Below are 57,532 nucleotides of genomic sequence, written 5' to 3' on the forward strand. Positions count from 1 at the left end.
GTTTTTGTCGTTTGTTTCAGCGACAATTACTATCTTAACAATATTAAGTTGTCATGTCAACAACTTATTTTTATTGTTTTTTAATGTGTCTCGTTAAGGACAAGTAATACTATACCCCGTCCTTAACTTTTTTGCAATACCTTTTTCAAAAAAAGTTTATCATCAATTACAAACAAAATAATACCTACTAATATAATAGCACCACCAATTAATTGAGTAGCTTGCAATTTTTCATTAAAAATAACATAAGCTAGTGCTGCTGCACCTACAGGCTCAAATAGTATAGCAATAGAAATCACATTAGTACTTACATATTTAATTGCCCAATTAAAAAGTGTATGACCGAATAGATTAGGAATAATTGCTAGTAGAATAAACCATCCCCACTCAATTGTTGGATAAGGTCCAAATGATTGCCCCTTAACTATCATATAGAAAAACAATGCCACTGTACTCGCACTATAAACCACCATCGTATAGGTCACTAATGATAAACGCTTACGCACATCTTGCCCAAATAACAAATAGATTGTAATAAGTGCACATGCAATTAATGCTAATAGGTCACCATATAAAGCTTGACCACTAACTTGAAAATCACCCCAACCAATTAGCACACTGCCACTAATTGCAATTATGCCTGATAAAATCGTTTTAAGTGATAAAGACTCTTTGAAAAAGAAATACGTCCCTATAAAAGCAAACAACGGTTGTAACGTCACTAACACTGTTGAACTTGCTACTGAAGTATAATTTAGTGATTCGAACCATAAAATAAAATGGAAAGCTAAGAATATACCCGCAATACTTGAAAATAACCAATCCTTTTTGCTAAGTGCTTTTAACTCATGTGTATAGCTTTTTAAAAATACGGGTAACATGAGTAACACAGAAAACAACATGCGGTAAAAGGCAATCACGCCTGACTCTGCATTTGAAAACTTAACAAAGATTGCAGAAAGAGAAACAGATAACACACCTATAATGATTGGAATGTACGGGTGTATTTTGGGCTTCTCCATACAACATCCCTCCTTTTCTCTCCGTTACTTTATCACTTTATCAAGGAGGCTAGCAACATGCATATTTTTTCTTTTGACACTTTAACAATAGAAGTTGCAGTTAAATTAATTTTTGCGGCTACGTTAAGTTTAATTCTAGGCTTTGAACGGGAATTAAAAAGAAAGCCTGTTGGATTAAAAACAAGTTTAGTTATCGCGACGTTTAGTTGCCTACTTACTATCATTTCTATTGAAACAGCCTATACAACACCTGGACGTGATGCCGTTACAATTACAATGGATCCGCTTCGTTTAGCTGCGCAGATTGTGAGCGGTGTAGGTTTCTTAGGTGCTGGTGTTATTTTGCGCAAAGGGAATGATAATGTAACAGGGTTAACAACAGCTGCTATGATTTGGGGAGCAGCTGGTATTGGGATAGCCATTGGTGCAGGATTTTATTTACAAGCATCTCTTGCAGTTGGTATTGTAGTTATCGGTATTGAATGCATTACACCGTTTATGATGCGTATAGGGCCCAAACGATTACGCCAACAAGAAGTATGGGTTAAAGTACGCGTGGAAAAACATACGGATATTTCTGCAATCATTGATTTTTTACAAGTCTGCCAATTTACCCTACACCAAGTTAAACTAACTAATAGTAGCTATCATGAATTACAGGCTAAACTTATAACTATCGAACAGCAAGATTTTTTACAGCTCTATAAGTCACTACAAGCACTACCTTATGTCACATATGTAGAAATTGAATTTGTATAGGAGGAATTTATAGTGGGCGAATTTATCACTTTATTAAAAGGCGGTAATAAATCATCCTTTATTGCTGCAATCGTTAACCTTATTTTAGGTTCACTTAAGGGCGTGGCATTTTTCTTTACTGGTAATGTTGCATTATTTGCTGAAATGATGCACTCATTAGGCGATGCTGCCAATCAGTTTTTTGTATTCATTGGCTCTGCCCTATCAAAAAAGGCACCGACAAACAAATTCCCAACAGGTTTTGGGCGTATTGTTAACCTTGTTTGTTTAGGTGCAGTATTAATTGTTGCGATTTTATCATACGAAACAATTAAAGAAGGAATTCATCATATTATGAACCCTACATCAGCAGACGGCTTTTGGATTAGTATAGGTGTACTAGCAATTGGCGTTGTATTAGAAGGCGTTGTATTACTAAAAGCTGCGCAAGAAATTGCGCACGAGGTCGGCGTTGATCACGCTGGCTTAAAAACAGTGCCATTAGCAATTGCTAATATTAACCGTGCAAAGCCAGCAACTAAACTTGTATTTATGGAAGACTTTGTTGCAACTTTTGGTGGCGTGCTAGCGATTATCGCTATTATAATCGCTAAAGTTACGGGCTTTCATGCAGCAGAGGGTATTGCTTCTGTTGCAATCGGTCTAATGATGTTTTATGTTGTCGGTCGTGTATTTTTAGATAATGCGCGTGGCGTTATCGGAGAAACAGATGAGGAAATGTTAGATCACATTGCCTACCTTGTATTAGATGACCCAAATATTATAGATATTGATCGTCTAGAAGTAATCAAAGAAGGTGAGTTTTTACATGTTGAACTCGTTGCTGAAGTAGATCCTTCTTTATCGCTCGCTTATTTAGATGATGTACGTGACCATTTATCTGAGATGCTCCTATGTCAAAAGGGTGTATCACGTGTAGCAATTATGTTTGATGAAGACGATGGCGAAGCAGAATGGCAACACCGCAAAGCACGTCCACTATTAAAATAATAAAAAGGAGAGGTGATTTTACAAATCGCCTCTCCTTTTATTTAGCGTGATGCTTGTAAAATTTGTAGCACATCTGTACGTTCAAGCTTAGCAAAGTTACCAAAAGGTCCGTTCATCATAGCATGGTCTGCAATTTGCTCAAATGTGCTATCTTCAATGCCATACTCACTTAAACGGCTTGGTGCGCCGAGTGATGTCCAAAAGTTATCCAGACAATCAATTCCCTCTTCTGCTACTTGCAAAGGTGTTTTATTGCTTGGATTAACTTGCCATACACGCGTAGCGATTTGTGCAAATCGCTCAGGATTGGTCATGATAACATGACGCATCCACTGTGGAAATAAAATAGCTAAGCCACCTGCATGTGGTATGTCATGCAAAGCAGAGACCGCATGCTCAATATTATGTGAGCCCCAATCTCCACGAGAGCCAATTGCTAAGAAGCCATTTAACCCTATCGTGCCGCCAAGTAAAATAGTTTCTCGCAACTCGTAATTAGTTGGGTCTTTAATCACTTTAGGAGCAACCTCAATCATTGTACGTAGTAAACCTTCTGCCATTTGATCCGTAATTAGTGTGTTGGTCGCATTATTAAAATACTGCTCAAAAGTGTGCGACATAATATCAACGATGCCATACACAGTATGATTAGTTGGTACAGTAAAGGTATAACTTGGGTCCATAATCGAAAATTTAGGGAAGGTAAGTGGGCTACCCCAACCTAGTTTTTCTTTCGTAATAGGGTTTGTAATAACCGAACCCGAGTTCATTTCAGAGCCTGTTGCCGCAAGCGTTAATACTACCCCAATTGGTAAAGCTTCATTAATTGGTGCTTTACGTGTTACTAAATCCCAAGCATCCCCGTCATATTTAGCCGCTGCTGCAATTAGCTTGGTACAATCAATAACTGATCCCCCACCAACAGCTAAGACAATATCAACATTATGCGCTTTACACAGCGCTGCTCCCTCATTTGCAGTTGTCACACGCGGGTTAGGGTCTACCCCTGCTAACTCAACAATTGTCTTTTGCTCCGCTTGTAGTACTGCAATCACATCACCATACACACCATTACGTTTAATACTACCGCCACCATATACTACTAAAACGGTTTGATACGGCTTTAGTGACGTTGCTAAATGATTAGCGACTGCTTGTTTACCAAATTGTAATTTTGTCGGATTATAAAATGTAAAATCATTCATGAAGAACCCTCCTTTTATTGTCGAAAAAAGGCATGCCCTGAAAGGACATGCCTAGTACTTATACCCAACCACGGAAACGTGAAGCTTCTGCAGTACGGCGCACACCTACCATATACGCTGCTAGGCGCATATCAATATTACGTGTTGTTGCTGTCGTATATACATTATCAAATGCATCTACCATTTTTTTAATTAAACGTTCTTCTACTTCTTCTTTTGTCCAGTAGTACCCTTGGTTATTTTGCACCCACTCAAAATACGATACCGTTACGCCACCAGCTGATGCTAGTACGTCTGGTACTAGTAAAATACCACGCTCTGTTAAAATCTTTGTTGCTTCTGCTGTTGTTGGACCGTTGGCCGCTTCTACAACAATATTAGCCTTAATTTCATGTGCATTATCTGCTGTAATTTGGTTTTCAATCGCAGCTGGCACTAAAATATCGCAGTCAAGCTCTAGTAGTTCCTTATTTGAAATTGTATTTTCAAATAAAGTTGTTACTGTACCAAAGCTATCACGACGGTCTAGTAAATAGTCAATATCTAAACCATTTGGATCGTGTAGAGCACCGTAAGCATCCGAAATACCGATAACTTTTGCGCCAAGGTCATGCATAAACTTCGCTAGGAAGCTACCCGCATTACCAAAGCCTTGAATAACAACGCGTGCACCACGAATATTAATGCCACGTTTTTTTGCTGCTTCTTCAATAACAATGGTAACACCTTGTGCTGTAGCACGATCGCGGCCTTGTGAGCCACCTAGTACTAGTGGTTTACCTGTAATAAAGTTAGGTGAGTTAAACTCATCCATTAAGCTATACTCGTCCATCATCCACGCCATAATCTGTGCGTTGGTCATTACGTCTGGTGCTGGAATATCTTTAGTTGGTCCTACGATTTGGCTGACTGCACGAACATAGCCACGGCTCAAGCGCTCTAGCTCGCCCATCGACATTTCGCGGGGGTCGCAAATTACGCCGCCCTTACCGCCACCATAAGGTAGATCAACGATGCCGCATTTTAACGTCATCCACATAGATAATGCTTTTACCTCATCCTCGTATACACCAGGGTGGAAGCGTACCCCACCTTTTGTTGGGCCTACTGCGTCATTATGTTGTGCACGAAAACCTGTATAGACTTTTGTTGAGCCATCATCCATACGTACTGGAATGCGCACTTGTAACATGCGTAATGGTTCTTTTAATAATTCATACATTGCTTCATCGTAACCTAATTTATTTAACGCTTCGTGAATAATTGCTTGTGTTGACGTTAATACGTTTAAATTCTCAGACATTGATTTCGCCTCTTTTTACATTATAGTATGGGTGTTTCGGCATCATTGTAACATAATTTGTGTCGATATTGTGTATTGAACCCCTCAAGAAGTAAAAAAAATAAAAGGCACAAGTCGCCTTTTCGCTACTTGTGCCTTTTATTTTCTCTAAAAACCTGATTCGTCAATCCAGTCTTGCATTTTGTTGCGTAGTGAGTTAAAACCATTTGCATCAATTTCATCAACACGGTCTTGTAAGGATTTACGCGGCGCACCGTCACGACGCTTCGTTTGCGGACGCTCTTGCAATGCGCGAATGGAGAGGCTGATTTTTTCTGCTTTATCATCTACCTCTAGCACTTTAACGCGTACCTCATCCCCAACCGCTAAAAAGTCAGCTACATTTTTAACGAAGCCATACGTGATTTCTGAAATATGCACTAAGCCTTGTGTGCTTTCATCAAGTGCAATAAATGCGCCGTATGGTTGAACGCCTGTCACTGTGCTAACTACAATGTCACCCACTTCGTATTTTTTTGACATACTACTTCCTACCTTCTACAAGTTACTACGATAATCGTCGGGTAAATTATAACATATTGTAGAAAGTCACATCAAAAATTCACGCTTTACCAATACGCCATAATAATTTGTCACCTTCTATGTTGCTATACATTGGCAAAGTGATTGTATATGCTTCCGTCTTGAAAATAATTTGAATCTTACCGTAGTCCGCATGCCCTTTTATCTCAACGTCTGCTGTTGCTAAATTAAAATCTAGCGGCACTTCGTAATCTCTATCAGTAAAACTCGAAACATCAATACCTTGTTGTTTGGCTAATATATAAAAAATAGCTGTGTTAACGTATTGCTCACGTATCGTCATTAACACACTAGGTGTGTAAGTATTGATAATATCTTGCATGACAGCAAGATTTGCATCAATAGACATACCAAACTCTGTATAACTTGCAACATCTGCTGTGTTAAATTGTTGTGCTAGCTCATATTGTAGTAAATCCGGAGATACACCGTCTTGATGATTTAAGTAAGTTTCCTTTGCTACTTCACCATAAGCGCCTTTTTGTAGCGCAAGACGTGTTTGGTCGGAGGTACTGGCTAACACAAAAGCTAAACCATTTACATAATCCATCAGTACATCTTCACCATTTAATAAAAGACGCTCATACGCTTGTAAAATAGGCTGTAACTCTTGATTTGTATAGTTACCGTCATTTAAATTGCCATATTGGTAATAGAGCGCTAAGTTTTTCAGTTGATCATCAAGCTCATCATATATGGCTTGTGGCAAACGCAAATAAAAACGTTCTTCATTATTTTGTGTGACTAGCTCAATATGCTGCGCTTGCGCTTTTTTTAATAAAGTTGGTGTCAGCTTACCATCCCACAAATCACTATTATAAGCGGTTAGTAATTCTTCATATAGCCAAAAATTTTGGTTAGTAGGCGGCAATTGAAAACTTGTCATGTTGCCTTCTCCATACATCGTATAAAGGTCGTTAATAAATTGCTCGTCAGCTTCCTCTTTAACATACGCTAGCATTTGTGTAACTTCTAAATATTTCATTGCCTCATCTGATAGTCCTAGCGTTTGTTGCATCTCATTGGCTTGTTGTTGAAAAAATTGAAGCAACTGTTGTTGATTAGTCATCGCCACATCTCGCGGCGCGCTATAAATTATAAAGGCCAATAATACTACGCTGGCAATTGTTACGAGAACTGCTATAGGCTTTCGCCACTTTTGACGTCTTGGCATTGGGCATGCTTCTGGTGCTGGTGGCTTATTTAAATTTTGCATCACATCATTTGGATTAAATGAACTTGTCATGCGGTCATAGGATTTTTTCGCTAGTTGCATACGTTGCTCAAATTGTTTATCATCCATGGCTACTTTTTCCCTCCGTCTCTAACATGACCTTTAACTGTGCCTTAGCACGTAAAATGCGTACCTTTACAGTAGATAGGTTAATGGCTAATACTTCTGCAATTTGCTCATAGCGTAATTCGTGAAAGTAAAACAAAATAATCGGATAGCGGTATTTTTCGTCTAGTGCTTGAATACACGTATGTATTTGTTGATCTTCTTCAAAGCGCAGCACATGTTGTTCAGGTGTTGGCACACTATGTGCTGGTTGTGCTTGTAACTTTTGTTGACGCGCTTGCTCACGCGTTGTTTTGCGATAATAATCACGTGCGGTGTTAAGCGTAATTTTATACAACCATGTAGTAAAAGCACTATCATTAAATTGATGTAAAAAACGATAAAGTTTAATGAAGACTTCTTGCGTTACATCATTAATATCTTGCGGGTAAACACCGCATTGATAGGCAAATTTTTCGACAGTGAAATGATAATGTTCAATGAGCTGTAGGTAAGCTTCTTTATTACCAAGTTGGGCACGTTTAATGATTTCATTCATGCGTATCCCCCTTCCTTGTTATGATACGTAGGTCTTTATTGTTTTGTTACAGTTGTTTTATTGGGCAATCATTGTAATAATAAAGTATTGCATTTTTGAAAGGAGCTTGTATTTTGTCATCAAGAGATCAATTTACAACAAAGATTGGCTTTGTGTTAGCTGCTGCAGGTAGTGCGATTGGGCTCGGCGCAATATGGAAATTTCCCTATATGGCGGGCAGCAATGGCGGCAGTGTTTTTATTTTATTATTTATTGCCTGCATTTTTTTAATTAGTTTACCCGTATTAATCGCTGAATTTATGATTGGGCGTCGTGGGCAAAAGGATGCTGTTACTTCATTTAAGGAACAAGCACCTAACAAGCCATGGTATTTAGTTGGCTATATGGGCATGATTATGGCTGCACTTATTTTATCATTTTACAGTGTAGTTGGCGGCTGGATTTTAAGCTATCTTGGACGTGCTGTACGATTTGCCTTAAAACCAGCAGAGGGCGAAACTTTTGCTTCGTTATTTACGAGCATTATCCAAAACCCTTGGGAAGCGGTTTTTGTACAAGGTATATTTATTTTATTAACCATCGTTATTGTACAAGCTGGGATTAAAGGTGGTATTGAAAAAGCGAGTAAGTTTATGATGCCTGCTTTATTTATCTTCTTTATTATTTTGGTTGTGCGTTCCTTAACGCTAGATGGCGCAATGGAAGGCGTACGCTTTATGTTTGTACCTGACTGGGAATTTTTAACCGCCAAAACATTTTTACTAGCACTTGGACAAGCGTTCTTTACGTTAAGTGTTGGGGTATCCGTCATGATTACTTATGCCTCTTACCTTGGTAAAAACGAAAATATTGGTAGCGCAGGTATCAATGTAGCGATTATGAATATTTTAATTTCATTATTAGCAGGGCTTGTTATTTTCCCTGCGGTCTTCGCACTGGGCTATACACCCGATCAAGGGCCTGGTCTTGCTTTCATTATTATCCCTGCCGTATTCGAACAACTGCCAATGGGCGGGCTATTTTTAATTATTTTCTTTATATTATTACTATTCGCAACGATTACATCATCTATCTCGATGTTAGAAATTGTTGTGTCTATTGCGATTGGTGATCGTAAAGCTAGCCGTGTACGCATCGCTTGGATTGGCGGCTTACTTATTTTCATCGTTGGGATACCAAGCGCATTGTCCTTTGGTGTTTGGTCACACATCACACTATTTGGTCGCTCTATTTTTGACGCAGTAGATTTCCTAACAAATAATATAGGTATGCCTCTTGGCGCATTATTAATCTCGATTTTTGCGGGCTATTACTACAGCACTGAAGTATCGAAGCGTGAGTTAAATACGTCACCTATTATGTATTACACGTGGCTAACTTTAATCCGTGTCGTATCACCCATCGCGATTATTATTATTTTTATCCAAGGTATTACATCATAAAAAAAGGATTACACCTAATTTTTTGGTGTAATCCTCTTTTTTTATAAGTTGCATTTTGCTTCGAATTTTACAGCTACTAATTTATGTGCGATGGCTACACAATCCTCAAGTGGCAACCATTGCTCAAATGAATGCTCATATACACGTTGAATGACTTTCCCTAACTCTGTTGGTTCATCAATCCCCTGCAGAGCTGCTACTACATCTGCCGCTTCTGTATCATACTCGCCTTGCCCTAAATCAAATGGGTCCCAACTTTGCATCACTTGCACAGCGGAACGGTTCATTTCAATATTTTCCATTACCTTCACCTAGTATCTTATTTGATAATCGTATGATAACATAAGAACAAAAAAAGGGAAGTGAATGAGCTTTGCAAAATTTTGATGTTAGTATTGAACGACGTGGCACTCACGCAATGAAATGGGATGGCTTTGCACCAATTTATAATTTAGAAAACACAGATGGGATTTTGCCAATGTGGGTGGCAGATATGGACCTTGCCGCACCTGATTGCGTCATTGATGCCATCACTAACCGCCTAAAGCACCCTGTCTTTGGCTATACAGGTGTTAACGACGCTACGTATCGCGCCGTGCAACAGTGGTTACAATCACACCATAACTTTACGGTAGCACAAGAGGAAATTTTATTTCGTCACGGCGTAATCCCTGCACTAGCGAATGCCATTGCTGCTTTAACAGATGAGGGCGACACTGTATTAATTTCTACCCCTGTGTATCACCCGTTTTACTTTATCCCAACTAACTTAAACCGTAAGCTTGCAACATGTCCACTATACGAGCAAGATGGTGTATATACTTTTGATTTCGCTACATTTGAAGAAGCCTTAAAAACGGCTGATGCGTATATTTTATGCAACCCACACAATCCTGGTGGCATGGTTTGGTCAAAAGAAGATTTAACTGAAATTGTACGCCTTTGCCAAAAACATAATGTACTTATTTTATCAGACGAGATCCACGCTGATTTAGTATTTGAAGGACATAGCCATATACCAATTGCTACTATCGAAGGCGCTGAAGATGTCGTAACTTTTATGGCTCCAACAAAAACATTTAACCTTGCGAGCATTCAATCTGCGTTTATGATTGTTAAAAATGCTGAACAACGCGAAAAAATCGCAACGTACTATGCCGCAACAGGGCAAGGCTCAATTAACGTTTTAGCAATTGAAGCAACACGCGCTGCATTTGAGCAAGGCGAAGCTTGGCGCAAAGAGCTATTAAGCTATATCGAAGGCAATATGGATATCGTTTGCGCCGCACTTAACGAACTTGAAGGCATTCAAGCGCATAAACCTCAAGGTACCTATTTATTATGGATTGATTACCGTCAAACAGGGCTATCTGAAGAAGTGATGATGGCGCGCTTGCTACAAGACGCTAAGTTAGCATTAGAACCTGGCACAAAATACGGCGAAGAAGGCCGCGGCTTCTTACGTATGAATCTTGCTTGCTCACGTGACACAGCACAAGAGGCAATTAAACGCTTTACAAAAATCATGGCATAAAAAAATGGCTACGTGCATAATGCACGTGGCCATTTTATTTTGTACGGTGATTAATTTTTTCGTCATGTAATACGCGGTCTTCGATTTCTTTTGCTTTTTCAGCTTGTTTCTTGGAAATCTTAAGCACCCAGCGGAAAATGAAAAATAAAATAATCATCCCAATCCCAAATGAAATTGCAGCTGGGATGTACTCTGATTTGTCTTCAGGGAAGTAAAGGAACGGCATTAAAATAGTAAGTGCGTTCAACTACGTCTCCTCCTGTCGTCTAGTAGATTTTATAAAATCTCGATTGACTCAATAACTACATCTTCTTTTGGCTTATCGCCGCGAGCTGTTTTAACGCCTGCGATTTTATCTACAACGTCCATACCTTCTACTACTTGACCAAATACTGTGTGCTTTTGGTCAAGGTGAGGTGTACCACCTTGTGCATACGCTTCAGCGATTTCTTTTGGCCAGCCGCCTTGCTCTAATTGTTTAGCAGAAGCTGGTGCTTCACTGTTTTGTACAATAAAGAATTGAGAACCATTTGTATTAGGACCTGCGTTTGCCATTGAAAGCGCACCACGTAAGTTAAATAAATCCATTGTGAACTCATCTTCAAATGTACTGCCCCAAATTGATTGACCGCCCATACCTGTACCGTTAGGGTCGCCACCTTGAATCATAAAGTTAGGAATAACACGGTGGAAGATAACGCCTTCGTAGTAACCTGATTTAGCATGACCTAAAAAGTTTTCTACTGTTTTAGGTGCTTGTTTAGGGAATAATTTAATTTTAATTGCACCTAGGTTTGTGTTCATTTGAACAAGAACTTCGCCTTCTTGTACTTCAGTTGTTAGTTGTGGAAACATTTCAGTCTCTCCTTCGTAAATATACTATTACTAAAAGCAATTTTTAGCTTCTATTAGTTTATCACACGTCGCTTATTTTTTCTGTTAATAAGCAGTGAAATTTACAAAAGCACTTTCTTCTACTTATTATGTGGGTATAATTGAATTTGGAAAACCTGTAAGAAAGGAAGCTACTATGCGAAAATTTCTTGGCATTTTACTTACTGCCGTTGCGGCATTTTTTATTGCCTATATCTTTAAGCTCTTATTCGTTGAGTGGGAAGTCGCACAAGCACGTGTCACGCAAATCGAATCATCGATTGAATTAAAAGAAGTAGCTAGCTCGCTCCCTGTAAAGTTACTCGATGAAAATGATGCGGTTTTTAGTGAAGAATATGTAGAATGGCGCCAACCACTTGCACTCGAAAATATCCCGCTTGTCGCACAGCAACTTGTGCTGTTTAGCGAGGACGTTCACTTTTATGACCATATTGGCTTTGATGTTAGCGCTATTGCGCGTGCCTTTGTAGCCAATGCAGATAGTGGTGAAAAATCACAAGGTGGTAGCACCATTACCCAGCAACTCGTCCGTATGCGTTACTTACAAGAAGAAAAATCCTACGAGCGTAAAGTATTAGAGTTGTTTTATGCCCATGAGTTAGAACAAGTATTAACAAAAGAACAAATTTTAAATCTCTATTTAAATGAAATGTATTACAGTAATCAGGTGTATGGTATCGGTGGTGCAGCAACATTTTACTTCCAACAACCGTTAGCTGAATTAAGCGTAGCACAAGTTGCTTTTTTAACAGCCATCCCAAACAATCCGTCACATTACAACCCACTCGTGAACTTTGCTAACACTAAAGCACGCCAAGAGTTATTACTCGATGTGCTCGTTAAGCATAATGCCATTTCAGCTGAGCAAGGTGAGGAGGCAAAGGCTGAGGCTATTGTACTTAATGTAAAGCCAAAAATCGAAAACTTCCCTGCCTATTCGTCATTAGCACTCCATGAGTTACGTGCATTAGTTGCGCGTGCTGAAGGCTATGAAGACCGCCTAACAAAGGCCTCGGATAAAGATGCTATTGAACAACAACTAAACGAACGCGTACATTACTTATTACAGTCAGGCATTACCGTACATACCAATTTACGCCCTGAAAAGCAGGCACGCGATGAACAAGCTATTAGCCGTTTACTCGGTAATGGGCAATTACAGTCAGCTGTAACGACGGTGGATAACCAAACTCGTGGTATTGTAAGCGTATATGCAGGCAAAAATTTTGAGAAAACCCATTTCAATCGTGCAGCACGAGGTACACGTCAGCCAGGCTCTACATTAAAGCCATTAATGGTATATGCACCATTATTCGAAACAACTTCCTATGCACCACAATCTTATGTAAATGCGGGGAGCTATTGCATTGGCAACTTCTGTCCACAAAACTATGGAGGTGCTGTATATGGAAGCGTACCGGTTACTGTTGCCTTTCGTTATAGCTATAACACACCTGCCATTCGTTTATTAAATACCATTGGGCTATCAACAGGCTACGGTTATTTAAAGCAATTTAATTTTAAACACTTAACAGATGCAGACGAAAACTTTGCGACAGCCCTCGGTGGTCTAACGTATGGTGTTACGAGCACAGAACTTGCTGATGCTTATACTAGTTTTATTGATGGCTCTTACCTACCCGCTCATACGATTCGTAAAGTAACAGATGCGAACGGGGAGTTATTATTTAAATGGGAGGATAAAGTGAATTATATTTGGTCACCACGTACTACACGTTACATGCGCGAATTACTAGCAGACGTTGTTAATAATGGTACAGCTGACCGCGTATATACATCCACAGGTTATGTTGGTGCTAAAACAGGTACAACCAATGACTTTAAAGATTATTGGATTGCAGGACTATCAAGTCGTTATACTACAGCCGTTTGGCTTGGCTTTGATACGCCACAAAATATGGAATGGCTAGAAGATAGCCGTCTCCACCATTACATCTTCTCTGCCGCAGCAGAATAACTAACACCAGCAATTATAAAAGGTGAGACGATTATAAAAAATCGTCTCACCTTTTATTGTTACACGCATGCGCTTTTACATTAAGCAAATGGCAAACTAGAAAGCAAGCTGTTATAAAGTTTCACTAACACATACGCAAGCGTTACTAAAAGCACTGTCCAAATCGCAAACTCAAAAATAAGTAAGCCAATGACACTACCAAAACCTAAGTACTCTGTTAAGCGCACCATTGTAGCAATAAAATAAACCAGTAGTGTACCAATCGCAATGGCAATTAATACAATGAAAGAGTTCATACCAATAACGGATAAACATGCACCAATAAGTAAGATACTATACAGTGCTTTGGATTCTTGTGGTGGATTATCCTCATTGATTTTTGCAAAGAACAGCATACCAATTGTGTGCACACTCTCCCCTACTAATTTCACTGCCGAGAACACCATAAAAAATAAAACGGCAAAACAAATAAATAAAAAGATGCGTAGTTCGACATCGCTCAAAAATTCACTCATTGCCGCATAGACGCCGATGCTTTTAAACAATACGAGCGACTCGTTTACCGCAAAAAGCCCGAATGTCATACTAAAAAGTAAAATTGTTATTAACGGTAAAAAACCGAATAAATATGGATTTTTCATTTAGTTCCCTCATATATGTATATAGTAAATTTCCTTTACCATCATAGCGAATAGTATTGGTGTTTAGCAAGTTCAATTTACTCATTTGTCATGCAGAGCGAATAAAAATACGCTATAATGAACGTGGTTTTAACGCTTATACTGATTGCGTAAAGGAGGATTTTTTTGGCACAACTACTTTATATCTTTATTCCAATGCTTGCTGCGGTTTTATTACCTTTTTTATATAAGTATATAAAAAGTATTCACACAGGTTGGTTTGTGTTAGCCGTACCTGCTACGCTCGTCGCTATTTATATTAGCTATATTAGTGCCGTAGCAAATGGTGAGGTATTTACCGCAACTATGAATTGGATTCCGTCATTAGATATTAACTTTACATCTTATTTAGACGGTTTAAGTTTATTGTTCTCTCTATTAATTACAGGGATCGGCTCATTGGTCGTACTGTACTCTATCTTCTATTTAGATAAAGAGAAAGAACAACTGCACAACTTCTATATTTATTTGCTACTCTTTATGTCAGCAATGCTTGGTGTTGTGCAATCCGATCATTTGATTTCCCTATACTTCTTTTGGGAGCTTACTTCAATTTCATCATTTTTATTAATTGGTTATTGGTACACACGCGATGGCTCGCGCTTTGGCGCTTTAAAATCGATGATGATTACTGTAGGTGGCGGTCTATTTATGCTAGGGGGCTTTATTTTACTTAGCATTATGGGTGATACGTATTCTATCCGCGAACTTATTGCGCAAGCACCTGAGCTTGTTAACCATCCCTACTTCACATGGGCATTAATTTTAGTATTGCTTGGCGCATTTACTAAATCTGCTCAGTTCCCATTTTATATTTGGTTGCCAGATGCGATGGAAGCACCTACACCTGTCAGTGCATATTTGCACTCCGCGACAATGGTTAAGGCTGGTATTTATTTAGTAGCTCGCTTAACACCCATTTTTGCAGCTTCAGAGATTTGGGTATGGCTTGTGTCAGGTATTGGTCTACTTACCTTGTTCTGGGGTTCGTTCTTCGCTGTGAAGCAAACCGATTTAAAAGGTATTTTAGCGTTTTCGACTGTCAGTCAGCTCGGCTTAATTATGTCACTACTTGGCGCTAGTGCTGTTGCATTCCATGTAACGGATGCACAAGACACAGCCTTCCGATTTGCCGCATACGCTGCAATCTTCCATTTAATTAACCATGCTACGTTTAAAGGTAGCTTGTTTATGATTGCAGGGATTGTTGACCACGAAACAGGCACACGTGACATTCGTAAACTTGGTGGTTTAATGAGCGTTATGCCACTTAGCTTTACAGTAGCTGCTATCGGTAGTTTTTCTATGGCAGGTCTACCACCATTTAATGGTTTTTTAAGTAAGGAAATGTTCCTTACCGCTATGCTTGCATTAAAAGATTTCGAACTATTCAATTTTGATACATGGGGCATTTTATTCCCTGTAGTTGCTTGGATAGCTAGTATCTTTACATTTGGTTATAGCTTTTACTTTGTGTTCCACACTTTTGTTAAAAAACGTGAGGCGCAATTACCAACAAATGTACATGAAGCACCGATTGGCATGTTAATTTCACCAATGGTACTCGCTACATTTGTTGTCGTAATTTTCTTTATCCCAAATATTATTGGTGATTTATTTGTTAAACCTGCTGTTATTGCGATTCAGCCGTTTTTATATAGCGCACCAGGTGAGGTTAAGGTTGACGTAACTGCTTGGCATGGCTTTAATACTGAGTTATTCATGACCATTGGCGTTGTAGTATTTGGTTTATTACTCTTTATGACATTAAAGCGCTGGCAAAAACTTTATGCCTTACAGCCTGAGTTTTTATCACTTAACCGTGCGTATGATGGCATTATGTTAGGTCTTGATGTAGGCGCTAACCGCTTCTCAAAACTGTATATGACTAACTCTATGCGCAGCTATTTAATTTATATGTTTAGTGCAATCAGCGTAATTGTCGTTGGTACATTATTATTTAAAGGCGCATTTACAATGTCCTTTGAAGGTACTGCTCCAATCCGTGCGTATGAGTTAATTTTAATTGTCGTACTCGTTACAGGTGTTATTACTACACTCATTGCTAAGTCACGACTTACAGCAATTATTGGGCTTGGCTCTGTTGGTTATACTGTAGCGTTGTTCTTTGTTATTTTTAACGCACCTGACCTAGCGTTAACACAGCTTGTTATCGAAACAATTTCGGTCGCGCTATTTTTATTAGCATTTTACCATTTACCGCCGATCACACGCGTCAATGAGCGCATGCGCTTCCAAGTGAACCGTGCAGTTGTATCAGTAGCTGTTGGTGTGATGGTAACAGTGCTTGCACTGTCTGCCCAATCACAAAAAATCTTCCCTTCGATTTCTAAATACTACGAAGAGACAGTCGCAACGCTTGCAGGCGGTGGTAACATCGTTAACGTTATTTTAGTAGACTACCGTGGTTTTGATACATTGTTTGAAATCGCAGTGCTTGGCATTGCCGGTATGGGTATCTTTGCCATGATTAAATTACGTCTAACAAAGAAGGAGAATATAAATGAAAACAAATGACGTGATTATTCAATTTACAGCGAAAATTGTATTCTTTATTATTTTCTTCTTCGCGATTCATATTTTTTTAGCAGGACATTATACACCAGGGGGCGGCTTTGTTGGGGGCTTACTTGCCTCAAGCGCAATTGTCCTATTGGTGCTAGCCTTTGATATTACTACGGTACGTACAATTATCCCTGTAACATATACGACGCTTACAGCAGTTGGCCTAATCATTGCGCTTGCTACTGCGTCGTTCCCCATGTTAAAGGGCGACCCGTTTTTTACGCATTACTTTGATTACTTTACACTGCCGTTAATCGGTAAAACGTCATTGCATACAGCGATGCTGTTTGACACAGGCGTATTTTTGGTTGTTGTTGGCGTAACGATGACTATTATTCAAACGATTGGGGAGGATGAATAATGGAAATTATTATGGCGTTCGTCATTGGCTTCTTATTTATGGCCGCTGTATATTTAATGCTCTCACGTAGTTTGCTACGCATTATTATTGGTACAGGGCTACTCAGTCACGGCGCTCACTTATTGATCCTAACAATGGGTGGACTTGGTGGTAGCGCACCGCCTGTTTTAGCAGACGGCGTGGAAGATTTTGCTGACCCACTGCCACAAGCGCTAATTTTAACAGCAATTGTAATTAGCTTTGGTGTAACAGCCTTCTTCCTTGTACTAGCCTACCGCTCGTATCAGGAACTTAATACAGATGATATTAGTGAAATGAAAGGAGGAGACGAAGAAGATGAATAACTTTGTTCTTCTCCCAATTATCATTCCGTTTTTCTTTGGTATGGTATTGATGTTTGGTCAAAAGAGTTTGCGCTTCCAACGTGGTGGCGCTATGCTCGGTCTTATCCTTGCCTTTGCTAGTGCAGTATCGCTTCTTTTTAAAGTAAAAGAAGATGGGGTGCAAAAGCTAACCTTTGGTGGCTGGCCAGAGCCTTTTGGTATTACGATGGTGTCGGATATGGTATCTGCTCTACTTGTAACTACTACTTTACTGCTAGCCATTTTTATTGTGTGGTATAGCTTTAACTCTATCGGCACAGCACGTGAGCAATTTTATTACTACCCTGCTATTATGATGATTATTACAGGGGTTAATGGCGCATTTACTACAGGTGACATTTTTAATATGTTCGTATTCTTTGAGGTATTATTAATGGCCTCGTATGTATTAATTGTCCTTGGTGGTACACGCGCACAACTTGCAGGCTCCATTAAATACATTTTAATCAATGTTATTTCTTCGGCTCTGTTCGTTATTGCGATTGCTTATTTATACGCTGTAATTGGTTCGTTAAATATGGCTGATATTTCGGTCAAAATTGCTGAGATTAATCAACCTGCCATTATTACAGTTATTGCCGTACTATTTTTAATGGTGTTTGGACTGAAGGCGGCGATTTTCCCGCTATACTTCTGGCTACCAACATCTTACGCAGCAGCACCACCGCCTGTACTTGCCCTATTTGGTGCATTGTTAACGAAAGTCGGCGTGTATGCCATAATGCGTACGTACACCTTATTCTTTATCCATGATACAGCCTATACACATGAGCTGTTATTATGGTTATCCGTCTTTACTATTTTAGCGGGCTGTATTGGCGCGCTCGCCTACTTTGATGTAAAACAAATTATTATTTACAATATTGTTATTGCTGTAGGTGTTATTTTATTTGGTGTAGCACAAATGAACGAAACAGGTCTGCAAGGCGCTATGTTTTATTTAATTCACGATATGATTATTAAAGCAGCACTATTTATGCTTGTAGGGATTATCGTGTATAAAACAGGCACTACTAACCTTCGTAAAATGGGTGGCTTAATGAAATCCTCCCCGACACTTGGCTGGTTTTATTTAATTGCCGCGTTCGGTCTTGCTGGTATCCCACCACTAAGCGGCTTCGTTGGTAAATTATTAATTGCTAAGGGTGGTTTTGAGGCTGGTAACATGTGGTCAAGTCTATTTGTATTAGCAACAAGTCTACTTGTATTACTATCTGTTATCCGCATATTCATTTATGCTTTCTGGGGCGAAGAAAAACCCGTACAGCCAATTTTAACAAAGGCTGAGACAACAAAATTATTCATCCCAACAGCCATCGTAATTTTAATTTCTATTGCGTATGGTGTAGGGGCAGAATATTTAACGCCATTTATGAGTGATGCTGGCAAACTATTAGCTGACCCATCGATTTATGTTGATGCGGTGTTGAAGGGAGAGTAAGCAATGGCATTTCAAATGTTACTAAACTTTGCACTCGCGTTTATTTGGATGTTCCTTTCTTCTAACTATACGGTGAGCGGCTTCCTCATTGGTTTTATTTTAGGCATCATTGTTATTGTTATGATGCGCCGCTTCTTTAAACAAAAGCTGTATTTAGTACGTGTATGGGCCATTATTAAGCTGACCGTACTATTCTTTAAGGAATTAATCTTAGCTAACGTGCAAGTATTTAAACTTGCACTTAGTCCAAAGATGGATATGAAGCCTGCATTTTTCGCAATGCCCACAGAACTCACTGAGGACTGGGAGATTACGCTTCTATCAAGTTTAATTACACTTACTCCCGGCACAGTCGTTGTGCACGTCTCAGACGATGCTAAGACGCTTTACATCCATGCTATTGATATGGATGATGTGGACGAGGCAATTGATGATATTAAAAATTCATTTGAGAAGGCAATTATGGAGGTGACTAAATCATGACAGTGTTTATTTGGAGCTCTATCGTGATTATTACACTTGCTATGATTCCTGTAGTGTTTCGTATGGTTAAGGGGCCTACCGCTTCTGACCGCGTTGTAGCGCTCGACTCACTCGGCGTTTCATTGATTAGTTTGATTGCGCTGTTCTCAATTTTTGTCGAAACAGTTTTTTTCCTAGAGATTATTTTATTACTGGCCATCCTATCCTTTATCGGTACAGTAGCATTCTCTAAATTTATCGAGAAGGGAGATATCATTAAACGTGACAATTCTCGCTAACCTACTCGTTATCCTACCTATTTCAGTCGGTGTATTATTTATTGTCGTAACAGCCATTGGCTTAATTCGTTTTCCTGACCTTTATACGCGTGCACATGCAGCATCTAAAAGTGCTACGCTTGGGGTTATGAGTGTATTGATTGGGGTATTCTTTCACTTTTGGCTATTTGAAAACCACTTCAATCCACGTATTTTATTAGGGATTGTCTTCCTGTTTATTACGGGACCTGTTGGCGGTCATATTATGAGCCGCTCCTCTTACATTGCTGGCGTTAAACCATGGGAGGGCACAGTGAAAGATGACCTCGCCGAAGAAATTGAACGTATGAAAAAAGAACAAGGCATTAAATAAAAAAATCGCTTGGGCATAACGCCCAAGCGATTTTTTATTATTTCTCTGCACCCTTACGTTCAATAAAGCTTGCAAGTGTACGTACCATAGCACCTGTACCACCTTTTGGTCCAAGATCATGTGCCGCCTCTGCATCTGATGTACCTGCAATATCTAAATGAATCCAAGGTGTATCATCTGCAAACTCACCAACAAAACCACCCGCAAAAATCATGTGACCATCGCGACCTGGTGAGTTATTTAAATCTGCCATATCTGATTTACGAATGCGTTTTTTGTCGCTTTCTGTTAAAGGTAAGCGCCATACAAACTCATCTGTTTCACCTGTTGACAACATAAAGTCTTCAAAGAAATCTTCGTTATTTGTCAGTGCACCTGTTTTGTCCATACCAAGTGCTACAATTACGCCGCCTGTTAATGTCGCAATATCAAATAAATAATTTGCGCCTTGTTGCTTAGCGTATGTTAGCGCATCCGCTAATACTAAGCGACCCTCAGCATCTGTGTTTAATACTTCTACCGTTTTACCGCTATACGTCGTTAATACATCGTCAGGTTTAATGGCTGTACCCGAAATCATATTATCAGTTGCACCAATTACTGCAACCACGTTTTGATTAGGACGTGTTTCACCAATAATTTTCATTGCACCTAGTACAGCTGCTGCACCGCCCATATCGCCCTTCATACCAACCATGCCGTCACGTGGCTTTAATGAATAGCCGCCTGTATCATACGTAACACCCTTACCTACTAAGCCGATAACATCGTCAAAGTTTTCTGTTGCTTGATATTTTAACGTAATTAAACGAGGCTCCTCTACTGAACCGCGGTTAACACCTAAAATACCACCCATACCTAATTCCTCAAGCTCAGCCTTACCTAAAATTTCTACATCAAAGCCATATTGTTCAGCTAACTCAGCTGCATAATCTGCAAGTTTAGTTGCTGTTAAAATATTCGGTGGTAAATTCACTAAATCACGTGCGCTATTTGTTGCATCACCATAGATTGAGCCTGCCTCAAATGCCGCAGCTACCTCATCCATATCAGCCGTCGTTACAAAGCTTGCTGACGTTAACATAGCATCCTCTTTGTTAGATGTTGTTTTATAATTTGCTACTGCAAAATGTCCAAGCGTGATGCCCTCACCCGCTAAATAAGCTACATCATCCGCTGTGATTTCTTCTGTTACGAAAGAGTCTACCCATAATGTAAATGACGCAAGGTTTGCCTCACGTAATGCTTTCCCTACTAAGCCAAAGCTTTCGCGTAATGTTTTTTCTGTCAATGACTTTGCATCATCTAAACCAACAAAAAGTACACGCTCTACTTTGCTATTGAAAGGTACTTTCGTGATTTTTTTCTCAGCTGTAGCAATATCCCCAGCTTTAATCCATTGCTCTACTTGCTCACCAAAGCATGATGTAAACGCTTCCCAGTTTTTGCGCGTCTTTGGTACACCTACAATAAGTACAGGTGTTGTTAATTGTTCAAAAGTTGTCGTTGTCTTATTAATTTGCATAAGTTGTATGCCTCCTTAAATGTTGTACGCTATTCATTATAGCAATCTTTTTGAATTTCGTGTAAATTTGCGCTTCTTTGAAATAAGCAATGCTATACTAATACTAAAAGTGAGGGGGACATGACTATGATGTTACTAGAAAATACACCGCTTGTTGTAGCACTATGCGCAATTATCTTTGCGCAAATTTTAAAAGTACCTATTTATTTTTTGGTGATGAAGAAATGGGATTTTTCTTTATTAACGTCTACTGGTGGCATGCCTAGCTCACATTCTGCAGCTGTAGCTAGTTTAGCGACAGCAGTTGGTTTCGAAACGTCGCTTGACTCACCTGTCTTTGCTGTAGCAGTTATGTTTGCATTAATTGTTATGTATGATGCGAGTGGTGTACGTCTTGAAGCAGGTAAACACGCTACGCTACTTAATGAATTACGGCAAGACTTTGATTTACTTACTAAAAATATTGCAGAGTGGCCAAAACTTGATGCCGAAGAAAAACATCAAGAGTTAAAAACTTTGCTTGGGCATAAACGTAGTGAGGTTGTCGTTGGTGCGCTAGCTGGTATCGCTTTAGCCTGTACTATTTATATATTTTAAATAAAAGGGAGGCCTGCGCGTTGGCGCAAGCCTCCCTCTTGTTATTAAAACATTTGGTAACCACTTTTACGTAAATACTTCATGACAATACCTGCAACAACTGCGCCTGCAAAACCGCCACCTAGTATGGCAATATCAACAGCGTGTAGTGCTTGTAGCTTGTCTAATAAGGCTGGAAACGCCATGCCTGGTTTAAAAATATAATCGACAGCTTTTACATCATCTATGATAAACACAACGATAATGGGATAAATTAGCGCCATAAACCATGTTACGCGTAACAGCATATTTAATAAGAAGCCAATGCCGAAGAACATAACGAAAAATAATACGACCGAGATGATTAATTGAACGATTGAAATACTCATACTATGTAATACCTCCGTTTTCCTTTCATTAGTTTACATGATACATTGAGCGCTTTCAATCACTTCAGCTTAACTTCAATCAATTGTACACATATTGCTAAAAAAATAATTTATAATTTGTATAGTCAAAAACAGGATCAGGCTTTACATTTAAATTTTCCATAAATTTTTGCTGTTGGTAGGTGTTCTTAGCCATTTCTAACAGCATTTCTGATGTTAAGCTATCCGCAATTAAAGCGGCTGGTGTTAGCCAAGCAACTTCAAGTAGCTCATTACGGGCAACTGTAATGTGCTCATGACGAGGCTGTGCTAAAAAAATTGCCATATTGTCACTAATATCATCACGAATAACACCTGTACGAAAACCAATCAGACCTTCTACCTGACAATCAATTCCTGTTTCCTCTTTAATTTCACGTACAACAGCTTGGTCAACCGTCTCGCCCGCATCTACAAATCCTGCAGGTAATGACCAACGCCCCTTTAAGCCACTATAAGCCTTTTTGACAACAAGCCACTCTCCCTTATTATTAATGACAAGACCTGCTGCACCAAGCCATACTTTACCTCGATTTTTACTCATGTTCATTCCCCCAATGCCGATACTTCTATTATAAGCAATCCGCACAAAAAAATCGCCTCCCGCTAACGCAGGAGGCGATGATTTCTTATAGGAATTTAAATTTACCTTTTTTAAGTACTAGACCAGGTCCGCCAACTAAGAATAGTGCGCGGTTGTCGATTACTTTTTTCAGTGCTGATGCTGTTTTACCTGTAAATTTACGGCCCATTGCATCACCAATTGCATCGTCATGTCCTAAAGAACATACAGCACCTTTAAGGTCTGGTACGAACGCTGATGTTTCGTTACCTTCCATTAGGCTTACGATATTTTTCGCAATTTGCACACCTTGTTGCATAGCAATTTGCGCTGTTGGTGGGTATGGACGGTCGATTTCTGGGTTAATCATAAACGCACAGTCACCAACGATGAATACATCGTCAAAGCCTGGTGCGCGCATATCTGGCTCTACGCGTACACGAGCACGAGCATTTTCGATACCTGATGTTTCGATAAGCTTGCTACCGCGAACACCAGCAGCCCATACTACAGTGCCTGCTTTGATGAATTCAAATTCATCTTCGCCTTTTTTAATTTTAACGCCTTCTTCAGTTGCTTCAACAACTGGTGTACCGATTGAGAACTCGATACCTTTTTTCTGTAATTGGTTTACAGCATACTCTACTAGGTTTTTATCAAAGCCTGGTAATACCATTGGTGCAGCTTCTACACATAGTACACGTACTTTTTCCTGTGGAATATCAAACTCTTTGCAAAGTTCTGGTACACGGTTACCTAATTCACCTAAGAACTCGATACCTGTGAAGCCTGCGCCACCAACTACGATTGTTAATTTACTATCATCTTTAACTTCGTCTAAAGACCAGCTAGCAAATTGATACTCGATATGCTCACGTACTTGACGTGCGGCATTTAAGTTAGCTAATGCTAATGCGTGTGTGTCTAAGCCTGGGATACCGAAAGTTTCGCCTTCAAATCCTAGACCAATTACTAAGTAATCATAATCCATTTTGCCTTCTGAAGTTTCAACAAGACGTTCAGTTACGTCAATGTTTGTTACTTCGGCCTTAACGAATTTCACTTTACTTTTATCAATTACGCTCTCTACGTCGTAACGTGCTTTGTTTGAATCAATTGTACCTGCTCCTGCTTCGTGTAACCAAGTTGACTCGTAGTGATAGTCATTTTTGTTTACTAATACGATGTTGGCGCCATCTTGGCCCACCAATTTTTGCAAGTTTACAACAGTTGTTAATCCACCGTAGCCCGCACCTAATACTAAAATTGTCGGTCTCTTCACTTGAATCAAAACCACCTTTAAATGTATTGTATCTAGCGCAAAAGAAACCGTTAGTAGTTGCCCCTAAACCTCAAGCGCTAGGTCGACAGTATTTCGACAAAAATCCTATCTACTATATTAGACCTTTTCTAGCTTGATTTCAACAAATTAATTCATGCTTGTGATTTACTTCACATTTAACAAAAAACTCACCTACGAGATGTAGGCGAGTTTATACAATGCTTATTCACAAACCTCAGGTGTTCCTTCGCGTTTTTCTGCACGGAAGCTTGTACCACAACCACATGATGCAATAGCATTTGGGTTATCAATCGTAAAGCCACCGCCCATTAATGACTGCTTATAGTCAATGCGCGTACCCTCTAAAATCGCTGCGTCTTCCTTGCTAACAAGTATTGGCAAACCAAATTGCTCATCAATTAAATCCGTATCTTTTTTCTCGCGGTCAAAGTTCATGCCATACGATAAGCCACTACAGCCACCGCCATTTACTGACACACGTAAAAATGCGCCTTGCTCTTCATTATATTCCATCATTTCTTTAATACGAAATGAGGCAGATTCTGTAATATCAATAACTTGTTTGGTAATTGTCATTACTGATCACCTTCCTTTCTTTTATCATATCAACTTTACTAATTTACGCGCAACTATTGCGCTTACTGCTATACTAAAGGTTATACATATTTATTTTGGAGGCAATTACAATGGAACTAACACCGCATTACGAAACAACTATTACATGTATTCATTGCAAGGAGGATTTCCCTACTGCTAAGTTACGTTCAAAATTTGTGCGTGTCAAAAAGCATGAGAGTGATTTCCAACCCGTCTATGTGAACCCTGACGTTAACGGTATTTATTATAACGTTTTTGTGTGTGAGCATTGCGGTTTTTCGTTTACGGAAGATTTTTCGCGCTACTTTGTACCAGGAACAGAACAAATCATTCAGAGTCAAATTGTAGAGCGCTTTGTACGTCGTTCGTATAATGGCGAGCGTACTGTTTTTCAAGCGCTTGAGGCGTATAAGCTTGCGCTAGTATGTGGCAACCTAAAAAAAGAGAAAAATGTCGTGCTCGCGGGACTTGCTATGCGCATTGCTTGGTTATACCGTTCACTCGATAATGAGGGGCAAGAGCTACGCTTTATGAAGATGTCCCGTGATTATTATATTAACTCTTACACTACAGGCGATTATAGCAGCACGCAAATGTCCGAGTTTCGCGTTCGTTATATGATTGGTGAGTTATCGCGCCGCATTGGTGACAATGAAGAGGCAACGCGTAGTTTCTCCCGTATTTTAGAACAGCAAAGCACATGCCTTGAGCCACAAATTATTACAATGACTAAAGAACAATGGTTAATAATGCGCGAAGAATAAAAATAAAAGAGGAAGGGAAATTTCCCTTCCTCTTTGTTATTAAAATACTTGCTCTACTTCGATAATGCCTGGTACTTCTTCTAGTAATGCGCGCTCAATACCTGCTTTTAACGTAATGGTAGAGCTTGGGCAGCTACCGCATGCACCTAGTAAGCGTAATTTTACGATACCATCTTCAATGTCTACTAATTCGCAGTCGCCACCATCTCGTAATAAAAATGGGCGTAATTTATCTAATACTTCTTGCACTTGATCAGTTAGTGTTGCTTGTGTCATTTAACTCGACTCCTTTCATTATAATGATTATAATGTTAATGCAGTAAAAAATCCAATATTGAATCATGAGAGGTTGATTTTCCATGTCAAACAATGCTCCAGTAATCGAAATTTATGGTGCCGCTATTGCTTGTGCAAGCTGTGTAAATGCACCGTCATCAAAAGATACGTATGAATGGCTTCAAGCGGCAATTGACCGTAAATATCCTAATCAAGCTTATACGATTCGTTATGTCGATATCGAAGCACCAATTGAGAATGAACGCGATAAAGCATGGGCTGAGCGCATTAATGATGATGAATTTTTTTACCCGCTCGTATTAATTAATAATGAAATGATTGGTGAAGGCTATATCCAACTTAAGCCTGTTTACGCCAAACTTGAAGCACTCGGCTTTCAAGCATAAAAGAAGGTAGCCTGTGAGCTACCTTCTTTTTTTATAATATGGTGCTTGTTTGCGCTGTGTGATAGTTGCTGTTTTATTTAAGCCTTGTTCGTGTGGTGGGTAAACACGCATTGCCATCTTTCCTGCCTTGGTAGCTGTTTGTACAACACCTAATGCAAGCAATGCTGCGCGAGGAAAGCTAAAATAATCGCCGTCCTCCGTAAAAATCAACAAGTAATCTGGACTGCTGTTCGCATAAAATGCTTGATTAACTCCTGCCGCATCCTTCTCCCAAAAAGCAACAAAATAACCTGCCTTCTTAGGTGTACGTTTAGCTAAACGACTGCGATAACTAATGCCCTCTACTGTAAATGTACAACCCTCATAAGCTGCATTTTGTGGCTCTTGTTGTATGGTCTCAAGCTGTGAAAATAGTTCTTTTAGCCATTGTTGTGATTGCACGTTAATCCCTCCAGCAAAAAAGCTGCCTCCTCTGAGACAGCTTTTTACATATTAATCATTTTGACGCTTGTACATCCATAATAAACCTGACTTCATTAAACGTGCGATACGTCCTGTTAATGTAGTATCAGCTAAATGCACAAAACCTTGTTTTTTACCTAAAGAGCCCATAAAGCCTTTTAATTTAATTTCAGGCATTTTTTCTGGTAACTCCTCATGGCGCCAGCGAGCTTTTAATACACGAACAATATGCTCTGCTTGCTCCTCAGCTAGCTGTGCTGTTGGTGGTAAAGTTGAGGATGCACAGTCTCCTACAAAGAACACATGCTCATCTTCTGGCGTATAAAAATACTGTGTTACGATTGGACGGTCAAATTTATCTTTTTCTACATCCATATCACGCACAATTTTTACAGGCTGTACGCCCGCTGTCCATACAACCGCATCCACATCAATAATATTGTCGTGGTTATATAACTTACCTTGCTCTACTTTAGTAATATTAGAGTTGGCTACAACATCTACATTGTGTTTATCAAACCATTGTTGTACATAACGGCTAAGCTTCTCAGGGAAGTCACGTAAAATACGCTCACCGCGGTCAAATAATTTAACGTTTAAATCTGGACGGCTCTCACGTAGCTCACTTGCCATTTCGATACCACTTAGGCCTGCCCCCACAATGCCTACAGTCGAACCTGATGGTAAGCCGCATACTTCTTTATATGTGCGACGTGCCTTGCCAATTGTTTGAATGCTATACGTAAATTCATCAGCACCTGGTACACCGTGATATTTATCCTCACAACCTAAACCTACAACTAGCTCATCATACGGTACATGTTCGCCGCTCTCTAAAACGACCTCTTTTGTCTCGCGATTTACTTCAACCACTTCACCGTACATCACCTTAAGGCGCTCATGCTCAGGGAAGCTAACACGAATATCCTTATCTGTTGATGTGCCTGCTGCTACTGCATAAAACTCAGTTTTTAAGCTATGAAACGGTGTTCGATCAATCAATGTAATTTGCATATCTAACGGAAGATTGTTGGGTAGCAGGCGTAATAAAATTCGCATGTTGCCGTAGCCCCCACCTAAAAGTACTAAATTTCGCATAGTTCGCTCCTTCTCCACTCCATTTTTTGTTCACAAAGTTTCCATATTTCATAGTATATATGATTGTGATACTTTTCACAATATCATTTTTTGTTCTTTGTTACTTGTCTATTTTATGAAAAGAGAGTAGCATAACTTTTGAAAGAGGTGACCCCAGTGAATCCGATGGTTGAATTTTGTGTAAGTAATTTAGCAAATGGCGCGCAAGAAACCTTTGAAGCGCTTGAACGCGACCCGAATGTTGATGTACTTGACTATGGTTGCCTAAGCTACTGTACAAAGTGTGATAATGCTTTTTATGCTTTGGTAAATGGTGAAATTGTTGAGGCGGATACACCTGCCGAGTTAACCAAAAATATTTATCAGTACATTGAAGATAACCCAATGTGGTAAAAAAAGCTTCGAGCCAATTGGCTCGAAGCTTTTATAATAAATCCGTTAATTGAGCTACACGCTGAGTAGCGTGAATTGCGTCCTTGCTACGCGTTACACCTGTATCTACATGAATCGTAGCAATACCATACGCAACTCCGCACATAATATCTGTATCATGATTATCCCCTACTAGCACCATATCTTGCTTTCGTAGATGGTGGTCACGTGCAATCATTTCTAGCATTAAAGGTGAGGGCTTACCAATATAAATAGGCTCTACTCCTGCAACACCTGCAATCAGCTCTGTAAATGCTCCGTTACCCGGTACAAAACCAAACTCTGTTGGAAACTTTACATCCTGATTTGTAGATAATAATGTTGCGCCATGCTGCACAGCTACAGCTGCTGTAGCAAGCTTCATATAGTTAACCTCACGATCAATGCCAACGACTACAATACTCCCACCTTGCTCTACAAGCTCAACACCTGCGCGCTGTAAGGCATCACGCAAACCATGTGAGCCAATTAATAATGCGCGCTCACCTGCAAAATTTTCGGTAATATATTTCGCTGTCGCTAAAGCGCTCGAATAAATATGGTCTACTTGCGCTACAATACCCATATCCTCAAGAGTTGCTTGTAACTCAGCTACGGTTTTTGAGGAGTTATTCGTAATAAAAAACGGCTCAATCCCCTTAGCCTGCAATGCATGAATAAAAGTTACAGCACTAGCAATTGGCTCATTGCCGCGATATACTGTGCCATCTAAATCAAAGCAATACGCTTTGTACTGCATTATTTTTCGTCCTCTGGTAAAAATGCTGACACAGGTCCTAGCTCATTTGTTAAATAGTCATTTACTTTTGGTGTAAACGCCTTCATTGCTGGTAAGCTTGCTGTTAATACTTGTAGCACCTTAGCATCGTCTACCTCAGTAAACTCGCGCACTAACATTTTACGTAAGCCTACAACATCTTTTAATGGTGCATCCATTTCAGGTGTAATTACTTTTTCGTCTACTAAGATGTCAATGATGTCCTCATAACTACCTGGGTCACGCATAATAAAGCCATCAATCATTAAATTACCAACATCCATCATGGCCTCCATTACATTGTGACCAATACGTTGTAATGCGAGTTGCGCCACAACGTCCTCTTGCCAATCTGCCTTGCCTTCAAAAATAGCAAGCAGCTCATCTAAATGTTGTAATGTGTTTGTGATTTTGTTTCTGTCTACGAAATACACAATTATGCCTCCATTCAAATCTTTTAAAGTTGATTGTACATTCTCTTCTATAGTACCATATCTATATAATTGGAAGGGGATAAAACACGTATGGAACGCTTTTTCTTATATGATGATGTAGAGGATACCAAAACACGCTTCGTGGCTTTCGCAGGCGAAAAGCTACGTTATGATTTAGCCATTTTACAATCTACGCGCTTTTTTGGTAAAGTGCTCGTTTTAGATATTCAAACAAATCGTTTTGCAATTATTGGACCTGATGATGTGCAAGAGCCAGGTTATTTAGAGGCTGCTTACCATCGTACAGAAGCCGAGACTGTAGAGCTACGCGAATATTTAACAGAATTAATGGCCTAATAAAAAAACGTTCTCGCGATTAAGCGAGAACGTTTTTTTCTACTTCAGCCACTTCTTTCGGCTGCTTTTTTTCTGGTGCGATTTTTTTACCACGCTTTAAAATAAAATAGGCGCAGCCAAAGTTACAGTATTCATATAAATAATCCTGCACTGTACTAATTTTTGTATCAAAGGCTGATTTAGGATGTTTGTCCTCGTAAAAACCTTTTAAACGAAGTTGATTATAGCCCCAGTCACCTAAAATATAATCGTACTTAGCTAAGATTTCGGAGTAACGTGCAACTACTGCCTCCATATCAAATGCCTCGCGGTAATCTGTGACAATCTCATACTCGTATTTATCTAACACAATCAAATGTGTCACCTCTTTCACTTCTCTGCTTGCAACTGGCGCTCCTTTGTTGCCGCATTTACCTGCTCGTCTGCATGATAGCTACTGCGTACAAGCGGGCCTGCCTCACAATGTGAGAAGCCTTTTTCCATTGCAATTTTACGTAACTTACCAAACTCAAGTGGTGAGTAATATTTTTTTACAGGTAGATGTTTTTTCGTCGGCTGTAAATATTGACCGATTGTCATAATATCTACGTCATTCGCACGTAAATCATCCATAACCTCTATAATTTCTTCTTCTGTTTCGCCTAGACCAATCATTAATGATGACTTTGTAGGAATATCAGGCTGTAATTCTTTTGCTCGCTTTAAAAATGCTAATGAGCGCTCATACGTAGCTTTAGCACGCACACGCGGTGTTAGGCTACGAACGGTTTCGATGTTGTGATTTAAAATGTCAGGACGTGCATCCATTAACATTGTGATATTTTCGTCGAGACCACCTAAGTCAGATGGCAATACCTCTACTGATGTTGCTGGACTCTTGCGACGGATGGCACGGATAGTTTCAGCTAGCACCCCTGCTCCACCATCTTTTAAATCGTCACGCGCTACCATTGTAATAACAACGTGCTTTAAATCCATAATTTTAACAGAGTCTGCTACGCGCTCTGGCTCTTGTAAATCAAGCTCTGTTGGTAAACCTGTTTTTACGGCACAGAAGCGACATGCGCGGGTACATACTGACCCTAAAATCATCATTGTCGCTGTGCGACGCTCACCCCAACACTCGTGAATATTTGGACAGCGTGCCTCTTCACATACCGTATGTAAATTGTTTTCACGCATTAATTTCTTTAAGCCTTTATACTCGTCGTTCGTGTTTAATTTGATTTTTAACCACTCTGGTTTGCGTAAGTATTCGTCTTTTTTGCTAGTCGGTTTGCAAGATGTCATTTCCTACTCCGCCCCTATTCTTTGTTTATTGTATTCGTTGACAATGTATCACACTACAGGTCGCTTCAACAACAGTTTTTACTTATTTAACACGTAGTCTGCTTCGATTTCTACAATTTCTAGTGTAGGCTGATCAATTAATGCTAATTCATGCGTAGCTTTTAAAATTTGATTGTTTTGCTCAAAAATACGAAGCACAGGTCGCAGTGGATTAATTGGGTTTTGGCGCACAACAATACCACGCGCATCATCATTTAAACGTAGGATAGTACCATTAGGGTAATGTACAACACTTTTACGTAGCGCATCTAACACCGTTGCGTCAAATGCTGTACCCTCACCTTCGCCCATAATTTTAAGACACTCTACAGGCAATATTTTTTTGCGATACACACGTGTGCTTGATAGTGCGTCAAAAACATCTGCTACTGCAATAATTTTTGCAAAGGGGTGGATGTCTTTTTCAGTTAAGCCGCGTGGGTAGCCTGAGCCATCCAAGCGCTCATGATGTTGAAAGGCGCAATGTGCAACAAGCAATGGCATCGTATATAAATTACGAAGCAATTCAAAGCCATATTTTGTGTGCTCCTTCATTTGTCCATACTCTTGATCAGTTAAACGCCCAGGCTTTTGTAAAATCTCCTGCGGAATACTAATTTTACCGACGTCATGTAAAAGTGCTCCCATACCAATCGTTTTTAAATCTTTTTCGCTATACTTTAAATGCTTTGCAATGGCTAAAGCATATAATGTTACCTGAAACGAGTGTTGATAAATGTATTCGTCGTATAAAAAGGCATCCGATAATACCATCAGCGCCTCACCACTCTCCATAATAATGGCGATTAGTGCATCTAAATCTTTAGATAGAGCGAGTGCCTTTTGCTCAAGTACATAAGCGATTTTTTTACGGTCTGCCTTTTGTACAGCGTCAAACGAGCTTTTAATTTCATTTACAACTTGATTACGTACAACTTGCGGCACGGTTTCTACAACTTCTATGCCTTTTGATAATGCCGTATCAATATATACATATTGCACGCTTAGTTGTTCTAGTCGGCGAATACTACGTTCATTTAAACTTACGCCTTGTTGCAGCAGCGGGTGCCCTGCGTCGTTCCAAATTGTTTTGCCAAGTGTCATGCCGTCGCGTACGGCCTCTAATGCGATTAATTGCATAGCGGAAACCCCATTCTATTTATTTTCTTTATTCCGCAAAATATTTTTGCCCATAGTCTAGTAGTAGCTCGCGTAAAAATGCAGGGAGTACATACTGTTTTTTTGCATAGTTAAACTGTGGGTAAAAATAGCCAAAGGTAAATAAATCAAGCGTCACTAGTCGGTAGACACCATCATCCTTTGCTAGTTGCCCATTTATCACTAAACGACGATGCTCGTCTAGCTTAAAGCCATATGTAAGTATTTTGCCCAGTACTACACCACGAAACCCTAGGCCTTTTAGTGCCATGCGTGGCCACTCTTCATCTGTAGACTGTGCCAAAATTTCTTTTAATTGCTGCGCTGTCACTTCAATGATGCAAAGATTAATAGGATGCGGTAGTAAACGGTGCAAATCTAAAGCTGTTACTGGTCCCTTTTGTAAGTCACTGAGGAAAATACCAGCATTAAATAATGCACAATCTGCTTTTGTTTCTTCTAGCATCACACGCGCAAATAAATCCGATAATTTGGAGTAATGGTACCATTCCTTATTATACGTTTTTGGTGCTGTAAATACGGTTTGTTGCATTAGTGCCTCGCCCTTTGCCGTAAGCTTAGCTGCTTGTAATGCTTCTTTTTCGAGTGGTGGTAAATCCGTACTCGCATGTAATCGTGTGGTCTTTTGAAGTTTGCCATCTTCAATTTGTAATGTCAGCTCACCTAAATAGCGCCCAAACATCCCCCCACCTGTCAGTAACACATCATTAACTGTTTTGCCTGTTGGTAATACATGATGCGTGTGCGAACCAAAAATCACATCAATGATTGGACAAGCCTCCGCTAGTGCCTCATCTTCATTAATACCAAGATGAGAGAGACATAGTAAAATATCTACTTTGTCTTGCAAATAGTAAGCTAACTGTATGAGCTTTTCCTTTGCGCCACTAACATCCCAGTTCAGTTCACGGTAGAACGCTTCAAAAGGCGCTGTAGCCGCAATGAAACCTACCTTCGTACCTGCCGCCGTCGTTTTAATGACGTATGGTTTTACCCACGCTGGTGTTTGCCCTTCAATAGCTTTTAAATTAGCAATTACGACATCAAATGTCGCGTCTTCATAGAGCGCACTTAAGTCTTCAAAGCCTAATGTAATGCCCTCGTTATTACCGAGCGTCACAACATCGTAGTCTGCTTCATTTAATAGCGCTACATTACCTTTACCTAATGTTGCCTCGGTAAAAATAGAGGAGCGATCCATATGGTCACCAATATCGCACAGCCACACGGTATCACCCTGCTGCTCGTAAGCTGCCTTGCGCGCTTGAATATACGCCTGCATTCTTGCCCAATAGGCAAAATGACTATGCCAGTCATTTGTATGAAAGATATGGATTTTTTCCATATAGCATCGCTCCCTTTAATTTACTAAGCCATCAATAATCGAACGGATACCAAGTAGTAATAATACAATACGTAAAATCAATACTAAGGTATCAGAGTTTAAGCGCTTATTTAAACGCGCCCCTAATTTTGCGCCAATATATGCGCCTGGAATAACAGGTAATGTGTACAACCAAGGTACATTGCCTAAATAAATATGGCTCATTGAGTTAACAATGGCTGATAAAAACACCATAAACATTGATGTTGCAATAGCCACATGTGGTGGAAATAAAAATAAAATAATCATTGCTGGCACAATAATTGAGCCGCCACCAATACCAAATAGCCCTGACATAATGCCAATAAAGAAAGTTAAAATAAGTGCAAACCAAATAGGATAACCATAAATAAACGTTTTACCATCAGGGTCTGTAAATTTACGCTCTTTACCATGGGCTACAAACCATTTTACAGGCTTTAATTTATCACGCACAATTAAAATCGTCGCTAAAATAATCAGTAAAATACCAAAATATAAATTAAATGAAGGTAAATCTAGTCCTTTATTTAACCAAGCACCAATCATAGTGCCAGGTACACTACCTAAAAAAAAGATAAAACCACTGCGGTAATCTACCGTTTTTGATTTCATATAGCTTAATGTCGAGGAAAGCCCTATAAAAATCATCATAATAACGGATAGACCTACTACGCTCTGCGGTGTAATTTCAGGTATATAGCCAAGGCTTACACCAACGTATAAAGTAGCTGGCACTAAAATCACACCACCACCTAGCCCAACAAGCGCACCAACAAGACCTGATGCAAGTGCTAGCACGGCTAAAATTATATATTCCATTACCACTCACCCCCAAATATATCTAGCTGCCTTGGTGCGAGCCCCTCGTACGAAATATTTAATAAATGTTGTAGGCGCTTCGCATTAGGCGCTGCATCATGTGCGGAGTTATTGTTAAATGTCACAACAACATCCTTCCCCTGTGCTTCAAACTCCTTAATGACGTGCATAAATGTCGTTAGCTCATCATCATTATAATTATATAAAAAACGTACTTTACGCCAGTGCTCTGCATTACCTACATTACGCCAGCCATGTAAATTACGTCCGTGAAACCTAAACATCACTCGGTCCGTCGTTGCCTCTGGTACAAATGGAATACTGCCTACACCAGCTTGTGGCTCATCACAAATTACATTAATGATTTTTTCCTCACGTAAAAAGTTAAGCGTTGCTTCGCGGTGCTGTGGGTCAAACCATGTTTGATTACGAAACTCCACTGCCAATTGAAAATGCGTAAGACGCTGATTCATTTTACGAATATAGGCCATATTTTTTGGCATCGCATCATACCAAGGTGGAAACTGTACGAGCACTGCATATAATTTGCCTGCTTGCTGCATTGGCATTAAGCAGTCTTCAAACGTTTGATAAATTTCTTCAATGGAGCTAAACGTCCAATCTTCTCTGCGCTGATGCCCTGTCATGGCTTGGTGTGCCTTAACAATAAAGCGAAAGTTACTTGGGGTTTCAGCTACCCATTTTTCAATTGTGGCTAGCTTAGGTATCGCATAAAATGAGCTATCAATTTCGACAATAGGAAAATGCCCACTGTAGTCAAATAGCTTTGCGCTTGCCTTGGTCGTAGCCGAAGCAAGTATGGGATGGTCAGTAAAACCCGTTAAACCAATTCGTATCATATACTTCACCTCAGTACTATCATACATTACTATTTTACCCTACGTCTTTAAGTTTATAAAAAAACACCGAAGTTATTATCCTTCGGTGCGTGCATAAGTACTATAAATCAAACCGTTTTTTTCGTAACTCTTTACCGCGCGCAATGCCACACGCGTATCCGTTGTAAACAAACGAATACCCTCACCTAAAATAATTGGCATCGTGGCGATTTGGTACTCATCAATTAAATTAGCGCTCACTAATGGTTGAATACTGCTAGCACCACCTACAAGCCAAATTGTACCGCCTGGCTGTTTACGTAAGCGTTGTACTAATGATACAACCGCTTCGTCAGTAAAATGCACTGCGCCTTCACTCGCACGTGACTCATGCGTCATAATATAACTCGTTACGTCCTCGTAAGGGTAATGTGTTGGTGACAGCTCCGTTACAACTTGATCGTATGTCGTGCGTCCCATAATTACAGTATCAACCTGCGCATAAAAATCTTCATAGCTCGTATCTTCTTCTGCTCCTGTAGGCACGAGCCAATCGACCTTGCCCTCTTTGTCTGCAATATAACCATCTAAACTTGTTGCAATATAAAGTACGACCTTTCTTAATGTCCCGTCCAACATGCGTCCCCCTCTGGTGCATCACTCTCACATTTGGCACAGTAGAGTGGCTTTTCTTCTCCGTAGTATGGATAGCCGCAATCCTCACAATAAAAAACTTGCTTTGTCATGACGTTCACCTCTTACTACTATGCTACGCGGCTCTGTTACCTTTAGCGAATAATTTGCTCACAAGCACACTTGTCCATGCCGCCATTGGAATGACAAGGGCAATGCCAATGCCTGCTGTAAAGATAGTTAATACTTCTGCACCAAATACTTTTGCATTTACAATTTCACCAAAGGAATAATGCAAATCCTTAAACCAAATGAGCAAACCTAAATAGCCACCAAAAAAGGCAAAGAACAGCGTATTTGTATCTGTGCCTAAAATATCTCGTCCAATTAGCATACCATGCGCTACTAATTGTCGTGGCGTGCTCGTAGTATGACGCGCATACTCATGCATAGATGAAGTAATAGACATCGCTACATCCATAATCGCGCCAATGGTACTCATAATAATAACAGCTGCCGCTACTTGCACATAATCAATACCTATTAATAAATTATAAGCATCTAGCTCTTCAGTTTCTTCTTCACTAAAGCCTTGGATCATTGCAACATCTGTCACCAAGTAAATGACGCTAAGCAACACACCTAGCGTAAGAAATGTAGCAATAAAAGCTGCCAGTGTTTTGCGATTTAAGCCATTAATATAAAATAAATTAACGGCACATAAGGCTGCACAAGCTACAAGTGTTAATAGCAAAATATTGGTTTGTGTATCCAACATAAAAAATACCGTCACCAGTAAAATAATGCCGTTTAAAAATAATGAAATAAACGAACGTACACCATTCATACCGCCTACAGCCACCATGAGTATTAATAAAACGCCTGCCAGTAAAAGTAACACATTCATTTACTGCACCTGCTTTCGTTGCATTAGCCATAATGAAATATATAAGCTAATAGGAATTGTACTTACCACACCAATACCACCTGCTAGCGCGCGCGCAATTTCGAGGGATAGGTTCATAGATAGGGTATAACCAAAAGGTAACCCGTTTTTAAAATAAAGCAACAACATTGGAATAGAGCCACTCACATATGCAAAAAATAAAATATTTGTAATGGTGCCCATAATGTCCTTACCAATCTCACGCCCTGACTGCTTAATCTCATCAAGTGTAGCTGTGTGCTGCATACTAAAGAGCGCAGAGGTCATCGTAATTGCTACGTCCATCACTGCACCAAGTGAACCAATTAATAAACCAGCTAAAAATACTGTATGGTAAGGACGTGTTAAAAACTGCATTTCTTCATAATGAAGCCCTTCCTGTTTCGTAACAAACATAGCTAGTGCCGCAACGCTAAAGGCAATGCCTGTCCCAAGCAATGTCGCAATGAGTGCTGCTGTTGCTTTTTGGCTACGCCCGTTTACCATAACAATCGAAATCACCGCAAACAGCACTACAGCTATCGCACTTACCAACAGCAAACTGACGTGCTCATAGCGTACATACACTGTAATAGCTGCTACTAAAATTACCACATTAACGCCAAAACTCATCAATGAATATACACCTTGCTTACGCCCTACAACTACTAGCATTGCGATAAAGAGCCATGCCGCTATTACAATATACTTATCTCGCTTTACGCCTAAAATATGGTCATCTGCGATAAATAACTCATCACCGCGTGTATAGTTTTGATCAAAGGCGCGTGAGTCTGAATACGTATTATATAAAGTGTATGACTTACCTGCTTGATCTACTGCAGTGAGCTGTTGTACATATTGCTTATCCTGCTCAAGCTCCATAGTCTCTACTACTTGAGTAGCCGTTACCTTAACGATCGTATCGCCATACCATGCGTGATTGTGATAAACGGCATAAATGGAGAGCGCGCAAAACATAACAGTTAATGCGACTAACCACTTTTTCATCTGCTTCACCTCAAACAAAAAAAGAGGCATTATTCCTCGCCTCTTTTATGAATTATTTTTTCTACAATACCATTTCGTGCTAAGGATGCAAAATAAATTTCATCCGTTTTTGTATAAAAGCCTGCTGTACCCATAGGCTGCCATTGATAATCATCATGAATTTGTAGCTTTTCAGTAATGGTGTCCTTTGTAACCTCGTACTTTACAAAGCCTGTTGGCGCTGTAGGATAGGTTAACTCCGCACTACCATCTTTATTTTTAATCGCTGGACTTGCCTCTCTCACAAACTGTGGTAAGTTAAAACTGCCATGTACAATACGCCCTGTTTCGTTAATTAAATACATATAACCAGCACCGTCACGCGTATTACCTGTCACCACAAAGGCATCAATAGCTGGTAAATAATCTACTTGGTATTCATAGTAAGCATTGTTGGGCTGTAATAATAATGGACGCTTTTGAAACCGTTTGGCTACTGGGTCGTATAAAGCATACATCACTTGTGAATAATCTTCTTCGTCAATATAACGTTGCCATACGACTAAAGCACGCTTTGGTGAAGCGGCAACGATTGGCCACCACTCGCGGTCTTTATCACGTGTTGTAATCGCCTCTGTATCAATTACATTGCCTGCATCATCATAAGCAGTAAGGTTTACCGTTTTACCTGTACCTAAATTATCCACGCCACCGCGATTGATCCAGTCATCCGACCAAACAATTACATGGGCATCCTTTGTTGAAGCAACATGCCCTGAATGTGCACCATCTTTCACAGTCTGTGGGTAAGGCTTAATAATTTTGCCGTTAGCGTCCATCATCATAAAACGCTGCGCGACCTCTTGTGTGGTTTGATTTGCGTCTTCAAAGGTAATCATACGTGTACCTGACTGCGTGGCACTTACGCTCACAGGTTCCTGTGCAAACGGAGCCTCAAGTAGCGGCTTACGTTCCTTTAAGCTAAGATCATCATGACGCACCACACCTGTCATCACATTATGCGTCCATTCGCTACTTTGTCCATCATCAGTTGTTTGTGACCAAAAGGCATCCATATTGCCATCAGGTCGTTCAATAAATGTTAAGCCATGGGCGAAGCGGCGACCATCACCTTCATATTTTTGTTCATCATCTATCGAAATTGTTTCTACTTGGTAGGGCTGTTGATCCTGTCTGGCCAACCAAAAGACGATAAGGAGTATACCAACGACGCCTACCGCTACAAGCACTTTTTTCATCTCATCACACCAAACTATTTATTCCGCAGGGGGTTTTATTATAATTTATCAACTTTACCACAGTAGCCAAAGCTTGTTCCAACCTTTTAGTGGGCCTCACCTTGTTATTTTATTTATTGTATTTGGCTTAGCGCTATTATTTTTATGCTTTCCCACTCATATTAAGCGCCCACCTGTTGTAACTAGCATACGTGTCACGCTAATCCTTATGCTTATTGTACAACAGTTTTTACTCTATAGTTGGTACGCTATGAATCATGAGTGGAATGTTTCCGATGCTTTACCACTCTACCCATGTCGCCTAACTACATTATTTGTATTAATTATGCTCATAACACGACGGACCTTTTTGCTTAATTTTACGTTTTACTGGGGTATCATAGGGGCTTTACTAGCATTACTATCACCAGACACAAATCAGCTTGGCTTTCCTAATGCCATGTTCATTCAATTTTTTGTAGGGCATAGCGCGCTACTACTCGGGATTTTATTTATTGTTATCACGACGGATTTTAACGTAACTAAGGAAGGCTTACTACTTACGTATAAACAAAGTCTTGTATACTTTGCACTTATGTTTATTATCAATACTATTTTCGGTAGCAACTATGCCTACCTACGCACTTTACCGCCCTCACCTTTTTTAACTTGGGCACCTAGCTACCCATGGCATATTCCGCTTATTATCTCTGCCATCTTTCTCTTATTTTACGTGGTTTACTCGCTTTGTCGCAAGCGTCTAGCATAGCTTTTAGGCGAAGGGGTATACTACGGTAGGAGGTGACGTTTTGTTTTTGAGTTTTTCATTTCGTGGCGGCCGTATTTTTAAAACGGCGATTGCGGTTTTTATTACAGCATGGCTTTGTGCATTATTGGACTGGCCCGCAACATTTGCGGTCATTACTGCTATTGTAACGCTAGAGCCTACCGTAACCGACTCTGTTAAAAAAAGTTTCGTGCGTTTTCCTGCATCAGCCATTGGTGCATTTTACACTGTACTATCCGTGTTTTTATTAGGGCATACACCACTAACCTATACCGTATCAGCCGCACTTACTATTGCGACTTGCTATAAATTAAAATTACATGACGGTCTGCTCGTCGCTACCTTAACTGCTGTGGCCATGGTAGACGTGGTACATAGCAACTTTTTAATTGCGTTTATCGTTCGCTTAGGTACAACTACTATCGGTCTACTCGTATCTACTGCTGTTAATATGCTCGTGTTTCCACCAGAGTACTCTACAATGATTGCAAAGCACTTAGCAACGAGCAAGCAAAAGCTACAAGAGCTAGCACCAAACGTTATACAAGCGTTAATTGACGGTGAAACAGACCGCTCCATACATCAAGCTCAAATGAATGCCTTACAAAAAGATATGGCGCTCACAGCAAAGCTTTTGCAGTTTCAAGAGAAGGATACCTTCCACCCATTAGCAGCCAAAAGTAAATACCCTATTGCGCCGCAAAAATCACAGTTTCAGGCGCTTAAGTTAATGACACATCATCTCGAGAACTTACTGGCATTACCGTTAACTAAACCAAGTTGGACGACTATCGAGCAACTGCAATTAGTAGAAGCAAACAAAGCACTAGCAACGCAGTGGGATACATTAGATGCCCAGCATTATAAAGAGCAACTAGCCACCATTACTGCACAGTTTTTTGCAGAGCAACGCCAAGCAACTGATACAACATTTATCCCAATTGAAAGTCTATTATTATTTGAAATTATTGCTCTCTATGAACAATTGCCCAAAGTAAAAAGCCAGTAGCGCGCTACTGGCTTTTTGTTATGACTTAATAAAGGTGGCAATGGTTGGTACAAGCGCCTCCGTTAACGGAAGTGTTGGATTAAAATACGTTGCCATATTGCCTGCTGGGTCTGTTGGTGCATCTTTTAATACATGATTCATCTCTTTAAAATAAACGGCCTTACTCGCTGTAAAATCACTTAAACGTTTCGCATCTGCTGGCTTCACCTGTAAATCATTTTCACCTTGAATAATTAATGTTTTAGCCTTTGTCTGTTGCAGTAACGCAGCTGGGTCATAAGCTAGCCATGAAATCATATAATCTTGAATAGACGGGCGGAACAATGACTGCAAAGCTGGTGCTATATCCGTCACATGCTCTCCCTGTTCAAGCTTGGCTAAGATTGCCTTTGCTTCATTTGCTATCGCTGGCGATTGTGCCTCTAACTGCTCAAGTAATACTTCGCCAATTGGGCGACCTGCACCTGCAAGCGAGGTAATGGAAGCGACCTGCTTATGTTGTGCAGCTAATGATGCCATAAAGGCTCCTTCACTATGCCCAATCAAATGAACTTCGTTAAAACGCACATCTTTATTTAAAACTTCTATTAATGCCTCAACATCCTTAGCGTAATCCTCTACAACTAAACCTTCCTCCGTTGTAAGTAATGCTGTGTTACTGCCTACACCACGCTTATCATAACGTAGCGTAGCAATACCCTTATCCGCTAACCCTTCTGCTACCATTTTTAAGCTATTATTTTTACCTGCAATAGCTGAGTTACCATCTTTATCTGTAGGGCCTGAGCCTGCAATAATAATCGCTACAGGTACAGGTTTGCTTACATTCACTGGCAACTGAAGCGCCGCCTGTAAGTTACCGCCTTCAACAGGTACGGTTACTTTTTCGTACGTAATAACCTCTGGCTCAACAGGGTGGAACATCATATTAAACATTTGGTTATTTTGTTTAAATACAGTTGTCATCAAACCATCTGTAAGCGTACTCTCTAACGTCATCACTTGATTACCCAGTGCAACTGTCATAACAGCTACCTCACCTTTCATCTCTAGCGTTACTGGGTAATCTTTAATGCCTTGTGCTGGAATAGAAATCATTGCGCTGTCTTGCGTAATGTTTAATTGCATCTCTAACATCGCCTCAGCTAACGTTCCTTCCCACTGTCCTACAAAATCTGCACGTGTCGTTTGTTGCGCCATGGCACGTTGTAAAAATACAGCCATATGCGCACGCGTCACTGGCTCATTTGGTTTAAATTTACCGTTATCGCCTGTTGTAATACCATGGCTTGCTAATATATTAATGTAATCCTTTGCCCAGTGGTCTTTAGCAACATCCGTAAAGTCGCCTTTATTTGTACGTGGTTGTAAATGAAAAGCTTGCACTAACATTTTTGCCATCTGTGCACGTGTAATGACTTGCTTTGGTTTAAAATTATCTCCCGCCCCGTCAATGACACCCGCACGGTACGCCTTAGCAATCACATCCGCATAGGCTGCAGTTGCTGGTACATCTAAAAACGTCTTACCCTCACGTATTGGTGCTAGTGGTAAAGCGCGCGACAGCATCAACACCGCATGCTCACGTGATACAGCTTGCGATGGCTTAAATTGATTAGCGTTACCTGTAATAATGCCTGCCTCTTTCATCGCGCCAATTTCTTTAGCGTATGGATGATTAGCCGGTACATCGTCAAATGGTCCTTCTGCTGCTTGAGCTACAACTGCAGGTATAACCGTTGTAGCTGCGAGTGTTGCTAAAAATAGTTTAGATTTCATAATTCATCGCCTCCTATTACTAAGTATACGAAACACTACACACTTTGTTTCAATAAAAAAAAGCTCGCCACTATAAAGTGACGAGCTAATTTATCATTAACCGATTGAACCTTCCATCTCATAGTTGATTAGGCGGTTCATTTCTACGGCATATTCCATTGGTAATTCTTTTGTGAATGGTTCGATGAAGCCCATTACGATCATTTCTGTAGCTTCAAGCTCAGAAATACCACGGCTCATTAGGTAGAATAATTGTTCTTCTGATACTTTCGACACTTTTGCTTCGTGCTCAAGTGATACGTCATCATTTAAGATTTCGTTGTACGGGATTGTATCTGAAGTTGATTCATTATCCATAATTAATGTATCACACTCAATGTTGGCACGTGCACCCTTCGCTTTAGGACCAAAACGAACGATACCGCGGTAAGTTACTTTACCGCCGTGATGAGAAATTGATTTTGATACGATGGTTGAAGATGTGTTTGGTGCTAAGTGAATCATTTTTGCACCCGCATCTTGGTGTTGCCCTTTACCTGCTAATGCAATTGAAAGTGTAAGACCGCGTGCGCCCTCACCTTTTAAAATACATGCAGGGTATTTCATCGTTAATTTAGAACCGATGTTACCATCAATCCATTCCATTGTACCGTTCTCTTCAACAACTGTACGTTTTGTAACTAAGTTATAAACGTTGTTTGCCCAGTTTTGAATCGTTGTATAACGGCAGTATGCGTCTTTTTTAACAATGATTTCAACTACAGCTGAGTGTAGTGAGTTTGTTGTGTAAACAGGAGCTGTACAGCCTTCAACGTAGTGAACGCTAGCGCCTTCGTCAACAATAATAAGTGTACGCTCAAATTGACCCATGTTTTCTGAGTTAATACGGAAGTACGCTTGTAGTGGTGTATCCACTTTAATACCTGGTGGTACGTAAATGAATGAGCCACCTGACCAAACTGCTGAGTTTAGTGCAGAGAATTTATTGTCTGTTGCTGGGATAACAGTGCCCCAGTATTGTTTAAAGATGTCTTCGTTTTCACGAAGTGCTGAGTCTGTATCTTTAAAGACAATACCCATATCCTCTAAATCTGATTTCATGTTGTGGTAAACAACCTCTGACTCATACTGTGCAGAAACACCCGCAAGGTATTTTTGCTCAGCTTCAGGGATACCTAGTTTATCAAATGTTGCTTTGATTTCTTCAGGTACCTCATCCCAAGAGCGCTCTGTAGCTTCTGACGGTTTTACGTAATACGTAATTTCATCAAAGTCTAATGAGTTAAGGTCGCCACCCCATTGTGGCATTGGTTTTGAATAGAATGTTTCAAGTGCTTTTAAGCGGTAATCTAACATCCACTCTGGCTCTTGCTTCATATTCGAAATTTCGCGCACGATGTCTTCCGTAAGACCACGTTTCGAACGGAAAACTGATACGTCCTTGTCATGGAATCCGTATTTATAATCGCCGATATCTGGCATTTTTTTAGCCATCTTTATTCCTCCGTTCAGTATTTTAAAGTGCCAAAACACATCATTACATCAATTGTGCTATGACTGCCCCTCAAAAACAATTACTTGTCTTCTGTAACGCCTTTTTCCATTGCCTTCCATGCAAGTGTTGCACACTTAATGCGGGCTGGGAATTTAGCAACGCCTTGCAATGCCTCAACGTCACCTAGGTCGTATTTTTCGTCGTCGAAGTCTTCCCCAAGCATCATTTTCGAAAAAATATCTGCTAGTTCAACAGCTTCTTCAACTTTTTTATCTTTAACAAGCTGTGTCATCATTGAAGCAGAAGACATTGAGATTGAACAACCTTCGCCGTCAAACTTTGCATCTTTTACAATGCCGTCTTCTACTTGTAACGTTAAATGAATACGGTCGCCACACGTTGGGTTGTTCATATCAACTGTTAGTGCGCCGTCCTCAATTTCACCTTTGTTACGTGGATTTTTATAGTGATCCATAATAACAGAGCGGTATAACTGATCTAAATTATTAAAAGACATCGTTAAAATACTCCTTCGCTACACGTAGGCCTTTTACTAACGCGTCAATATCTTCTTCACTGTTATACATGTAGAAGCTTGCGCGCGCTGTCGCTGTAGCTTCAAGCCATTTCATTAATGGTTGAGCACAGTGGTGACCTGCGCGGACTGCAATACCATTCATGTCGAGCACAGTAGCAACGTCATGTGGATGCACGTCATCAAGATTAAACGTTACTAATCCGCAACGTTTCATTTCGTCTTTTGGTCCGTAAATTGTTAGGCCATCAATCGTTGACATTTGATCCATTGCATAGCGAGCCATTTGGTGCTCATGTGCCGCAATTGTATCAAGACCAATTTCATTTAAGAAATCAATCGCTGCCCCTAAACCAACAGCACCAGCAATAATTGGCGTACCACCTTCAAACTTCCAAGGTAGCTCCTTCCATGTTGACTCGTAAAGCCCTACAAAGTCAATCATTTCACCGCCAAATTCAACAGGTTCCATGTTTTCTAAAATCGCCTTTTTGCCATATAACACACCAATACCTGTTGGTCCGCACATTTTATGACCAGAGAATGCTAAGAAATCGCAATCTAAGTCTTGTACATCAACCTTCATATGTGGCACGCCCTGTGCGCCGTCCACTACCATAATTGCGCCATTTTCATGTGCAATCTTAGCAATTTCTTTCACAGGGTTGATTGTACCAAGCACGTTAGACACCATCATAACCGAAACAATTTTCGTTTTAGGTGTCACGACTTTACGTACAGTATCAAGTGAAATTGTACCGTCTGGCTCAAGGTCGATATATTTTAATACGGCCCCTTTTTCCTTTGCGAGTTGTTGCCAAGGAATAATATTGGAATGGTGCTCCATGTAAGTGATAACGATTTCGTCACCTTCTACAATGTTTTGACGACCATAACCTGAGGCAATCGTATTAATAGAGGTAGTTGTACCACGTGTAAAAATAATTTCTTGTGTCGAAGCTGCGTTAATAAACTTACGCACCTTCTCACGTGCTCCCTCATAATCGTCCGTTGCGCGGTTACCTAAAGTATGGACACCGCGGTGGACGTTTGCGTTATTAAATTTATAGTACTTGTCAATCGCTTCAATCACTTGGATTGGCTTTTGTGAAGTTGCTGCACTATCTAAATATACGAGCGGATGCCCGTTAATTTCTTGGTCAAGAATAGGGAAATAGCTTCGAATAGTAGTATTCATCATTAGCGCACTTTCCTTTCAATAACCTCCGTCAGTTGCTTTTTAACGCCCTCAATTGGAAGTTGAGTTACAACTGGCGCAAGGAAACCATGAATGATTAAGCGTTCTGCTTCTTGTTTTGAAATACCACGGCTCATTAAATAATAAAGCTGGCTTTCATCAACACGACCTACAGAAGCTGCGTGACCTGCTGTTACATCATCTTCATCAATTAGTAAGATTGGGTTAGCGTCACCGCGTGCTTTTTCTGACAGCATAAGTACACGAGACTCTTGCTGTGCATCTGAGCGTGTAGCGCCTTTTTCAATCATACCAATACCATTGAAGATTGATTGAGCTGCTTCTTTCATTACACCATGCTTAAGAATGTGGCCTGTTGTATCTTTACCCCAGTGACGAATCTCTGTTGTAAAGTTTTGTTTTTGCTCTCCGCGACCGACAACTACTGTTTTACTATCAGCTGAACCATTATCGCCTACTAAGTGCGTAATGTTTTCTGATACTGTATTTGAGTCACTCATTAAACCAAGAGCCCAGTCCATTTTACCGTCACGACCAACACGTGCACGACGGTTAACATATGTTGTAAAACCTTTCGCTAATACATCAACTGCACCGAATGTTACTTGCGCGTTGTCGCCTACAAGTACTTCAGCTACAATATTTGCTTGGCCTTTTGCTTCTTCAACTGTAGATACGTATGTTTCTACATATGTTACAGCAGCACTTTCTTCTGCAACTACGATAACGTGGTTGAATAATGATGCTTCTGCATTATCATGTAAAAATACTGCTTGTAGTGGCTCTTCAATAACAACATTACGTGGTACATAAACAAATACGCCACCATTTACTAATGCTGCATGAAGCGCTGTTAATTTATGCTCATCTACTTTTACAGCTTCTGTCATAAAGTATTTTTGTACTAAATCACTATGCTCACGCATTGCTGTGAAAATATCTGTAAAAATAACACCTTTATCCGTTAACTCTTGTGCTACTTTGTGGAATGCTGGCGTGTTGTTGCGTTGCACATATACGTTATGTTGTGACTCGCCATCTACTAAAGCCGCGACTTCTGCTGGTAGTTCAGTTAAAGCATTTACTGTATCGCTCTCAACTGTCCAACTTGGGAAAGTAGTAAAATCCCATTTTGTAATATTTGTTTTGTCTGGTTTTGGCATCGCTAATTCAGCCGCTTGTGCGAACGCTGATTCACGTAGTGTAGTAAACCATGCTGGCTCGCTGTTTGTTTCAGAGAACGAGCGCACATCGTTTGCTGTTACAGCCAATTTCATTTCAACTGTCATGCTCTTTCGTCCCCCTTATTAAGCGTCTTGTTCTGCTTCTTCTTCGATACCTAATTCTTGTTTAATCCAGTCGTAACCTTCTGCTTCTAAACGTTGTGCAAGTTCTGCACCGCCAGATTTAACTACTTTACCTTGCATCATAACGTGTACTTTGTCAGGTGTGATGTAGTTAAGTAAGCGTTGGTAGTGAGTGATCATTAAGCAACCAAAACCTTCGCCGCGCATTTCGTTAATACCTTTTGATACAACTTTTAATGCGTCAATATCTAAACCTGAGTCAATTTCATCAAGTACAGCGATTTTTGGTTTAATCATCATTAGTTGTAAAATTTCATTACGTTTTTTCTCACCACCAGAGAAACCTTCGTTAAGGTAACGCTGTGCCATATCTTCATCCATTTCAAGGAATCCCATTGTTTTATCTAATTCGCGGATAAATTTCATTAATGAAATTTCGTCGCCTTCTTCACGACGTGCGTTAATTGCTGAACGTAAAAAGTCTGCGTTTGTAACACCATTAATTTCTGATGGGTATTGCATCGCTAGGAATAGACCCGCTTTAGCGCGCTCGTCTACTTCCATTTCAAGTACATTTTCACCGTCAAGTTCAATTGAACCTGAAGTTACTTCGTATTTAGGGTGACCCATAATTGCAGAAGCAAGCGTTGACTTACCTGTTCCGTTTGGCCCCATGATTGCGTGTACTTCATTTGTATTGATTGTAAGATTTACACCTTTTAAAATCTCTTTACCGTCGATTGCAACGTGAAGATCTTTAATTACTAAAGTTGACATTAACAATACCTCCATAGTCTGTTCATGAAATGGTTGCCCATCCCTAAATTATTATCATTCTAATTCTAACTGAAAATGCTCCAGCTTGCAAACCATTGGATTCTCAATCGTAATTATTACTATAAACGTTATAAACAAAGTATTTACAAGAATTTTCTCATTCGTTGGTACAATAGCTTTAGTGAGAAAATATCTTCTCCATTTTCATTCGGAATTAGTTAATTGAGAATAAATATCATTTATGACATTCTGATAAATTTAACTGTAGCTATTGTTAGTTAACGCTTTTCGGCTATGCCAATAGCCTGTTTTGTTTTACTATAGAGTAAAGGAGTGACAGCTATGGAGTTACGTCAATTACGTTATTTTGTTGCGGTTGCAGAGCGCGAGCATATTTCAGACGCAGCGGTTGCACTCGATGTAGCGCAGTCAGCTGTTAGCAGACAAATCGCAAATTTAGAAAAAGAACTAGGCACCCCTCTATTTGAACGGGTAGGACGCAATGTACGCCTCACCGCTATTGGCAAAATTTTTTTCGAGCATAGTGTGCATGCTTTAAAAGCGATTGATGTCGCAGTTAAACAAGTTGAGGATTTTTTAGACCCTACACAAGGCGTTATTAAAGTAGGCTTCCCAACGAGTCTTGCCAGTTATGTAATGCCAAGCGTAATCTCAGCTTTTAAACGCGAGTACCCTGACATTGAATTTCATCTACGCCAAGGCTCTTACCGCTTCTTAATTGATGCAGTTAAAAATCGAGAGCTCAATCTTGCCTTCTTAGGGCCGCTACCTAAAGGAGAGCCTGACATTGCTTCAACCGTATTATTTAGTGAACAAATTTGCGCACTGGTTGCCGCTAACCACCCACTAGCTAAACGCGAGAGTATTAATTTGATGGAGCTACATGAAGACCCATTTGTATTATTCCCTACAGGTTATGTGCTACGTAAATTAGCAACAGATGGATGCAAACAAGCGGGATTTATACCAAACATCACATCTGTGGGTGAAGATTTAGATGCACTCAAAGGTTTAGTGGCAGCAGGTATAGGTGTGACGCTACTGCCTGAAAGCTCAATTTATGATTCTTCGGCACGTTTAACTGTTAAGGTGCCCATTAGCGCGCCTATTTTACAACGCTCTGTTGGCATTATTGCACCAACAAATCGCGAGCTTGCTCCGTCAGAGCTTGTATTTTTACAATTTGTCGAAAACTTTTTCTCTCACCTTTCTCAATTTCGTTAAAAAATGGTCAGCCTTTTGTGGGCCGACCATTTTTTATGCTTTCTTTTTACGCTTAGCTAGTAAATAAAGTATTACAATTAATAACAACAAACCTATAATAAAAATAGGGACAAGAGCCATAACTGATAATTTATTTTTCTTTTGGGTTGATTGTTCTTGCTGTGCAGGTGAGAACATTAATGGATTATCTCCCAACTGTACTGCAATTTCACTATTTTGCGTAACTTCTAATAATGTTGTAAAAAATTGTTTTTGTGAAGGTAAATCAGCTAAAGTAAATAGTACGAGCGGCTTATTTTTAGCCCAATGATTCTCTTGTATCATTACAGTATTTTTCGCTTCATCATCTATAAAGAATTGCTGACGCTTTTCGATTAGTTTTGTAATAACGCCATCTTTATCCAAGGCTTCAAGTTCATTTGCATCACCAATCAATAACAGTGGTTGCTTAAGTTCCTCAGCACTTACGGTAGTAGGTAATTGTAACGTTGTCTTAGCTACTTGCCCATTAACAATTAAACTTTTATAAAGCTCTACTAAAGCATTACTATCCGCTGTATCCTTTTGCTTCGGCACCACGATGGTTGCGCCTTCAGTAAACACTGTTGGAAAATCGCGTAGACTATAACCTGTTGTTTCTTCACTTGGTTGCCAACTAATCGTACTTTGCTCATCGATATATATCCAGTAACGTTCATTTGTGATTTCACAAGGATCAGATAAAGTAAAACCTGTAACCTCGAAATGCAGTGCCGTGACCGTTTTTTCATTTAATGCATCTATAGGAATGGGTAGTTTCAAATTATAATAGCCTTCTTTATCATCCTTTAATTTACTTAAATCATATGCAATAGGCACTTGATTAATATACATAATTAACTCTACTTTTCTTTCATCTTTCGTTGTAGGTATCACATCTGCTTTACGTAGTTTTACGTTCATATATGCTTTACTGCCCTTTTCTAATTTAGGGAAACTATAATAATATTGAATAGATTGCTCCTTCCCCGTCGCAAGTTCTAAGTTCTGAATACCTATCTCCTGAAAAGTAACGTAATTAGCCTCCTCTAATGGAAATGTTGGCAACACATCTAATGGCATTTTTTGTCCATGCCATTGCTCATACATTTTAATATTAACAAGCCCTTCACTATTTTGGATAGCTCGTTCTTCTGTATCACCAATCATTTTGAGTACAGGCACTGATTGTTGTTGTTGTAATACGTCAACTTGAACATAGTTGCCAGCCTCTTTAATAACTTGTTTAGCAAATGCTGTTGTAAATTGCTCCTTTGCGCCTAATAAAATTACCGGCCCTGTAATGTTGTTATAATCACCCTCACGTACAATTTGAACATTAGCAGTACCTTGCTTAGATAAAAATGCCGCTACTTGTAACGCTCTATTATGTAACGCTAAACTGCCTTCATTAGGAATAATAAGTGTGCTAGTTCTATTTTTAGTAGGAATGAAAGATGCTGGGTATTCCTCTAATGTTATTTCATCCGACAACGTATTATTTAAAGAAAGATAAGAAGGCATTTCAATTACCAACCAGTTACCTAATTCACCTGGTGCAGCACAAATCCCTTCTTTCAGTAAACCGTTAAATGAAGCGGTGATTTTATGTGTACCTTTTTTAAGTGCTCTTTTAGGCAACGTTACTGTAACATTTTTTATTTGCTCATTCGTTAATGCTACACTTTCTATCGTGACATCATCTACTGCTATAGAAAATGTAGAAGGGGCAATCAACAGTTTAGAATAACGAATATCAAAAGACACCTTATTTTCCCCATCTAATTGTTGTTCTGTAATTGTATAGAAAAAATCCATTCCACCTATCGGACCCTTTAACTCTATTGGTTGTCGAGATAGTAGCTGCTTTTGTTGATAGCTCGATGTTACCTCCATAGGTAAAGCTTCAACTTTAATTGTTTCTGCTTGTACAGGCATAGCTATCATAAAAATCAACCAGGCCATAGCCAAAATCATTAACTGTTTATACATATTACTCACTCCTCTCGCTTAAATCGCTCTGTTTTATACCAACGTACTTCCTCACCTGTGAACATACGCTTTGTTTCTAAATAAAGTGAGTTAAGCACTAAAATAATCCACATTTGTGAATAGGTGAAGTACATCAATACCACATAAAAAAAAGTTCTTCCACGTCATTTGTGACCTCTCAATACTTAGAGTAACCATGACCTCACCTAAAAATAATAATGCAGCCAAAATCCACAATACGAGTGAAACATTCCCTACAGTCAGTCCAATATCAAAAAATAAATTTATCAAAAATAAACTGTTAGATAAAATAACACCAAAGAAAAATAAAAAATAAGTAAAAAAGAAATAAAATAAATCAAAGATAATACTTTTTCGTTTCAATGTTGTAAATTGTTTAAGAAACTTCAATACAACATACTGATTACCGCGCGCCCACCTGGTTCGTTGCTTCCACCAAACTCCTAATGTTTCTGGCTCTTGCTCCCAAGTAATAGCTTTAGGAAAGAAGCGAATATGCCACCCAATATTATAAACGCGAATAGTTAGCTCTGTATCCTCTGCTAAAGCTTTTACATCCCAGCCTCCTAAATCTTCTAACACACTACGACGAATAGCGAAATTTGTGCCTGGAATAGTTGCAACTTTAAACCATTTCCACCTGCCACCTTGCGCCATCCATTGAAAACAAATTGTTTCTATATTAATAAATCTCGTTAACCATGTTTCATCTGCATTAACTACCCTAAACTTTCCTACTACTGCAGCGGCTTTAGCATCATTTACTAACCCCATAGCTAAATACCACACGGCTTTTTCTTCTGGCGTGTTGTCAGCATCATACACGACTACATATTCACTGTTTGATTGAGCAAGTGCCGTATTTAATGCTGAGGACTTGCCCTTCCCTTTATTTTCTCCTTCTGTTTCAATGGCTCGGATAAAGGGATATTTTTCTTCATATTTTTTTGCAATTCCTACTGTATTATCTGAGCAATTATCACAAATGACAATAATCTCGAGTTTATCTTTAGGGTAATAAAGACGAGACATTGCCGCAAGTGTTTGTCCAATAACAACTTCCTCATTGTGTGCTGGGATAAAGACGCTTAACGTAGGAACATCCTTCATGTTTTTTTCCCATTCTCTCATAGGTTTTTCAAAGCTTCTGTAATGCATATAGCCGCCTTGCATTAAAAACATATGATAGAGTAACATCGTCCAAATTAGAGTCAGTGAAATATAAAATAATATATCAGCCATGGTTGCTCCTTTCTTTAAACAATCTTTTACGTAAGGTTAGACGCATAAATAAAGTATTTATAAAAAATAAGACAACGAAAGCTAATACAAATAATGCCATACCCCACAATAATAGTTCTGCTGGATTATCTTGATAACGTTTAACAAGCATACGCCATTTCGGTGTATGTTGAATTATTTCAACACTTTCTCCTTGTATTACTGTCACATGTTCATTATCTATACGTAGCGGTAATTTCCGTAAATCTAGCCACTCATATTGCGCAATAGTATCTAAGCTAGCTATATATTCCTTTAGTTCACTGACCTTGCCATAAGCTGGGTATTGCAAAATTACTCCTACTGTATTTAAGCCTGTGTATGGACGTAGTTCTGCTGCAACTACCTCTTTAGCTACCGTGATATTCTCCACATTGTAACGTAAAACAATTGGGACATATTCAATGATAGCGCCACTCTTCGTTGGCAAATACGTATTAACTGTATTTTGTATACGCAATGGAATTCCCTCGTATTGATAGTTAGAGCCTATTGGGTATAGACCATCAATAGTAATCTCCTCAAAATCCATTGGTACTGAACCTAATCTTTCATTTTTCATAACAAATTTAGCACCATCTTGTTGTACTTGTCGCAACAATTTTACTAAAGGCTTATTATCGCGTAATTTAAAAATACGATTATTTTTATTATCTTTAATAGTTGTTTTAATTTGCAAAGTGATAGGTATATTCTCCTGTCGTAGAGCATCTATAATTTTTTGTAACCTCTCCACATTAGTATTGTAGTCAACATTTGTAATTAGCAGTAAGCTTGACTGTGCTATTACGTTTTGGTGATCTAATATTTTTTGAATAGCCTGTTTGGCAACTAGATGTGTCTTTTGTTGTAGAGCTACAGGTGCTAAATACAAGAAGCCTTCTTTTTGTATAACAGCTGGCACTTCCTTACTATAACTTGAAGCACTTGCAATCACTTCACTTTGCGGAGCAGTAAGCTGTCTAGTTAAAAATGGTTGGTCTAGTGTTTTACCTGCCAGCTTATATACCTCTACTTCCCCGGCTCGTTGCCAATCAGTCATTTGAGTTAGCTGAGGTATAATGTCACCTACTACTATTTTTATAGCTTTGCTAGCATTAATTTCAGCCCATATTTTAGCATCCAATACTAATTCCTCATTACTTATGAAAGCAATCACATCACTACTCTTGATTTGTTCTTTTGTAGGCATAATAGTAGATTCGACTTGCCCATAAGCTGCTAACTCATGGACAAAGCCATCAAGTATCTCCATTGCCACATCCTCACTCACTATCACTGTAATATGAAGCGGCTCTTTTGCCACAGCTGTAGGCGTCGCATATATCATTATAAAAAGCAAGACCATGAGTCGTTTATAATACATGCGACTTCATCTCACTTTCGGCTTCTACTAAAATTTGCTCTAACGTATGCTCTTGTTTTGGATAATACGTATAAAAAGCTGTACGGTAAGACAAGGTAATCCATTTACTAGACAGTAACTGATGTTCTAAAATAACCTCTTTCAATTTATCGTAAATAACGTCACGATACTCATCTGTAGTAGATGTTAACAATATAACTAACTCATCGTCTTTATATCGGAATTTTTTATCTGTGACACGTGATTTTAACTTTATCTTTCGGGCAAGTTCTTGCCACAGATGCAACACTTCATCACTACTGTATAAGCGTTTAAATTCTTTATAGTCTTCAATTTTTAAAAATACCAAAGCAAATGTTAAATCATAGCGATTTGCCAGCTGCATCTCGTTAAAAATTTCATTCATCATACGTGTTTGATTATCAAACCCCGTGTCAGCATCCACTGCTACGTATTTCATTAAGCGCTCCTCATACTGTTGTAAGCGCTTTGTTTGCTCCTTCATTTTGTCGTGGATTTTCCCCGCTACCATAGTTACTATCATCAACGTGATACCATAGTACAAAAACACATCTAAAAAGTACTGCACCTGGTGATTCATAGTAGTCCCTATGAGCATATTGTAAAATAAAATACTTCCACTAATGAAAAATAACGCCAATATTGCCATGAGTATGGGTAGCGCACCAAAATATAATCCCCCTATTATTAATAAGGCAGCAATAAATAACAGCACTAACCCTTCAATACTTCCCATTAACAAATATGTCATGGCACTGGTTATGCCTACTAATACTATTATCATTAACTTACTGATTGCTTCTTGCATTGCGATACACCTCCATTGCTAGCAGTGGCAATATATTATCAAATACATGGGTATCACCTGTATGTGGATTTATATACCCGCCATTTATTTGCATTTTTTCAAGCTTACTATTAAAGGTCTGGGCCATCACTATATCTTCTCGCTCGATATAATAAAGCAAAGCAAGCGCATAAACAGCCGGCGATTCATAAGTTACCGTAGGACGGTTGCTAATAGTATCATAACGACCAAACAGTTTATGATCACTTTGCCAGTGTTGTTGTAGCCATTTTGCAAAATCCGTAGTATCTATTGACCAACGTTCACTATTGAGCGCAGTGTATAGCTGATCTACAAGATGTAACTCCTCCTCAGTGACATAGGTAGCCGTTGTAATATCATAGGCCTTCGCATACGTCGCTCCTTGCTTTGCCTGTTGTAAAACTTGTTTATGCTTGCGTAACATCTCATCATCAATAATACTAGCTTCATAGAATTGTTGAAGTGCAACTCCATCTATATAACTGATTGTTAACGTTTTACTATGTACGCCATTACTTATATCAACAAAATCTGTAAGTAACCCAGTTTCAACTTGCTTATTTTTCAATGCTTTGCCTATTTGTTGAGCTAACGCTTGATAACTAGGTTCGTCAAAACGTTCGCTAGCTAAATTTAATAAGCGACTAATGCGTAAATCATCTATCAAGGCATTAACCGTCGATGTTTTATCACCATTTATTTCCCAACTAATTAAATCATCCATTACATAATAGTGCCGTAGTACAGCCACTTGTTCTGCAAAACGTTCGGCATCTTCGCACTCGTACAAATAATTGAGCCATAAACCAACTGTCTCTGATAAATAATTTTCTTTACGTTCTTTTATATCTGTGCGTATTAAGCCTACAGATGTAATGAAATTTTCAATAATAAATTTCTCTAAAGGCTCTGCATCCTTGGGCACTGTATGATTATATGATGGTGTTTCTACAGCTTGACACCCTACTACAGTTACTGATGCTATACTAGCAAGATATAATATAAAGTATTCCCTTCTTTTCATTACTTCACTCCTTTAACTTTTATAGGTTATCTCCCAAATAATCGTTTCTATTCTTACATTACCCTTATTTGACTTACAAAGTCCTATTAACAAAAAAACTCTTTCACAATAGTATGTGAAAGAGTTTATTGGTTATTTCTTACTAATTTCGTCAACGACTATAGATAAAGCACCATCACCCGTAACATTAGTAGCAGTACCAAAGCTATCCTGAGCAACATAGAGTGCAAGCATTAAGGCAAGCATAGTTGTATCAAAACCAAGCACTGTTTCTAAAATACCTAGCGCTGCAACTACTGCCCCGCCCGGTACACCCGGCGCTGCAACCATAGCAATACCTAACATAAAAATAAATTTCGTATATATCATAATATCAACGCCCATGCCGTTCATTAACAACACACCAATTGAACACGTTACTAGCGTAATCATACTACCTGATAAGTGAATCGTTGCAAACAATGGTACGGTAAAGCCTGCCACACGCTCTGAAGCACCTGTTTCCTTCGTTTGACGTAGCGTTACAGGAATTGTAGCTGCTGATGATTGTGTACCAACTGCTGTAAAGTAAGCAGGTAGCATTGTTTTCATTAGCTTTAATGGGTTACGTTTTGACATTACACCTGCCACTGTATATTGGAAAGTTAACATCACCCAGTGCATTACGATAATTAAAATAAATACAAGTGCAAATACTGATAAAACTTTTTTCACTTCACCCGCAAATGTCATATTCAAGAAAATCCCAAAGACATGGAAAGGTAGAAGCGGAATAATTACATAATTAATTACTTTTTCGATAATATCTTTTAGCTCCGCAAAGCCACGGTGTAGCACATCACTATTAACAGCTGCCATACCAATACCCATCACAAAAGCAAATACTAATGCAGTCATTACACCCATCATTGGATCAATACCAATATCAAAATAAGAAGCTGCCATGCCTGCACCTGGCTCTACAACATCATCGACCTGCTTAGACACAATTGTAGGCAATACACGACTCGCTACACTATAAGCAAAAAAACCAGCAATAATAGTAGATGTATAGGCAATTGCTGTAGCTAAGCCTAATAGTTTACCTGAGCCTTTACCAAACTCAGCAATAGCAGGTGCGATAAAACCGATAATAATCAGCGGCACTGCAAAGTTAATGAACTCGCCAAATACCGTATTAAATGTTGCAAATACACGTACAAACATTTCTGGCGCTATACTACCAAGTAGCACGCCGAGCGCGATAGCAATAATAATGCGCCCTAATAAACCTATCTTCACTTTCATTCTAAATGTCCTCCTAAAAAAAACAGCTGTACATATCCAATACATAGTAATTTACCATACTGACGTATTGAGTAACAGCCGTTAATTAAAGTTTAACTATTCTAAATAAAAAGAAAAATCTCCCGCATTATGT

General features: G+C 39.4%; 62 protein-coding genes and 1 pseudogene. 20 read left to right on the plus strand and 43 right to left on the minus strand.

Features of this window, described 5'->3' with window-relative positions; translation table 11 throughout:
- Positions 1-122: 122 nt before the first annotated feature.
- A complete protein-coding gene (locus tag CH76_RS05225; protein ID WP_036143903.1) occupies positions 123-1,022 on the minus strand; it encodes a DMT family transporter in 900 nt (299 codons plus the stop codon).
- Between the two features lie 57 nt (positions 1,023-1,079).
- Here CH76_RS05225 and CH76_RS05230 point away from each other — a divergent pair, with 57 nt between their 5' ends.
- Both CH76_RS05230 and CH76_RS05235 read left to right on the plus strand, forming a co-directional pair.
- Positions 1,080-1,781: an MgtC/SapB family protein gene (locus tag CH76_RS05230; protein WP_036143905.1), complete on the plus strand. Its 702-nt coding sequence runs from the start codon at positions 1,080-1,082 to the stop codon at positions 1,779-1,781.
- A 12-nt stretch (positions 1,782-1,793) separates the two neighbouring features.
- Complete coding sequence (locus CH76_RS05235) at positions 1,794-2,771, plus strand: cation diffusion facilitator family transporter (protein WP_036143907.1); 978 nt, start codon at positions 1,794-1,796, stop codon at positions 2,769-2,771.
- A 41-nt stretch (positions 2,772-2,812) separates the two neighbouring features.
- Here the strand turns inward: CH76_RS05235 and CH76_RS05240 are convergent, their stop codons facing one another.
- From CH76_RS05240 to CH76_RS05260, 5 genes are all read right to left on the minus strand, one after another.
- A complete protein-coding gene (locus CH76_RS05240) occupies positions 2,813-3,976 on the minus strand; it encodes an iron-containing alcohol dehydrogenase (RefSeq protein WP_036143909.1) in 1,164 nt (387 codons plus the stop codon).
- 58 nt (positions 3,977-4,034) lie between these two features.
- Positions 4,035-5,279 (minus strand): Glu/Leu/Phe/Val dehydrogenase, encoded by a 1,245-nt coding sequence (locus tag CH76_RS05245; RefSeq protein ID WP_036143911.1) that lies wholly within the window; start codon positions 5,277-5,279, stop codon positions 4,035-4,037.
- Positions 5,280-5,426: 147 nt separating this feature from the next.
- Entirely contained in the window at positions 5,427-5,801 is a 375-nt protein-coding gene (yugI, locus tag CH76_RS05250) for a S1 domain-containing post-transcriptional regulator GSP13 (RefSeq protein ID WP_036143913.1), read from the minus strand.
- Positions 5,802-5,880: 79 nt separating this feature from the next.
- Positions 5,881-7,164 carry a hypothetical protein gene (locus CH76_RS05255; RefSeq protein WP_036143915.1) on the minus strand — a complete coding sequence of 428 codons (1,284 nt, stop codon included), beginning with the start codon at positions 7,162-7,164 and terminating at the stop codon, positions 5,881-5,883.
- Positions 7,157-7,699 (minus strand): RNA polymerase sigma factor, encoded by a 543-nt coding sequence (locus tag CH76_RS05260; protein ID WP_036143917.1) that lies wholly within the window; start codon positions 7,697-7,699, stop codon positions 7,157-7,159. The genes CH76_RS05255 and CH76_RS05260 overlap by 8 nt, the downstream gene beginning before the upstream one ends.
- A gap of 113 nt (positions 7,700-7,812) precedes the next feature.
- On the opposite strand from CH76_RS05260, the gene CH76_RS05265 reads away from it, so the two are divergent.
- Complete coding sequence (locus CH76_RS05265) at positions 7,813-9,141, plus strand: sodium-dependent transporter (protein WP_036143919.1); 1,329 nt, start codon at positions 7,813-7,815, stop codon at positions 9,139-9,141.
- Between the two features lie 41 nt (positions 9,142-9,182).
- Here CH76_RS05265 and CH76_RS05270 read toward each other — a convergent pair whose 3' ends face one another.
- The gene (locus tag CH76_RS05270; RefSeq protein ID WP_036143921.1) at positions 9,183-9,443 is read right to left on the minus strand and encodes a DUF1871 family protein; all 261 of its coding nucleotides are present in this window, start codon (positions 9,441-9,443) and stop codon (positions 9,183-9,185) included.
- Positions 9,444-9,514: 71 nt separating this feature from the next.
- On the opposite strand from CH76_RS05270, the gene CH76_RS05275 reads away from it, so the two are divergent.
- Positions 9,515-10,675, plus strand: coding sequence for a MalY/PatB family protein (locus CH76_RS05275; protein ID WP_036143923.1), 1,161 nt, complete (start codon positions 9,515-9,517; stop codon positions 10,673-10,675).
- Positions 10,676-10,709: 34 nt separating this feature from the next.
- Here the strand turns inward: CH76_RS05275 and CH76_RS05280 are convergent, their stop codons facing one another.
- Both CH76_RS05280 and CH76_RS05285 read right to left on the minus strand, forming a co-directional pair.
- Positions 10,710-10,922: a YhcB family protein gene (locus CH76_RS05280; RefSeq protein WP_235190355.1), complete on the minus strand. Its 213-nt coding sequence runs from the start codon at positions 10,920-10,922 to the stop codon at positions 10,710-10,712.
- Positions 10,923-10,951: 29 nt separating this feature from the next.
- A complete protein-coding gene (locus tag CH76_RS05285; RefSeq protein ID WP_036143925.1) occupies positions 10,952-11,530 on the minus strand; it encodes a peptidylprolyl isomerase in 579 nt (192 codons plus the stop codon).
- 175 nt (positions 11,531-11,705) lie between these two features.
- Here CH76_RS05285 and CH76_RS05290 point away from each other — a divergent pair, with 175 nt between their 5' ends.
- Complete coding sequence (locus tag CH76_RS05290; protein ID WP_036143927.1) at positions 11,706-13,547, plus strand: transglycosylase domain-containing protein; 1,842 nt, start codon at positions 11,706-11,708, stop codon at positions 13,545-13,547.
- An 80-nt stretch (positions 13,548-13,627) separates the two neighbouring features.
- Here the strand turns inward: CH76_RS05290 and CH76_RS05295 are convergent, their stop codons facing one another.
- A complete protein-coding gene (locus CH76_RS05295) occupies positions 13,628-14,188 on the minus strand; it encodes a DUF5366 family protein (protein WP_036143929.1) in 561 nt (186 codons plus the stop codon).
- Positions 14,189-14,353: 165 nt separating this feature from the next.
- Between CH76_RS05295 and CH76_RS05300 the strand changes: the two genes are divergently transcribed.
- The 7 genes from CH76_RS05300 to mnhG are packed head-to-tail and all read left to right on the plus strand — an operon-like array spanning position 14,354 to position 20,111.
- On the plus strand, positions 14,354-16,765 hold the full coding sequence (locus tag CH76_RS05300) for a Na+/H+ antiporter subunit A (RefSeq protein ID WP_036143931.1): 2,412 nt from the start codon (positions 14,354-14,356) through the stop codon (positions 16,763-16,765).
- On the plus strand, positions 16,752-17,174 hold the full coding sequence (locus CH76_RS05305; protein WP_036143933.1) for a Na(+)/H(+) antiporter subunit B: 423 nt from the start codon (positions 16,752-16,754) through the stop codon (positions 17,172-17,174). The genes CH76_RS05300 and CH76_RS05305 overlap by 14 nt, the downstream gene beginning before the upstream one ends.
- On the plus strand, positions 17,174-17,518 hold the full coding sequence (locus CH76_RS05310; protein WP_036143936.1) for a Na(+)/H(+) antiporter subunit C: 345 nt from the start codon (positions 17,174-17,176) through the stop codon (positions 17,516-17,518). Before CH76_RS05305 ends, CH76_RS05310 begins: the two co-directional genes overlap by 1 nt.
- The gene (locus CH76_RS05315; RefSeq protein WP_036143938.1) at positions 17,511-18,998 is read left to right on the plus strand and encodes a Na+/H+ antiporter subunit D; all 1,488 of its coding nucleotides are present in this window, start codon (positions 17,511-17,513) and stop codon (positions 18,996-18,998) included. Before CH76_RS05310 ends, CH76_RS05315 begins: the two co-directional genes overlap by 8 nt.
- A 3-nt stretch (positions 18,999-19,001) precedes the next feature.
- Positions 19,002-19,481 (plus strand): Na+/H+ antiporter subunit E, encoded by a 480-nt coding sequence (locus CH76_RS05320; RefSeq protein ID WP_036143940.1) that lies wholly within the window; start codon positions 19,002-19,004, stop codon positions 19,479-19,481.
- On the plus strand, positions 19,478-19,759 hold the full coding sequence (locus tag CH76_RS05325) for a Na(+)/H(+) antiporter subunit F1 (RefSeq protein ID WP_036143943.1): 282 nt from the start codon (positions 19,478-19,480) through the stop codon (positions 19,757-19,759). Before CH76_RS05320 ends, CH76_RS05325 begins: the two co-directional genes overlap by 4 nt.
- The gene (gene mnhG, locus CH76_RS05330; protein WP_036143945.1) at positions 19,743-20,111 is read left to right on the plus strand and encodes a monovalent cation/H(+) antiporter subunit G; all 369 of its coding nucleotides are present in this window, start codon (positions 19,743-19,745) and stop codon (positions 20,109-20,111) included. Before CH76_RS05325 ends, mnhG begins: the two co-directional genes overlap by 17 nt.
- 37 nt (positions 20,112-20,148) lie before the next feature.
- On the opposite strand, the gene CH76_RS05335 is transcribed toward mnhG, so the two are convergent.
- Positions 20,149-21,636, minus strand: a complete 1,488-nt coding sequence (locus tag CH76_RS05335) for a leucyl aminopeptidase (protein WP_036143947.1) — start codon at positions 21,634-21,636, stop codon at positions 20,149-20,151.
- Positions 21,637-21,762: 126 nt separating this feature from the next.
- Between CH76_RS05335 and CH76_RS05340 the strand changes: the two genes are divergently transcribed.
- A complete protein-coding gene (locus tag CH76_RS05340) occupies positions 21,763-22,233 on the plus strand; it encodes a divergent PAP2 family protein (protein ID WP_200877331.1) in 471 nt (156 codons plus the stop codon).
- 44 nt (positions 22,234-22,277) lie between these two features.
- Here CH76_RS05340 and CH76_RS05345 read toward each other — a convergent pair whose 3' ends face one another.
- The 4 genes from CH76_RS05345 to CH76_RS05360 all read right to left on the minus strand — a co-directional run bounded on the left by CH76_RS05345 (position 22,278) and on the right by CH76_RS05360 (position 25,081).
- The gene (locus CH76_RS05345; RefSeq protein ID WP_036143951.1) at positions 22,278-22,601 is read right to left on the minus strand and encodes a YuiB family protein; all 324 of its coding nucleotides are present in this window, start codon (positions 22,599-22,601) and stop codon (positions 22,278-22,280) included.
- 97 nt (positions 22,602-22,698) lie between these two features.
- Positions 22,699-23,184 (minus strand): NUDIX domain-containing protein, encoded by a 486-nt coding sequence (locus CH76_RS05350; protein WP_036143954.1) that lies wholly within the window; start codon positions 23,182-23,184, stop codon positions 22,699-22,701.
- 85 nt (positions 23,185-23,269) lie between these two features.
- The gene (locus CH76_RS05355) at positions 23,270-24,484 is read right to left on the minus strand and encodes an NAD(P)/FAD-dependent oxidoreductase (protein ID WP_036143956.1); all 1,215 of its coding nucleotides are present in this window, start codon (positions 24,482-24,484) and stop codon (positions 23,270-23,272) included.
- Positions 24,485-24,706: 222 nt separating this feature from the next.
- The gene (locus tag CH76_RS05360; protein WP_036143958.1) at positions 24,707-25,081 is read right to left on the minus strand and encodes an iron-sulfur cluster assembly accessory protein; all 375 of its coding nucleotides are present in this window, start codon (positions 25,079-25,081) and stop codon (positions 24,707-24,709) included.
- A gap of 110 nt (positions 25,082-25,191) precedes the next feature.
- On the opposite strand from CH76_RS05360, the gene CH76_RS05365 reads away from it, so the two are divergent.
- Positions 25,192-25,866: a DUF2225 domain-containing protein gene (locus CH76_RS05365; protein ID WP_036143960.1), complete on the plus strand. Its 675-nt coding sequence runs from the start codon at positions 25,192-25,194 to the stop codon at positions 25,864-25,866.
- 39 nt (positions 25,867-25,905) lie between these two features.
- Here CH76_RS05365 and CH76_RS05370 read toward each other — a convergent pair whose 3' ends face one another.
- Positions 25,906-26,142, minus strand: a complete 237-nt coding sequence (locus CH76_RS05370; RefSeq protein WP_036143963.1) for a NifU family protein — start codon at positions 26,140-26,142, stop codon at positions 25,906-25,908.
- Between the two features lie 83 nt (positions 26,143-26,225).
- Here CH76_RS05370 and CH76_RS05375 point away from each other — a divergent pair, with 83 nt between their 5' ends.
- Positions 26,226-26,549, plus strand: coding sequence for a YuzD family protein (locus CH76_RS05375; protein ID WP_036143964.1), 324 nt, complete (start codon positions 26,226-26,228; stop codon positions 26,547-26,549).
- A gap of 18 nt (positions 26,550-26,567) precedes the next feature.
- On the opposite strand, the gene CH76_RS05380 is transcribed toward CH76_RS05375, so the two are convergent.
- Positions 26,568-26,990, minus strand: a complete 423-nt coding sequence (locus CH76_RS05380; RefSeq protein ID WP_051910246.1) for a MepB family protein — start codon at positions 26,988-26,990, stop codon at positions 26,568-26,570.
- 51 nt (positions 26,991-27,041) lie between these two features.
- Positions 27,042-28,109, minus strand: coding sequence for an NAD(P)/FAD-dependent oxidoreductase (locus tag CH76_RS05385; protein WP_036143966.1), 1,068 nt, complete (start codon positions 28,107-28,109; stop codon positions 27,042-27,044).
- A gap of 156 nt (positions 28,110-28,265) precedes the next feature.
- Here CH76_RS05385 and CH76_RS05390 point away from each other — a divergent pair, with 156 nt between their 5' ends.
- Positions 28,266-28,502 (plus strand): YuzB family protein, encoded by a 237-nt coding sequence (locus tag CH76_RS05390; RefSeq protein WP_036143968.1) that lies wholly within the window; start codon positions 28,266-28,268, stop codon positions 28,500-28,502.
- A gap of 31 nt (positions 28,503-28,533) precedes the next feature.
- On the opposite strand, the gene CH76_RS05395 is transcribed toward CH76_RS05390, so the two are convergent.
- Positions 28,534-29,280: an HAD-IIA family hydrolase gene (locus tag CH76_RS05395; protein ID WP_235190356.1), complete on the minus strand. Its 747-nt coding sequence runs from the start codon at positions 29,278-29,280 to the stop codon at positions 28,534-28,536.
- On the minus strand, positions 29,280-29,732 hold the full coding sequence (locus CH76_RS05400) for a DUF86 domain-containing protein (RefSeq protein WP_036143970.1): 453 nt from the start codon (positions 29,730-29,732) through the stop codon (positions 29,280-29,282). Before CH76_RS05400 ends, CH76_RS05395 begins: the two co-directional genes overlap by 1 nt.
- Positions 29,733-29,822: 90 nt before the next feature.
- Here CH76_RS05400 and CH76_RS05405 point away from each other — a divergent pair, with 90 nt between their 5' ends.
- A complete protein-coding gene (locus CH76_RS05405) occupies positions 29,823-30,089 on the plus strand; it encodes a DUF3055 domain-containing protein (RefSeq protein ID WP_036143972.1) in 267 nt (88 codons plus the stop codon).
- Positions 30,090-30,108: 19 nt separating this feature from the next.
- Here the strand turns inward: CH76_RS05405 and CH76_RS05410 are convergent, their stop codons facing one another.
- The 11 genes from CH76_RS05410 to CH76_RS05455 all read right to left on the minus strand — a co-directional run bounded on the left by CH76_RS05410 (position 30,109) and on the right by CH76_RS05455 (position 39,428).
- Complete coding sequence (locus CH76_RS05410) at positions 30,109-30,444, minus strand: YutD family protein (RefSeq protein WP_036143974.1); 336 nt, start codon at positions 30,442-30,444, stop codon at positions 30,109-30,111.
- Between the two features lie 14 nt (positions 30,445-30,458).
- Positions 30,459-31,379 carry a lipoyl synthase gene (gene lipA / locus CH76_RS05415; RefSeq protein ID WP_036143976.1) on the minus strand — a complete coding sequence of 307 codons (921 nt, stop codon included), beginning with the start codon at positions 31,377-31,379 and terminating at the stop codon, positions 30,459-30,461.
- A gap of 78 nt (positions 31,380-31,457) precedes the next feature.
- A complete protein-coding gene (locus CH76_RS05420) occupies positions 31,458-32,558 on the minus strand; it encodes an HD-GYP domain-containing protein (RefSeq protein ID WP_036143979.1) in 1,101 nt (366 codons plus the stop codon).
- Between the two features lie 28 nt (positions 32,559-32,586).
- On the minus strand, positions 32,587-33,942 hold the full coding sequence (locus tag CH76_RS05425) for a bifunctional UDP-sugar hydrolase/5'-nucleotidase (protein ID WP_036143981.1): 1,356 nt from the start codon (positions 33,940-33,942) through the stop codon (positions 32,587-32,589).
- 15 nt (positions 33,943-33,957) lie between these two features.
- On the minus strand, positions 33,958-34,782 hold the full coding sequence (locus tag CH76_RS05430) for a sulfite exporter TauE/SafE family protein (RefSeq protein ID WP_036143983.1): 825 nt from the start codon (positions 34,780-34,782) through the stop codon (positions 33,958-33,960).
- Positions 34,782-35,642 (minus strand): DUF72 domain-containing protein, encoded by an 861-nt coding sequence (locus CH76_RS05435; protein ID WP_036143986.1) that lies wholly within the window; start codon positions 35,640-35,642, stop codon positions 34,782-34,784. The genes CH76_RS05430 and CH76_RS05435 overlap by 1 nt, the downstream gene beginning before the upstream one ends.
- Positions 35,643-35,717: 75 nt before the next feature.
- Positions 35,718-36,257 carry a dihydrofolate reductase family protein gene (locus tag CH76_RS05440; RefSeq protein WP_200877332.1) on the minus strand — a complete coding sequence of 180 codons (540 nt, stop codon included), beginning with the start codon at positions 36,255-36,257 and terminating at the stop codon, positions 35,718-35,720.
- Positions 36,242-36,367 carry a hypothetical protein gene (locus CH76_RS14150; RefSeq protein ID WP_255344099.1) on the minus strand — a complete coding sequence of 42 codons (126 nt, stop codon included), beginning with the start codon at positions 36,365-36,367 and terminating at the stop codon, positions 36,242-36,244. Before CH76_RS14150 ends, CH76_RS05440 begins: the two co-directional genes overlap by 16 nt.
- Positions 36,368-36,390: 23 nt before the next feature.
- Complete coding sequence (locus CH76_RS05445; protein WP_051910248.1) at positions 36,391-37,161, minus strand: YibE/F family protein; 771 nt, start codon at positions 37,159-37,161, stop codon at positions 36,391-36,393.
- Positions 37,162-38,190, minus strand: coding sequence for a YibE/F family protein (locus CH76_RS05450; RefSeq protein ID WP_235190357.1), 1,029 nt, complete (start codon positions 38,188-38,190; stop codon positions 37,162-37,164).
- A gap of 29 nt (positions 38,191-38,219) precedes the next feature.
- Entirely contained in the window at positions 38,220-39,428 is a 1,209-nt protein-coding gene (locus CH76_RS05455) for a hypothetical protein (RefSeq protein ID WP_036143989.1), read from the minus strand.
- Between the two features lie 73 nt (positions 39,429-39,501).
- On the opposite strand from CH76_RS05455, the gene CH76_RS05460 reads away from it, so the two are divergent.
- Positions 39,502-40,176, plus strand: a complete 675-nt coding sequence (locus CH76_RS05460) for a TIGR02206 family membrane protein (protein WP_036143992.1) — start codon at positions 39,502-39,504, stop codon at positions 40,174-40,176.
- Between the two features lie 46 nt (positions 40,177-40,222).
- Positions 40,223-41,203, plus strand: a complete 981-nt coding sequence (locus tag CH76_RS05465; protein WP_036144026.1) for an aromatic acid exporter family protein — start codon at positions 40,223-40,225, stop codon at positions 41,201-41,203.
- Positions 41,204-41,221: 18 nt separating this feature from the next.
- Here CH76_RS05465 and CH76_RS13685 read toward each other — a convergent pair whose 3' ends face one another.
- The 6 genes from CH76_RS13685 to sufC form a co-directional block, all read right to left on the minus strand.
- Positions 41,222-42,982, minus strand: coding sequence for an alpha/beta fold hydrolase (locus CH76_RS13685; RefSeq protein WP_081892633.1), 1,761 nt, complete (start codon positions 42,980-42,982; stop codon positions 41,222-41,224).
- A 96-nt stretch (positions 42,983-43,078) separates the two neighbouring features.
- Complete coding sequence (gene sufB, locus CH76_RS05475; protein ID WP_036143994.1) at positions 43,079-44,476, minus strand: Fe-S cluster assembly protein SufB; 1,398 nt, start codon at positions 44,474-44,476, stop codon at positions 43,079-43,081.
- Positions 44,477-44,556: 80 nt separating this feature from the next.
- Positions 44,557-44,994, minus strand: coding sequence for a Fe-S cluster assembly sulfur transfer protein SufU (gene sufU / locus CH76_RS05480; protein WP_036143997.1), 438 nt, complete (start codon positions 44,992-44,994; stop codon positions 44,557-44,559).
- Positions 44,984-46,213, minus strand: a complete 1,230-nt coding sequence (locus CH76_RS05485) for a cysteine desulfurase (RefSeq protein ID WP_036143999.1) — start codon at positions 46,211-46,213, stop codon at positions 44,984-44,986. Before CH76_RS05485 ends, sufU begins: the two co-directional genes overlap by 11 nt.
- Positions 46,213-47,520: a Fe-S cluster assembly protein SufD gene (gene sufD / locus CH76_RS05490; RefSeq protein WP_036144000.1), complete on the minus strand. Its 1,308-nt coding sequence runs from the start codon at positions 47,518-47,520 to the stop codon at positions 46,213-46,215. The genes CH76_RS05485 and sufD overlap by 1 nt, the downstream gene beginning before the upstream one ends.
- Before the next feature lie 18 nt (positions 47,521-47,538).
- Positions 47,539-48,321 carry a Fe-S cluster assembly ATPase SufC gene (gene sufC, locus CH76_RS05495; protein ID WP_200877333.1) on the minus strand — a complete coding sequence of 261 codons (783 nt, stop codon included), beginning with the start codon at positions 48,319-48,321 and terminating at the stop codon, positions 47,539-47,541.
- 336 nt (positions 48,322-48,657) lie between these two features.
- Between sufC and CH76_RS05500 the strand changes: the two genes are divergently transcribed.
- Positions 48,658-49,560 carry a LysR family transcriptional regulator gene (locus CH76_RS05500; protein ID WP_036144004.1) on the plus strand — a complete coding sequence of 301 codons (903 nt, stop codon included), beginning with the start codon at positions 48,658-48,660 and terminating at the stop codon, positions 49,558-49,560.
- A 33-nt stretch (positions 49,561-49,593) separates the two neighbouring features.
- On the opposite strand, the gene CH76_RS05505 is transcribed toward CH76_RS05500, so the two are convergent.
- The 6 genes and pseudogenes from CH76_RS05505 to CH76_RS05530 form a co-directional block, all read right to left on the minus strand.
- Positions 49,594-51,570 carry a cellulose biosynthesis cyclic di-GMP-binding regulatory protein BcsB gene (locus CH76_RS05505; protein ID WP_036144006.1) on the minus strand — a complete coding sequence of 659 codons (1,977 nt, stop codon included), beginning with the start codon at positions 51,568-51,570 and terminating at the stop codon, positions 49,594-49,596.
- Between the two features lie 5 nt (positions 51,571-51,575).
- A pseudogene (locus CH76_RS05510) lies at positions 51,576-52,833 on the minus strand (glycosyltransferase).
- Positions 52,826-54,127, minus strand: coding sequence for a hypothetical protein (locus CH76_RS05515; protein WP_152553291.1), 1,302 nt, complete (start codon positions 54,125-54,127; stop codon positions 52,826-52,828). Before CH76_RS05515 ends, CH76_RS05510 begins: the two are co-directional and overlap by 8 nt.
- Before the next feature lie 100 nt (positions 54,128-54,227).
- The gene (locus tag CH76_RS05520) at positions 54,228-55,067 is read right to left on the minus strand and encodes a diguanylate cyclase domain-containing protein (protein ID WP_036144011.1); all 840 of its coding nucleotides are present in this window, start codon (positions 55,065-55,067) and stop codon (positions 54,228-54,230) included.
- On the minus strand, positions 55,048-56,112 hold the full coding sequence (locus CH76_RS05525) for a hypothetical protein (protein ID WP_051910251.1): 1,065 nt from the start codon (positions 56,110-56,112) through the stop codon (positions 55,048-55,050). The genes CH76_RS05520 and CH76_RS05525 overlap by 20 nt, the downstream gene beginning before the upstream one ends.
- Positions 56,113-56,244: 132 nt before the next feature.
- Positions 56,245-57,399, minus strand: coding sequence for a dicarboxylate/amino acid:cation symporter (locus CH76_RS05530; protein WP_036144013.1), 1,155 nt, complete (start codon positions 57,397-57,399; stop codon positions 56,245-56,247).
- Between the last annotated feature and the right edge of the window lie 133 nt (positions 57,400-57,532).

Source organism: Lysinibacillus sp. BF-4 (genome assembly GCF_000743635.1).
GTDB lineage: Bacteria > Bacillota > Bacilli > Bacillales_A > Planococcaceae > Metalysinibacillus > Metalysinibacillus saudimassiliensis.

Bases quoted from the DNA above. Each gene is read 5' to 3' on its own strand.
- CH76_RS05225 (WP_036143903.1), bottom strand. From the start codon at position 1,022: ATGGAGAAGCCCAAAATACACCCGTACATTCCAATCATTATAGGTGTG.
- CH76_RS05230 (WP_036143905.1), top strand. From the start codon at position 1,080: ATGCATATTTTTTCTTTTGACACTTTAACAATAGAAGTTGCAGTTAAA.
- CH76_RS05240 (WP_036143909.1), bottom strand. From the start codon at position 3,976: ATGAATGATTTTACATTTTATAATCCGACAAAATTACAATTTGGTAAA.
- CH76_RS05245 (WP_036143911.1), bottom strand. From the start codon at position 5,279: ATGTCTGAGAATTTAAACGTATTAACGTCAACACAAGCAATTATTCAC.
- yugI (WP_036143913.1), bottom strand. From the start codon at position 5,801: ATGTCAAAAAAATACGAAGTGGGTGACATTGTAGTTAGCACAGTGACA.
- CH76_RS05255 (WP_036143915.1), bottom strand. From the start codon at position 7,164: ATGGATGATAAACAATTTGAGCAACGTATGCAACTAGCGAAAAAATCC.
- CH76_RS05260 (WP_036143917.1), bottom strand. From the start codon at position 7,699: ATGAATGAAATCATTAAACGTGCCCAACTTGGTAATAAAGAAGCTTAC.
- CH76_RS05270 (WP_036143921.1), bottom strand. From the start codon at position 9,443: ATGGAAAATATTGAAATGAACCGTTCCGCTGTGCAAGTGATGCAAAGT.
- CH76_RS05285 (WP_036143925.1), bottom strand. From the start codon at position 11,530: ATGTTTCCACAACTAACAACTGAAGTACAAGAAGGCGAAGTTCTTGTT.
- CH76_RS05290 (WP_036143927.1), top strand. From the start codon at position 11,706: ATGCGAAAATTTCTTGGCATTTTACTTACTGCCGTTGCGGCATTTTTT.
- CH76_RS05295 (WP_036143929.1), bottom strand. From the start codon at position 14,188: ATGAAAAATCCATATTTATTCGGTTTTTTACCGTTAATAACAATTTTA.
- CH76_RS05305 (WP_036143933.1), top strand. From the start codon at position 16,752: ATGAAAACAAATGACGTGATTATTCAATTTACAGCGAAAATTGTATTC.
- CH76_RS05310 (WP_036143936.1), top strand. From the start codon at position 17,174: ATGGAAATTATTATGGCGTTCGTCATTGGCTTCTTATTTATGGCCGCT.
- CH76_RS05315 (WP_036143938.1), top strand. From the start codon at position 17,511: ATGAATAACTTTGTTCTTCTCCCAATTATCATTCCGTTTTTCTTTGGT.
- CH76_RS05320 (WP_036143940.1), top strand. From the start codon at position 19,002: ATGGCATTTCAAATGTTACTAAACTTTGCACTCGCGTTTATTTGGATG.
- CH76_RS05325 (WP_036143943.1), top strand. From the start codon at position 19,478: ATGACAGTGTTTATTTGGAGCTCTATCGTGATTATTACACTTGCTATG.
- CH76_RS05335 (WP_036143947.1), bottom strand. From the start codon at position 21,636: ATGCAAATTAATAAGACAACGACAACTTTTGAACAATTAACAACACCT.
- CH76_RS05340 (WP_200877331.1), top strand. From the start codon at position 21,763: ATGATGTTACTAGAAAATACACCGCTTGTTGTAGCACTATGCGCAATT.
- CH76_RS05345 (WP_036143951.1), bottom strand. From the start codon at position 22,601: ATGAGTATTTCAATCGTTCAATTAATCATCTCGGTCGTATTATTTTTC.
- CH76_RS05350 (WP_036143954.1), bottom strand. From the start codon at position 23,184: ATGAGTAAAAATCGAGGTAAAGTATGGCTTGGTGCAGCAGGTCTTGTC.
- CH76_RS05360 (WP_036143958.1), bottom strand. From the start codon at position 25,081: ATGACAATTACCAAACAAGTTATTGATATTACAGAATCTGCCTCATTT.
- CH76_RS05365 (WP_036143960.1), top strand. From the start codon at position 25,192: ATGGAACTAACACCGCATTACGAAACAACTATTACATGTATTCATTGC.
- CH76_RS05370 (WP_036143963.1), bottom strand. From the start codon at position 26,142: ATGACACAAGCAACACTAACTGATCAAGTGCAAGAAGTATTAGATAAA.
- CH76_RS05375 (WP_036143964.1), top strand. From the start codon at position 26,226: ATGTCAAACAATGCTCCAGTAATCGAAATTTATGGTGCCGCTATTGCT.
- CH76_RS05385 (WP_036143966.1), bottom strand. From the start codon at position 28,109: ATGCGAAATTTAGTACTTTTAGGTGGGGGCTACGGCAACATGCGAATT.
- CH76_RS05395 (WP_235190356.1), bottom strand. From the start codon at position 29,280: ATGCAGTACAAAGCGTATTGCTTTGATTTAGATGGCACAGTATATCGC.
- CH76_RS05405 (WP_036143972.1), top strand. From the start codon at position 29,823: ATGGAACGCTTTTTCTTATATGATGATGTAGAGGATACCAAAACACGC.
- lipA (WP_036143976.1), bottom strand. From the start codon at position 31,379: ATGACATCTTGCAAACCGACTAGCAAAAAAGACGAATACTTACGCAAA.
- CH76_RS05420 (WP_036143979.1), bottom strand. From the start codon at position 32,558: ATGCAATTAATCGCATTAGAGGCCGTACGCGACGGCATGACACTTGGC.
- CH76_RS05425 (WP_036143981.1), bottom strand. From the start codon at position 33,942: ATGGAAAAAATCCATATCTTTCATACAAATGACTGGCATAGTCATTTT.
- CH76_RS05430 (WP_036143983.1), bottom strand. From the start codon at position 34,782: ATGGAATATATAATTTTAGCCGTGCTAGCACTTGCATCAGGTCTTGTT.
- CH76_RS05435 (WP_036143986.1), bottom strand. From the start codon at position 35,642: ATGATACGAATTGGTTTAACGGGTTTTACTGACCATCCCATACTTGCT.
- CH76_RS14150 (WP_255344099.1), bottom strand. From the start codon at position 36,367: ATGACAAAGCAAGTTTTTTATTGTGAGGATTGCGGCTATCCATACTAC.
- CH76_RS05445 (WP_051910248.1), bottom strand. From the start codon at position 37,161: ATGAATGTGTTACTTTTACTGGCAGGCGTTTTATTAATACTCATGGTG.
- CH76_RS05450 (WP_235190357.1), bottom strand. From the start codon at position 38,190: ATGAAAAAGTGGTTAGTCGCATTAACTGTTATGTTTTGCGCGCTCTCC.
- CH76_RS05455 (WP_036143989.1), bottom strand. From the start codon at position 39,428: ATGAAAAAAGTGCTTGTAGCGGTAGGCGTCGTTGGTATACTCCTTATC.
- CH76_RS13685 (WP_081892633.1), bottom strand. From the start codon at position 42,982: ATGAAATCTAAACTATTTTTAGCAACACTCGCAGCTACAACGGTTATA.
- sufB (WP_036143994.1), bottom strand. From the start codon at position 44,476: ATGGCTAAAAAAATGCCAGATATCGGCGATTATAAATACGGATTCCAT.
- sufU (WP_036143997.1), bottom strand. From the start codon at position 44,994: ATGTCTTTTAATAATTTAGATCAGTTATACCGCTCTGTTATTATGGAT.
- CH76_RS05485 (WP_036143999.1), bottom strand. From the start codon at position 46,213: ATGATGAATACTACTATTCGAAGCTATTTCCCTATTCTTGACCAAGAA.
- sufD (WP_036144000.1), bottom strand. From the start codon at position 47,520: ATGACAGTTGAAATGAAATTGGCTGTAACAGCAAACGATGTGCGCTCG.
- CH76_RS05500 (WP_036144004.1), top strand. From the start codon at position 48,658: ATGGAGTTACGTCAATTACGTTATTTTGTTGCGGTTGCAGAGCGCGAG.
- CH76_RS05505 (WP_036144006.1), bottom strand. From the start codon at position 51,570: ATGTATAAACAGTTAATGATTTTGGCTATGGCCTGGTTGATTTTTATG.
- CH76_RS05515 (WP_152553291.1), bottom strand. From the start codon at position 54,127: ATGGAGATACTTGATGGCTTTGTCCATGAGTTAGCAGCTTATGGGCAA.
- CH76_RS05520 (WP_036144011.1), bottom strand. From the start codon at position 55,067: ATGCAAGAAGCAATCAGTAAGTTAATGATAATAGTATTAGTAGGCATA.
- CH76_RS05525 (WP_051910251.1), bottom strand. From the start codon at position 56,112: ATGAAAAGAAGGGAATACTTTATATTATATCTTGCTAGTATAGCATCA.
- CH76_RS05530 (WP_036144013.1), bottom strand. From the start codon at position 57,399: ATGAAAGTGAAGATAGGTTTATTAGGGCGCATTATTATTGCTATCGCG.